The organism is Duganella sp. HH101, assembly GCF_001758795.1.
GTDB classification, from domain to species: domain Bacteria; phylum Pseudomonadota; class Gammaproteobacteria; order Burkholderiales; family Burkholderiaceae_D; genus Rugamonas; species Rugamonas rivuli.
Map to the genome: position 1 here is coordinate 1 of NZ_LRON01000033.1, position 50242 is coordinate 50242.

The window sequence follows — 50242 nt, forward strand, 5'->3', positions numbered from 1 at the left end:
GCCGCCGCCGCCGGCCTGCGGGTGCTGGTCGTCGACGACAGCGCCGCCGTGCGCGACGCCCTGCAGGCCGCCTGCGGCCACCTGGGCTGGGTCGCCGTCGCCGCCGCCGACGCCGTCACGGCGGTGGCGCTGCTGCAGGACAGCCGGCGCCTGGAGCGCCCCTACGACTTGCTGCTGCTGGACCGCGACATGCCGGACATGGACGGCGCCGCCATGCTGGGCTATATCCAGTCCGACCTGGCGCTGCCGCTGCCGCCGGTGCTGATGATGGTGGCCGAACACGCGGCGGCGGCCCAGGCCCTGCTGTCGGGCCGGCTGGGCGTGGCCGGCGTCCTGTCCAAGCCGGTCAGCCCGGCACGGCTGCGGGAGCGGGTCGCCGCGCTGGCCTCCGGCGCCGGCGGCGATGCCGGCATGGCGCCGCACCACCCGCATACGCCGCTGCATGGACGGCTGGACGGCATGCGCATCCTGCTGGTCGAGGACAATAAAATCAACCAGGAAGTGGCGCAGTACATCCTGCTGCACGCCGGCGCCAAGGTCGATACGGTGGCCAACGGCCAGCTGGCGGTCGACCTGCTGCGGGCCGATCCGCTGCGCTGCGACGTGGTGCTGATGGATGTGCAGATGCCGGTGCTGAACGGCTACGACGCCACGCGGGCCATCCGCGCCCTCGGCGGCGCGCTGGCGCGGCTGCCCATCGTCGCCATGACCGCCAACGTGATGGACGACGACCGCCGCCGCGCCGGCGAGGCCGGCATGGATGCGCACGTGGCCAAACCCATCGACGTCGAGGAAATGCTCGGCGTGCTGACACGGCTGGCGGGCAGCGGTGCGCGCGCCGCCGCGCCGCAGGCCGGCGCAGCCGCTGCGGCCACGGCCGGGCTGCCGGACCTGGCCGCCCTGCCGTCCCTGCCCGGCATCGACCTCGACGCCGCGCTGGCCCGGCTGGGCGGCAACCGCGAGGCGCTGCTGGCCTTGCTCAAGCGTTTCGAACAATCGCAGGGCGGCACCGTGACCGAGGTCAGGGCGCTGCTGGCGGACGGCCAGCGCCAGCAGGCCGCGCAAAGCCTGCACCGGCTGCGCGGCGTGGCCGCCAACCTGGGCGCCGGCGAGGTCGCCAGCCTGACCGCCGCCGCCGAGGCGGTGCTGCGCCAGGATCCCGACATGGCCCAGCTGCAAGCCGCGCTGGACCCGCTGGAGCGCCGCTGCAGCGCGTGGCGGCCGGCGCCCGCCAGCTGTCGGCCGCGGCCCCGGCGCCGGCCTCGGATATTCCCGTTAGCAACAATGTCGCGCACGACTTGCCGCAAAAGCTGGCGGAGTTACAAAGTTTGCTTCAGAATAACAACTTGAAAGCCTTGGAGCACTTCCAGCAGCTGCGGCCCGCGCTGGCGGCGGCGGAACCGGTCCGGGCGCTGGCGGAGGCGGTCGAAACGCTGAACTTCAAGGCGGCGCAAAAAATGGTGGAAGACATGTTGCAGCGAAAGGAAAGTGCATGAGTTGGACCGACCTGGCCAGGAATGGACGGATACTCGTGGTCGACGACGCCATGGAAAACATCCAGATCCTGCACCACGCGCTGCGCGACGAGCATGAAGTGCTGTTCGCGCTGGACGGCGAGAAGGCGCTGGACCTGGCGCTGGAGCAGCAGCCCGACCTGATCCTGCTGGACGCCGTCATGCCCGGCATGGACGGCTACGCGGTGTGCGCGGCGCTGCAGGCGTCGCCGCGGCTGCAGGACATCCCGGTGATCTTCGTCACCGCGCTGAGCCAGCCGGAAGACGAAACCCGCGCGCTGGAAGCGGGCGCGGTCGACTTCATCAGCAAGCCCTTCAATGTCGCGGTGGTGCGCGCCCGCGTGCGCAGCCAGCTGACCATCAAGCGCCAGGCCGACGCCATGCGCGAACTGAGCATGACCGACGGCCTGACCGGCGTGGCCAACCGCCGCAGCTTCAACGACACGCTGGACGCCGAATGGCGCCGCTGCGCGCGCGCCGGCCTGCCGCTGTCGGTGATCATGATCGACATCGACCACTTCAAGCTGTACAACGACCACTACGGCCACCAGGCGGGCGACCTGTGCCTGCAACAGGTGAGCGCGGCCATGGCGCGCTGCGCCTCGCGGCCGCAGGACATGCTGGCGCGCTACGGCGGCGAGGAGTTCATCCTGCTGCTGCCGCAGGAAGCGGCCGACGGCGCCGAGGTGGTGGCGCGCCGCATCCTCGACGAGGTGGGCAGGCTGGCGGTGCCGCATGCGGCCTCGACGACGGCGCCGCACGTGACGGTCAGCCTGGGCGTGTGCACGGTGCTGCCGCCGTTCGACGCCACCGACGCCAACGCCCTGATACGGCTGGCCGACAAGCAGCTCTACCTGGCCAAGCAGGGTGGCCGCAACCGCCACTGCACGGCCTTGGCGTCCCAGCCTTAGTCGCGCCGCATCAGGAACTCGGCGACGCAGACCGGCTTGTCGCCGCCCTCGCGCTCGACCACCACCGCCCACAGGATTTGCGCGCCGCCGGCGATATCGTCGATGGCGGCGATGGTCAGCCGCGCCCGCACCCGGCTGCCGGCCGGCACCGGGGCCGGAAAGCGCACCTTGTTCAGGCCGTAGTTCAGGCCCATCGTCATGTCCGCCATGTGCAGCGCGTTGACCAGCAAGGCCGGCAGCAGCGCCAGCGTCAGGAAGCCGTGCGCCACCGTCGCGCCGTAGGGCGATTCGCGCGCCGCCCGTTCGGGGTCGGTGTGTATCCACTGGTGGTCGCTGGTGGCGTCGGCGAACAGGGCGATGCGCTGCTGGGTGATCTCCACCCAGTCCGACACCGCCACCTCGTTGCCGATCTCGGCCTTCATGGCCGCCAGGTTGGCGAAGCTGCGCATCAGGAATGCTGCTGGAAGCCGCGCTGGGCGATGAAGCGCTCCAGGTGGTGGTCGACATCGCCCAGGGTCAGCTCGATCATCGCCAGCCGCTTGAAGTGGTGGGCGGCCAGCAACTCGTCGGTGACGCCCATGCCGCCGTGCAGCTGCACCGCCTGCTGGCCCAGGAACTTCGACGCCTGGCCGACCCGCACCTTGGCCGCCGACACCACGCGCCGGCGCTCCTCGGCGTCGCCGCAGGACATGCGGGCGGCCGCCAGCATCGCCATCGAGCGCGCCTGTTCCAGATGGATGTACATGTCGGCCATGCGGTGCTGCAGCGCCTGGAAGCCGCCGATCGGCGTGCCGAACTGCTTGCGCGTCTTCAGGTAGTCCAGCGTGGCGGCGAACAGCGCATCCATCGCGCCGACCGCCTCCGCGCACAGCAGGCTGGCGCCGTAGTCGGCCGCCTCGTCGAGCATCTCCCAGCCGCCGCCCAGCTTGCCCAGCAGCGCCGACGCCGGCACCGCCACATGGCTGAACTGCACGGTGGCGGCGCGCTGGCCGTCGATGGTGCGGTAGTCGCGCACGCTCACGCCCGGCGTATCGGCCGGCACCACGAACAGGCTGATGCCGTTGGTGTCGCGCTGGGCGCCGGCGCTGCGGGCCGAGACGATCAGCGCGCCGGCCTGGGCGCCGTGGACCACCACGGTCTTGGTGCCGTCGATGCGGTAGCCTTCGCCGTTGATGCTGGCGATGGTCTTGATGTCGGACAGCTCATGGCGCGAGTGCTTTTCGCCCAGCGCGCACGCCAGTTTCAGTTCGCCGCTGGCGACTTCCTCCAGCAGATGGTGCTGGTTGCCGGCCAGCTTGAGGAATTGCGCGCCCCAGACCGTGGCGAAGTAAGGCTCGACCACCAGGCCGCGGCCGATTTCCTGCATCACCACCCACAGGTCGACCGCGCTGCCGTCAAAGCCGCCCTGCTGTTCCGGCACCGGCAGCGCCGTCATGCCCAGCTCGACCAGCGTGCTCCAGGCCAGGTCCGAGACGCCGCTCTGCGAATGCACGATGCGGTGGCGCACGTCGAAGCCGTAGTCCTTGTCGACCCAGCGGCGCAGGGCGTCGGCGAACTGCTGCTGCTCTTCTTTCAAATTAAAATCCATCGCTGCCCCTTACAGTCCCAGGATCATCTGGGTGATGATGTTTTTCTGAATCTCGTTCGAACCGCCGTAGATCGACGTCTTGCGGAAATTGAAGTAGTAGCCGGCCAGCGGCGCGGCGGCGTCGTCGCCGGTGACGGCGTGGTCGGCCTTGCCTTCGAGGTAGTCGGTGTCGAAGGGCAGCGCGTCCGGGCCCAGGGCCTCGACCATCAGCTCGGTGAGCAGTTGCTGGATTTCCGAACCGCGCACCTTCAGCAGCGACGCTTCCGGGCCCGGCGCGTGCGACTCGCGGGTGATCACGCGCAGCACCGTGGTTTCCAGCGCCATCAGTTCGATTTCCAGGCTGGCCACCTTGGCGGCGTAGACCGGATCCTGCAGCAGCGGCTTGCCGTGCTTGTAGTGTTCGGAGGCGATCTTCTTCAGGAACAGCAGCTCGCGCTTGGAGCGGCCGACGGCGGCGATGCCGGTGCGCTCGTGGCCGAGCAGGTATTTGGCGTAGGTCCAGCCCTTGTTTTCCTGGCCGATCAGGTTCTGCACCGGCACCTTGACGTTGTCGAAGAAGACCTCGTTCACCTCGTGATCCTCGTCGAGCATGATGATGGGGCGGATCGTGATGCCGGGCGTCTTCATGTCGATCAGCAGGAAGGAAATGCCCTCCTGCTTGCGCACGGTGGTGTCGGTGCGCACCAGGCAGAAGATCATGTCGGCGTGCTGGGCCAGCGTGGTCCAGGTCTTCTGGCCGTTGACGAGGTAGTGGTCGCCGTCGCGTTCGGCGGTGGTCTTGAGCGAGGCCAGGTCGGAGCCGGAGCCGGGTTCGGAGTAACCCTGGCACCACCAGTCTTCGCAGCTGAGGATGCGCGGCAGATAGTGGGCCTTCTGCGCCTCGTTGCCGAAGGCCATGATAACCGGCGCCACCATGTTGACGCCGAATGGCAGGATGGGCGGCGTGCCGGCGCGGGCGCACTCTTCTTCCCAGATGTGGCGCTGGGTGGCGGTCCAGCCCGGGCCGCCGTGTTCGACCGGCCAGGCCGGCGCGGCCCAGCCCTGGCGGGCAACGATCTGGTGCCAGCGCACGTAATCCTGGCGGTTCAGGCGCAGATGGTTGCGGACTTTCTTTTGCAGGTCGCTGGGCAGGTTGGCGTCGAGGAAAGCGCGCACCGCATCGCGAAACGCCAGATCCGCCGCCGAGTAGTTCAAATCCATGCTGTCTCCATATTCTTATGACCCCGCTAAAAAAGCACGATCGTTCAAATAATTGTACCCGATATCCTGCCAAGTATTGTGGCATTTTTAAAGGGCGACAGAATGGCGCTGTTTGCAAAATCCGTGGGGTCAAGTCTGACATTCGGACACGAACTCAACCCTAGCGAACCGTTACGGTTGTGCTCGTGTCCAAATGTCAGACTTGACCCCGGGTTGTTATTTCATCGTGTAGCTTTGCTGCGCGGTGTCGACGGCGTAGTTATGCGCGGTGTCCCAGTAGGTGAAGCTGTAGTTCACCACGTCGCCGATCTTCAGGCCGCTCGCGGTGTAGCTGTTGACGCCGGCGTTCTGCGTCATCCGCACGTTCAGCTGGCCGCCGCCGTTGACGGTGTAGTGCACGTCCGCCCAGCTGCTCGATGCCAGCGAGAACTTCAACATCGTCGCGCTGGTTTGCTGCACGGCCGGGGTCGGAGTTGGCGTAGGCGTCGGCGTCGGCGTCGGCGTGGGTGTCGGAGTCGGGGTGGGTGTCGGCGTGGGCGTTGGCGTCGGGGTTGGCGTCGGCACGCCGGTATCCCAGACGATGTCGTCGATCGCCATCTGGAACGCCGAACCCGGCAGCGCGGCGCCGTCGCTGGCGATCTGGAACAGGTCCAGCATCGACTGCAAGGCGATCTTGCTGCCGGCCAGGTCGGCCACCGGTATCGTCGCCGTGCCCCAGTCGCCGTTGCGCACCAGGCCGTAGGTCGTCGCATTGGCCGGGAACTTCACCGCGTTCTGGTTGGTGTAGGTGTCCTGCACACCCACCGTGAACGCCACGTTGGCCGGGATCTTGATCTTCAGCTTCATCGTGCCGTTGCGGAAGTTGCTCATGTCCCGCGCCTGGCGCGACTCCACGCTGCCGCCGAACCACTGCCCCGGCGTGTTGAAGCTCCACGCCATCACATTGCCGCCCTCATACGGCGGCAGATTGCCCTGCGTGACGGAGGCGTTGTTCCACACGAAGATGTCGGAGGTGCTGCCCGCCACCAGCTTGTTGTTGACCACGGTGTTATCGGTGAAGACGCCGAACTTGCCCACCTCCGGCGTGCTCTGGCTGCCCAGCTTGACCGTGCCCTTGCCGTCCAGCTGGTACACGCGCACATAGTCGACATACATGGTGCCCGGCAGCGGCGCCGTCACCTGCGCCGGCGTGGCTGCGTCGGTGAAGTTGCCGCCCACGGCCAGGTTGAACAGCAGGTAGAACGGCGCCTGCAAGGAAGTCGAATTGACCGGCAGCGGATTGGTGTACATATCGCGCTCGACACCGTTGTCCACCACCGTGAAGCGCATCTGCGTATCGGTCCAGTACAGGCGGTAGATGACGAAGCGGTTCGCCAGCGACTGCGTCGGCGTGTACCAGTTCTTGGTCTGCCACGCGGTCGAGGCGGCGCAGCTCTCGTTGCCCGGCACGCAGGCGGCCTGCTGCCAGGTGATGACGTTGGAGCCGGCAAAATTATCGATGGCAGGGGTCGGACTGCCGGCCGCCGCGCGGCTGCTGGCCTTGTGGCCCATCTCAAGGATGTCGATCTCGCCGTTGCGCGGCCAGCTCTGCGGGCTGACGCCCAGCATCCACGCGGCCGGCCACAAGCCCGTGCCCAGCGGCGGCGTCGACATGCGGATCTCGACCATGCCGTACTGCAGCTGCACCTTGCCGAAGGAGCCGATTTTGCCGGAGGTGAAGACGTTGCTGCCCACCGTCTGGTTCTGCGCCTTGATCGCCAGCGCCCGCGTGTTCGGCTCGAACGGCACGTTGACGATGGAGAGATTGTTGGGGCTGTAGTACTCGAGCTCCTGGTTGCCGTAGCCGCACAGGTTGATCTGGCAACCGTTGCCGTCCACCGCCGTCCACACCGCAGTGTTGAGCGTCGTGCCGTTGAATTCATCGGACCACAGCAGCGGCCCGATGACGGGACTGGTGACGCTGGCCGACACTTGCGTGCCGTAAGCCATCAGGATGCCGGCGGCGACGGCGGACAGGACGAATTTCTGTTTTTTCACAATGTATGACTCCTCGTATCCATGCTTCCACAATTCGAACCGGACGGCCGTCCGGCCCGCACCTTCGCCGGCAACACCGGCTATTCCGCTTGCGGACAGGGAGATGGAACGCGGCGCGGCGCAGGAAAAAAACGGGCGCAGGGGCGCCATCGCTACGAGGCGTTTCTCTGGTACTTGCAGTCTCCGTGCCGGCCGGGTCGACGCCCGGACTCTGTGGCTGATTAAAATTGGAAACGATTCCAATTCCATGTCCAAAATATATTCTGATTAATATTTTTTGTCAACGCAGACGCGCAAACGTGCGCGGGTTTACCCCGCTCAGTCGACGGTGATCAGCAGATCGCGGCCCTTGCTGGCGGCGTTGCCGGCGTAGTCTTCGGCGGTGATGCGCAGGGTGTACTGGCCGGGGCCGAGGGCGCCGACCTTCCACGCGCCCGGCGTCAGCTTGCCGTGGATCAGCGTGTTGTTGATGGCGTAGGAGAAGCGCGTCTCGGCGGCGCCATGCACGGTGATGCCGCTGCTGCCCGAGTACGCCAGCTTGACCGCCTCGCGGTTGCGCGGCAGGCGGTCGTACAGCTGCGTGATCAGCGGCTGTTCCATGCCGGGGATCACTTCGCCGTCGGCATTGAGCAACTGGTAGCCCAGCTTGTACAAGCCCAGGCGGCGGCGGGCCTGGTTGCCGTTCATCTGGTCGAAGGCGTCGACGACGATCTGCACTTCGCCCAGGGCGCGCGGCACCAGCAGGCGGCCGTCGACCTTTTCCTTGAGCGGCTTGCCGCTGCTGTCGGTCAGCGCGACGGACTGGATCTGCGGCGCGATGGTGTCCTCCAGGTCGACGAACGGCAGCGTCAGCGGATTGAGGGCGTCGCCGTTCGGCTTGTAGTCCAGGTGCACATGGGCCATGCGGTTGACCGTGCCCAGCGTTTCGCCGACCACGAAGCGGGTGCCGCGCTTGACGCGCACGGCGGCCGGAGCGCCCTTCTCGTCCTTCAGCAACTGGAAGCGCGGGTCGAGCGGCTTGTCGTTGGCGCCACGGCCGACGCGCATGTGGATGTACTGCAGGCCGTCCAGCGACAAGCCTTCCGACAGCTCGCCATAGCTCCAGCTGGCGCGCGGATCGGCGACCTTGCCGGCGGTGACGGCCAGCACCGGCGTGCCGATGGCCGCCTGGACGTCGAGGCCGGAATGGAAATGGTCGCGGCTCTCGCCGTCGAAATTGCCGCGCACCTCCCCCATCAGGCCGACCACTTCATGCGCCTTGTCCTGCGGCTTGATCGGCCACAGCATGGTGGCGCTGTGCGACGGCGCAGGCGGCAGCGGCAGCTCCGGCGCGGCCGCCTGGCCGGCCAGCGCCAGCGCCACGTGGTGCAGGCGGAAGGTGGCGGCGTCGGTGACGAACAGCGAGCCGTCCCTGGCCAGCGCGAGGCCGCGCGGCGCGTAGAAACGCACGCTGCCGTCGGAGCCGTAGCCGGCTTGCGGCGGATGGTCGGCATCGTCCAAGGTCAGCACGTCGCCGGCCGGGCTGATCTGCGCCAGCCGGCCGTGGGCATTGCTGCTCGCGTACAGATAGCCGTCCGGCGTCAGCGCCAGCCCGACCGGCGCGCGCAGCAGTGCGGCGCGGTCGTCGTCATCGGCCTGCGCGACCGTGCCGACCTTGCCGTCCTTGCCCAGCTTGCGGATAGCGTGGTTGCCGGTGTCGGCGATGTACAGGTCGCCGGCGGCGCTGAGCGCCAGGCCGGTGGGCGTATCGAACAGCGCTTGCGCGGCGGCGCCGTCGGCCTTGCCGGCGCGGCTGCCGCCGGCGATGGTGGTGACGTCGCCGTTGGGCGCGATGCGGCGGATGCGGTCGTTGTAGGTGTCGGAGACATAGACCACGCCGGCCGCGTCCACCGCGATGCCGACCGGGCCGTTGAACTGGGCTGCCGCGCCGCGGCCGTCCTTGTCGCCCGGCAGGCCGTCGCCGGCCAGCGTGCTGGCCACGCCCTCGGGAGTCACCTTGCGGATGGCGTTGTTGCCGGTGTCGGCCACGTACAGATTGCCGGCGGCGTCGATCGCCAGGCCGGACGGGGTGTTGAAGGCGGCCGCCTTGCCCGCCCCTTCCGCATAGCCCTCGACCCCGCCGGCCAGCGTGGTGGTGCTGCCGTCCGGCGCGATCTTGCGGATGCTGTTGTTGTCGCCCCCGTCGGCCACGTACAGGTTGCCGGCGCCGTCGACGACGACGCCGAACGGATCGGCGAAGCGCGTGGTGCGGCCGCGGCCGTTGTTCGCACCCGGCATGCCGTCACCGGCGATGGCAGTGACGCGCGCGCTCCAGTGCGGCTGCGTGCCTTTGGCCGCCGCCGGCAGCGCCACGCCGGTGCTGGCGTCGCCGCCCGAATGGGTCAGGATATAGGCCGCTCCGCCCCCGCCCAACGCGCCGCCGAACGCCAGTGCCGCAGCGATTAACTTGAATTGGGTAGGAGTCACGTTGTGCAAGCCTAAAAGTTGATCTAAAGAAAATATCTTAACCGATCTTCTGTAGGCAAGCAAAAAAACAGGCAAAAAAAAGCCCGCTACAGGAGCGGGCTAAATCTATTTCCTTGGAGGAGATAGAGGAGACAGGTGAATGATGCTGCATCGCAGAATATATATCCAATTTATATTGGCAATACCAGAAATATCCACGATGAATAACTCGTAAAAAACCCCGCGGCCAGCGCGGGGTTTTTATGGAGCACGGCGGCTTACTTGCCCGTTTCCACCGCGTACGGCAGCACGCGCGACGCCATGCGGGTGTCGGTCTTGAGCAGGCTGACCTCGTCGGCCAGGATGTGCACCGCTTCGTTCAGCAGCACGTCCTTGGCGGCCTTGGCGGCTTTTTCCGCGTCCAGCTCGGCGGTCAGCGAGCGTTCGTCGCCCTGCAGGCCGTCGTCGGTGCGCAGCGCGCCCTTGACTGCCGCCACTTTCGGCGACGGCGCCGGCTTGCCGTTGGCCCCCTTGGCCGAGATCGCCTTGTTCAGCGCATCTTTCGGATCGGGCACCAGGATGGGATCGTCCGCGCCCGGCGTGGTCGACAGCAAACGCGCTTCGCGCAGCTTGGCGCGCGCTTCCTGGGTGTCGCGTTCCTTGCGGCGCGCGGTCTCGTTGAGCGAGATCAGGTTGTCCTTGCGCTGCTTCTTGACCAGCGCTATGTCCTCGGCCAGGTACTGGAAGTCCTTGTCCTTGGCCACGCGGGCCTCGTGCTTCTTGTCCAGCAGCGGCAGGATGTCCTTCAGGTCGCCGGTCGGGATGTAGGGCGCCGGCTTGATCGAGGTCCACGGCAAGGCATTGTCGTAGCTCGATTCGCCGAAGGTGTCGGAATCGCCCATGGTCGGCAGCTTGATGTCCGGCGTGACGCCGCGCAGCTGCGTGGTGCCGCCGTTGATGCGGAAGAACTGGGCGATCGTCATCTTCAGCTCGCCGTAGTGGACCTTGTCGCTCTGGGCGAAGCGGTCCAGGCCGAAGATGGTCTGCACCGTGCCTTTGCCGAAGCTCGGCTCGCCGATGATGATGCCTCGGCCGTAGTCCTGGATGGCGGCGGCGAAGATCTCGGAGGCCGAGGCCGAACCGCGATTGATCAGCACGCCCAGCGGACCGTCCCAGGCCATGCCGGCGTTGTTGTCGCTCTCGATTTCGATCTTGTTGTCGCTGTTACGCTGCTGCACCACCGGCCCCTTGTCGATGAACAGGCCGGTCAGCGCCACCGCTTCCGACAGCGAACCGCCGCCGTTGTTGCGCAGGTCGATCAGCACGTTGTCGACTTTTTCCTTCTTCAGCTCGCCCAGCAGGCGTGCCACGTCGCGGGTGGCGCTCTTGTAGTCCTTGTCGCCCTTGCGGCTGGCTTCGAAGTCCATGTAGAAGGTCGGCAGCGAGATCACGCCGATGCGGCGCTTGGCAGCGCCATCCTTCACTTCCAGGATGGATTTCTTGGCCGACTGCTCTTCCATGCTGATTTTCTTGCGCACCAGCGACACCAGCGTGTGCTTGCCGTCGACGCCGGCGTCGACCGGCTGGATGTCCAGGCGCACGGTGGAGTCTTTCGGGCCGCGGATCAGCGCGACCACGTCGTCGATGCGCCAGCCCAGCACCTCGGTCATCGGCGAGTTGTCGTCCTTGGCCACGCCGAGGATCTTGTCGCCGACCTTGATCTTGCCCGACAGTCCGGCAGGGCTGCCCGGCACCACTTCGCGCACCACCGTGTATTCGTCGCGGGTCTGCAGCACGCAGCCTATGCCTTCAAGCGACAGGCGCATGGCGATGTCGAAGTTTTCCGAAGCGCGCGGGCCCAGGTAGTTGGTGTGCGGCTCGATCGACATCGCGTAGGCGTTCATGAAGATCTGGAACACGTCCTCATTGGTCAGCTTGCGCGAGCGGCTGATGTAGTTCTCGTAGCGCTTGTCGAGCGTCTCGCGGATGCCCTTGTCGTCCTTGCCGGCCAGCTTCAGGCGCAGCCAGTCGTTCTTGACGCGCTTGCGCCACAGCTCCTTCAGCTCGGCGTCGCTCTTGACCCAGTCGGCCTTTTCGCGGTCGTACTGGTAGCTCTCTTCGAGGCTGAAGTCGGGCTTGGTCTTGAGCAGTTCGCGGGCGTAGGCGATGCGCTCGTTGAAGCGCTGCTGGTATTGGTTGTAGATGGCGAACGGCACGCTGAGGTTTTCGCCGTTGATGGCGTCGTCCAGGCGGGTGCGCACGATGCCGTACTGGTCGATGTCGGCCTGGGTGAAGAACAGTTTTTCAGAATCCAGCGACTTGAAATAGCGGTCGAAAATCTTTTCCGACATCGCATCGTCCAGCGGCGTGGATTTGTAATGCAGTTTGGTCAGCACCCGCGAGGCCCATACGGCCGCCTGGGCTTGGCCCGGCTGGGGTTTGAGTACGGTCTCCGCCGCCGCTTTTTCCGGCACGGCCGCGCCGGCCTGCACTGACAGTGCCGCTAATACGGCTACCAACAGCATTTGCTTCTTCATCGGCTTACTCCGAAACGTAGTGAATTCATTGATCGTCATGCGCAGCGCCTGGGCCTGCGTTTCCATTCTACAGGATAGCGCTGCTACACGGCTCTGCGAGTTTGCAGTGTCACCGGCCAAGCTTAAGGGTGGCTGAAATGAAACTAACTGAACGCCGGAGCGCCTGGCACGGCGACCTGCTTTACCGCCAACTTTTTGTTCAAGTCATTGTTTTCTAAAACAAAACTGCTTGGCGGCATGCACATTTATGTTGCAGTACGGCAAAAATGTGGTACTATACCGGTCTTATGTTTTGACGGCCCCGCCACGCATCACTCCGGCAGAGCCCGTACGCCTCGACTCGCGAGGCGCCTTGTCTATCAAGCAGCACGCCTCACGCAGTCGCTCCCCCGGAGCATGCTCGAACCAGAGCGCCCTCAATCCGCAGTACCTTGACTAAAAAAAACAATGCAAACCTTTACTATGAATCCCCGCAACTGGGGCGTCGGCACCAAGATTACCGTGTTCACGTTCGGCCTGATCGCCATCATCCTGGCCATGCTGCTCACCCTGATCAACCTCAGCACCTCGGCCATGCTCAAGGAGCGCGCCAAGGCCAACGTCGCCCACACGCTGAACGGCATCAGCAACACGGTGGAAGTGTTCAACACCGCCATGACCAATGAAGCGTCGAGCTTTGCGCGCCTGTTCGCGGCCGGCTTCGGCGACGGCAAGTTCACGCTGGACCCGGCCGCCACGGTCGACATCGGCGGCAAGCCGACGCCTTCGCTCAAGCACGACGGCAAGACGCTGAACCTGGACTTCGCCATTCCCGACAAGTTCACCGCAGACACCGGCGTGGTCGCCACCATCTTCGCCGCCAACGGCGACGAGTTCGTGCGCGTGAGCACCTCGCTGAAGAAGGAAAACGGCGAGCGCGCGGTCGGCACCCAGCTCGACCACGCCCACCCGAGCTACGCGCCGCTGCGCGCCGGCGCCAGCTACATCGGCCTGGCCACGCTGTTCGGCAAGCAGTACATCACCCAGTACGACCCGATCAAGGACGCCGGCGGCCGCGTCATCGGCGTGCTGTTCATCGGCCTGGACATCTCCAAGAACATGGCCATGCTGAAGGAAAAGATCAAGGCCATCAAGATCGGCGACACCGGCTACATCTACGTGGTCAACGCGGCGCCGGGCAAGACCTTGGGCACGGCGCTGGTCCATCCGGCCAAGGAAGGCGAGAACCTGATCGACAGCAAGAGCAGCGACGACCGCCTGTTCGTCAAGGAAATGCTGGAGGCCAAGGAAGGCTCGATGGCCTATGCCTGGGCCGACAACGCCGACGCCACTCCACGCGAAAAGATGGTCGAGTTCCACACCTTCAAGGCCTGGAACTGGCTGATCGTCGGCGGCACCTACACCGAAGAGATCACCCGCGAAGCCGGCCAGCTGCGCAACCGCTACGCCGCGCTGGGCCTGGTGTCGCTGGCGCTGTTCGCCGTCATCCTGTTCCTGCTGGTGCGCGCCAACGTCACGCGTCCGCTGGCGCGCGCCGAAGAAGCCGCCCGCCGCATCGCCAAGGGCGAGCTGGACGTGCAACTGGACATCCATAACAAGGACGAGATCGGCCTGGTGCTGCGCGCCCTCAACGGCATCAGCAACAACCTGTCGGGCGTGGTCGGCCAGGTGCGTTCGGGCGCCGAGCAGATCGCCACGGCCTCCAATGAAATCGCCGCCGGCAACCTGGACCTGTCTTCGCGCACCGAAGAGCAGGCGTCCAGCCTGGAAGAGACCGCCGCTTCGATGGAGCAGCTGAGCAGCGCCGTGCGCCAGAACGCCGACAACGCGGCCCAGGCCAACCAGATGGCGCTGGCCGCCTCCGGCATCGCCGCCAAGGGGGGCGAGGTGGTGGCGCAGGTGGTCGACACCATGGGTTCGATCAACCAGTCGTCGCGCAAGATCGTCGACATCATCTCGGTCATCGACGGCATCGCCTTCCAGACCAACATCCTGGCGCTGAACGCCGCTGTCGAAGCGGCACGCGCAGGCGAACAGGGCCGCGGCTTCGCAGTGGTGGCGCAGGAAGTGCGCAACCTGGCGCAGCGCTCGGCCACGGCGGCAAAGGAAATCAAGGCGCTGATCGACGACTCGGTGAGCAAGGTCGACATTGGCAGCAAGCAGGTTGCACAGGCCGGTTCGACGATGCAGGAAGTGGTGGTCAGCGTGCGCCGCGTAACCGACATCATGGCCGAGATCAGCACCGCCAGCGAAGAGCAGCGCGCCGGCATCGGCCAGGTGCACGAAGCGATCGCGCAGATGGACCAGGTCACGCAGCAAAACGCCGCGCTGGTCGAAGAAGCCGCCGCAGCCGCCCACGCCCTGCAGGACCAGGCGGCGGACCTGGAGCAAGTGGTGCGCATCTTCAAACTGGGCAACGGCCACGGCGCCGCAGCCCAGCCGCCGGCCCGCAGCCGCCTGGCGCTGAAGTAAAACCAATCCGGGGCGCGACCCCGGATTTTCTTTTGCCCTATAATTGTCGGATGGGTAAATTGTTCAAGCACCGGCGCAGTCACAGCCTGATCGTATGCATTGCGATTTTGCTGAACCTGCTCGCACCGGCGATCGGCCACGCGATGTCGGCGCTGACGCGCGATCCGCTGGTGCTGGAGATTTGCTCCGCAACGCCGGCCAGGCAAGCACCTGGCGACAGCGCTCCGCACGTGCTCAAGCACTGCGTATTCTGCGCCACCCATGCCGACACCTGCGCGCCACCGCCCGCTCCGGCCGGCCTGGTCGCCGTACTGCGCGGCCACGACGCCTACCCCGCGCCGCATTACTTCTCCCCCGCTCTTCCTTTCGTCTGGTCCGACGCGCAGCCGCGCGGGCCGCCCGCCCACTCTTGATGTTCCCGTAACCCGCATGCAGCGGCCACGCCATTCCGGCGACGGCCGGCGTGCGCCTACCGATCGTTACCCAGGACTCACCATGCAACGCCGCACCCTACTTACCGCGCTGGCCGCCATGGCGGCAGCGCCGCTGGCCGCCATGGCGGCAGCGCCGCTGGCCGCCCACGCCGCGGCACCAGCCTACACCGGCATCGACATCACAGGCAGCAGCATCGGCCCGGACTTCCGGCTGTTCTACGGCGACGGCAAACCGGCCTCGCTGCAGGACTTCAAAGGCAAATACGTGCTGCTGTTCTTCGGCTTCACGCAATGCCCGGACGTCTGCCCCACCGCTTTGTCGCGCGCCGTCGAAACCAAGAAGCTGCTCGGCGCCGACGGCGACAAGCTGCAAGTGCTGTTCGTCACCGTCGACCCGGAGCGCGACACCGCCGCGCTGCTGGCCGAATACATGCGCGCCTTCGATCCCGGCTTCGTCGGCCTGCGCGGCGACGCCGCACAGACAGCCAAGGCAGCCAAGGACTTCAAGATCTTCTACCGCAAGGTGCCCAGCGGCAGCTCGTACACGATGGACCACACGGCCATCACCTATGTGTTCGACGCCACCGGCAAGATCCGCCTGGCCTTCAAGCACGACCAGACCGCCCCGCAGTGCGCAGCCGACCTGCGCAAACTGATGCAACCCAAAAAAGAAACCAGCTTCCTGAAAGGACTATTCCAATGAAACGCATGATCTACCTGATGCTCCTCGCCGCCCTGCCCGCGTTCGCGCAAGTCACCGTCAGCGAGGCCTGGGTGCGCGGCACCGTGGCCCAGCAGAAAGCCACCGGCGCCTTCATGACGCTGACCGCCTCCCAGGACGCGCGCCTGGTCGGCGCCAGCTCGCCGGCGGCCGGCGTGGTCGAAGTGCACGAAATGAAGATGGTGGACGATGTGATGCGCATGCGCCAGATCGACGGCCTGCCACTGCCTGCCGGCCAGGCCGTGCAGTTGGCGCCGGGCGGCTACCACCTGATGCTGATGCAGCTGAAGCAGCCGCTGGCCGACGGCCAGAAAATCGCGCTGACGCTGGAGTTCGAGGATGCCAGACACCAGCGCAGCACCATCGAGCTTGAAGCACCGGTGCGGCCGTTGAACGCGGCCGCCGCCCACCACTAAAACCAGGTGGCGATCGCCCACCAGGCCAGTCCGCCGATCAACAGGTAGGGCCAGGAACGGAGGGCGATCTTCCAGTCGACCGCAGAAGGCCAGCAGGCCAGGAATTGCGGCGCCACGGCAAACGCCAGCGCCACGTCTACCCACTGGAAATGCAAGCCAGTGCGGGTGCGCCACCAGGCCACCACGAACGGCAGCAGCACCACCACGAACGGCGCCAGCGCGGACGGCGCGGCGTTGTACCAGCGCACCCGCGTCAAGCGCACCGAACCGAGCTCCCAGCCCTGCCCGATGCGGCGCGGAATCACGGTGAAGGCGGCCGGCCGCGCGTACGTGACCAGGCCGGCGACAAAATGCGCCAGCTCGTGGCAGATGGTGCCGGCTACCGTGAACAGGAAAAAGAAAGGATGCCGCGCCGACAAGGCACGGATCAGCAGCGCCAGCACTAGCGACGGCGCCAGGTACAGCAGGATGTCGCGGTGATGGCACAACCACGCCGGCGCGAGCGTACTACATTCAAACAGGCTGCTCATGGCCGCATCGTCGCACGGCGGCGGGGCGGCGTCAATTGCACACAATACAGTTGTACGACGTCTGACATCTAAGTTATGATCGTTTAAAAACCACCATAGCAAGGAGACCGCATGACATCGCAGCCCACCAAAGCGAGCCGGGTACGCTGGCTGATACTCGCCATCCTGTTCGCCGTCACCACCATCAACTATGCCGACCGCGCCACCATCGCCATCGCCGGGCCGGAACTGAAGAAGCTGCTGGGCCTGTCGCCGGTGCAGATGGGCTTTGTGTTCTCAGCCTTCGCCTGGTCCTACGTGCTGGCGCAACTGCCCGGCGGCTGGCTGCTGGACCGCTTCGGCTCCAAGCGCACCTACTTTTTCAGCATCTTCCTCTGGTCCAGTTTCACGATGTTGATGGGCACCGTCGGCTTCCTTGCCGGCGCCGCCGCGGTCACGACGCTGTTCTGCCTGCGCCTGCTGATCGGCGCCGCCGAGGCGCCCTCCTTCCCCGGCAACAGCCGGCTGGCCTCGGCCTGGTTCCCGACGACCGAACGCGGCACTGCGGCGGCCATCTTCAACTCGGCCCAATACTTCGCCACGGTACTGTTTGCGCCGCTGATGGGCTGGCTGGTCCACAGCTTCGGCTGGGAAAGCGTGTTCTACGTGATGGGCGGCCTCGGCATCGTCATGGCCTTCGTCTGGCGCAAGACGGTCTATGGCCCGAAGGACCACCCGGCCATCAACGCGGCCGAGCTGGCCTACATCGAAGCGGGCGGCGCGCTGGTAGATTTGGAAAGCAAGGACAAGGTCGCCGCCACCACGACACTCGACACCTGGTCATGCATCCGCCAGTTGCTGGGCAACCGCATGCTGCTGGGCGTCTACATCGGCCAGTACTGCATCAACACGCTGACCTATTTCTTCCTGACCTGGTTTCCAGTCTACCTGGTCAGCGAGCGCCACATGACGATCCTGAAGGCCGGCTTCGTCGCCGCGCTGCCGGCGGTGGCGGGCTTCCTCGGCGGCGTGCTGGGCGGGGTGATTTCCGACCGCATGATCAAGTCCGGCAAGTCGCTGTCGATGGCGCGCAAGACCCCCATCGTCGGCGGCATGCTGCTGGCGATGTCGATGATCGTCTGTAACTATGTCGACGCCGACTGGCTGGTGGTGCTGGTCATGTCGCTGGCCTTCTTCGGCAAGGGCATCGGCGCGCTGGGCTGGGCCGTGGTGGCCGATACCTCGCCCACGGAAGCCGGCGGCATGAGCGGCGCGCTGTTCAATACCTTCGGCAACACGGCCGGCATCACCACGCCCATCGTGATCGGCTACATCTTGCAGCAGACCGGCTCGTTCGCCGGCGCGCTGGTGTTCGTCGGCGCCAACGCTGCCGTCACCGTGCTGTGCTACGTGCTGATGGTTGGCGAGAACAAGCGTTTCGAATTCAAGACGCCGGTACTGCGCCGCGTCGCCGACGCAGCACCGGCCGCAAGCGCTACTGCGCCGTCAGCGACCACCAGTTGATGTTCCAGCCGCCGGCGCGGGCGAAGATCGCCAGATCCTGCTGCCCTGCCGTCAGGTAGACGGCGCCGGTGATCGTGGTCCAGTTCTGCCAGCCGCCGGTGTTGGGCACCGCCAGCGCGACCAGGTCGGTGGCGTTCTTGCTCAGCACCAGCTGGCCGCTGCTATTCGGGCTGGCGACGCGGAATTGCAGGTTGTACCAGCCCGTCTTCGGCACGTTGATCGGATAGCTCATCCAGTCATTGGTGTCGATGTTGCCGACATTGAAGCCGCCGCCGGCGTCGCTGGTGGTTTCCATGCGCATGCCGCTGTGGTTGCCGAACATCTCGGCCTCGATGCGCTGCCCCGCTTCGGCCTTCCAGTTCATCCAGTAGGCGATGCTCTCGTTGCGCACCAGCGCCTGCGTGCCGAAGCTGCGGAAATAGCTTTCGATGGCGGCGTTGGTGGCGCTGCCCACGTCCAGCGCGCCGAAGCCGCCGCCGTTGCTGCTGTTGGACACCATGCCCCAGCCCCACGAGCTGGTGTCGCCGCTGGAACCGCCATAGCTGACCGTCTTGTACGCCCAGTTGGTCGCGGCCCAGCCGTACATATTGTAGATGTCGTAGGTCTTGCGGGTGATCTGGCCGCCGTAGCTGCCGGTCAGCGTCCACGGCTGGAACTCGCCGATCAGGAACGGCGTGTTCAGCGCCGTCAGCTTGTTGTTCCAGTCGCAGGTCTCGCCGGCGCCGCTGGCATTGCAGTGCAGCCAGTTGGCGTGCATATTGGCTTGCGCGGTGGCGCCCTGCACTTCATTCCATCCCCACAGGCCCGGATAGAAGTGCATCCAGAAGGCCACGTTGCTCAGGCCGCGCGTGTTCGGATTGCCGTAGGCGTCGATGCCGGAGTTGTGGCCCGGCAGCAGGATCACATGATTGGCGTCCTTGGCCCGCACCACGTTGAACAGCTCGTAGGCGAAGTTGGCCAGCGTGGTGGCGTCGGTGCCCCACGGTTCGTTGAGCAGGTCGTAGGCCGCCACCGAAGTACGGTTCTTGTAGCGGCTGGCGATCATGTCCCATAGCCACTTGGTGCGGTCGCGGTGGTGTTGCTCCACATCTGGGCCGCGCCGACGCAACCGTCGTGCTGCTCGCTGGCCGCCGCCTGGCCGCCGACCGCGCCGTGCAGGTCGAGGATCACGTACATGCCGCGCTTCTCGGCCTCGTTGATGGCGTAGTCCAGGTATTTCCACGCATCGGGCCGCAGCGTGTACGGATGGGCGTCATCCTCGACCAAGCTGTACAGGAACGGCACGCGCACCACGTTCATGCCCATGCCCTTCATCAGGTCGAAGTCGCGGCCGCTGATCCAGCTGTCGCGGAACACCGACATCAGCCGCTCCTTCTCCGCCGCGCCGAAGCGGCCGGCGAGCGCCGTCTCCAGCGTGCACTGGTCGCCGATGCCGGCGCCGTTGTTGGACAGGTTGGAATTCATCATCCACATTTCCAGCGCCAGCCAGTTGCCGAGATTAACGCCGCGCAGGTTGACGCGGTTGCCCGCGCCGTCGACCCAGTACTTGCCGTTCTGCCGTATCGCCGGCAGCGTCACGCCGGTGGTCTCGGGCGTGAAGTTGATCCAGTTGAGGTTGAAGCCGCCCGCGCGCGCCTGCACTGTCAGGCTCTGCGGGCCGGCGGCCAGGAACACATGCGCGTACACCGTGGTCCAGTTCTGCCAGCCGCCGGTGTTGGGCAGCGCCGTGGTGTCGCCGATGGCCTTGCCGTTCTGCGCCAGCACCACCTGGCCGCCGCCGACCGCCGAGGCCACGCGGTACTGCACCGTGTACCAGCCGGCGCTGGCGGGATTGACCGAATAGGTCATGCTGTCGTTGGTGTCGATCCAGCCGACGTCGCTGCCGCCGCCGGTGTCGGTGGTGGCCTCGGTGGCGACGCCGGCCATGCTGACGTAGCTTTCCGCCTCCAGCTTGCCCGGCAGCGCGGTTTGCGCGGCGCCAGCGCCGGCAGCCGCCAGCCCGGCAAGGGCCAGCATCCATTTGACGCTGTGATGCAGTGTTGTCTTCATGTAGTCTCCAATGTTTTTTTGTGATGAAGAACCGCGGTACAAAATATGGAAGCGCTTCCACAATAGATTGGAAACGTTACCAAATTTGTATGAAAACTATACCACGATGGTTGCGGGCGTCAATCCCGATGTGTTGCCGCGCGCGCGATGCGGAAGGTGTCGCCGTGTGCGTCGCTGGCCAGCAGCGCTTGCAGGTGGCGCTCCGCGCGCGGCGAAATAATGGACAGCACATCGCGCGGCGCGACCGTGGCCGGGGCGTCGCTGAAATCGACGAACAGCACGCGGAAGCGCAGCTGGCCGGTGGTCTGCAGGCGATCGGGCTTGCGCGGAAAGCCCAGGCCGACGTCGGTACGCAATTGCATTTCGGGCAGGCGGCACGCGGCCAGCGGATCGGCCGCCGAGGCTGGCGGCGCCAGCACGGCCGCCAGCAACGCCATCGCGCCAGCCGTGCGACTAGCCGCGCGACTAACCCTCATGCGCCGCCGCCGGCGACCGCCGCCACGCTGCTGTCGTGGGAAAAACCATGCTGCTGCAGGATGGCCACTAGCTCCGCCGGCGGGCTGCCCAGCCTGAGGTTCTCGGCGATCCAGTCGCGCCAGGCCGGCGTGACGTCGAACGGCTCCGGCGCCAGCTCGATGCCGGCGATGATGCGCGCCAGCAGGCCGTTGATGCGCTTGGTGTCGATCAGGTGCTGCACCACCGCATGGCCGGAAAACGGAAACGGATACAGCGTGCAGTTGCCCGCCGCCGCCAGCCGGTGCGCGTGCATGGCGTCCAGGTTGACCGACTCGGTCGCATCGTCGCGATCCGGCTTGGTGCCGAACACGATGTGCAGCTGCGTCCGCCCGCCCCGCTCGCGGCCCAGCGCCGCCAGGTCGTAATAGCCCGACGGCGGCGGTTGCTGTGCCAGCGCCCGCATCACGGCGATCCAGCGGCGGTCGTGGTACAGCAAGGCCTGGCCCACATCGAGGAAGGACAAGGGACCGAAGGCGACCACCTGCTCCACCCCCAGCAGCAGCCCGAACATGACGGCCGCATAGCCGCCCATCGACTGGCCGATGGTGACGACCTTGCTCGGCCGTATCGCCGCCACCAGCGCGCGCAGCGTCTCGACCGTGTCGTCCGGATGCTCGCCCAGTCCGGCGATGGCGCGGTGGTACCAGCTGTTGCCGGAATCGCGCACGAGTATCTTGTTGAGGTGTCGCCCGCTGGCTTGCTCCAGCTTTTTCAGGCGCCCATAGAAATCGAAGTCCGGCCGCGCATCCCAGGACACGAAGCCGAAGGCGATCACCAGGATCTCGCCCGGCACCACGCGGTCGATCAGCACATCGTCGGTGCTGGTTTTGACGCGCCGGTTATCCAGCGCGGGCACATCGGTGATACTCAACGACATGGCCGGCGCTCCCGGGCTGAAAAAAGTTTAGTGGTTGTCGGTGTAAAAACAGCGGCCGCAAGCCTGGCGGTAGCTGTCGTTGCCGCCAATGCTGATCTGCTCGCCTTCCTTGATGCGCCGGCCGTCCTGGTCGACGCGGATATTCATCGTCGCCTTCTTGCCGCAGGTGCAGATGTTCTTCAACTCTTCAATATCGTCGGCCAGCGCCAGCAGGTAGGCCGAACCGGGGAACGGCTCGCCGCGGAAGTCCGTGCGCAGGCCGTAGGTGATGACCGGCACGCCGCGCACCTGCGCCAGCTGGTGCAACTGCTGCACCTGGGCCGTGCTGAGGAACTGCGCCTCGTCGATCAGCAGGCAGGCGATCTTCTGGTCGATGCAGACCAGGAAATCGGTGTCGGCGTCGAACACTTCCGTCTCGCGCTGCGGGCCCAGCCGCGACGTCACATGGCCCACGCCGTAGCGGTTGTCGATGGCGGCGGTGAACAGGCGCACCTGCTGCCCCTGCTCCTCGTAATTGTGCGCCACTTGCAGCATCGCGGTGGACTTGCCTGCGTTCATAGCAGAATAACGGAAATAAAGTTTAGCCACTACTACCCCTGATTGAAGAGCGCGATTATAAACCGTCCCCCGCGAAAAAGGCGCATACTTGCCTTTCCAGCAGCACGGTGAAAATGATAATTTTTTTCATATGCAAACTCGGAAACATTCCTTTCCAGCGGCGACAGAGCGGCCTACCATCCGCTCTTTTCAAAAAAGCACGAGCGGACACAATCCGCCCGCGCCGACATCCTGCAAGGAGCACTTCATGCCTACCCCCGCATTGTTCAACCTCATCGGCAACACGCCCTTGGTCCCCGTCACCCGCCTGGACACCGGCCTGTGCCAGTTGTTCCTCAAACTGGAATCGCAGAATCCCGGCGGCTCGATCAAGGACCGCATCGGCCTGTCCATCATCGAAGCGGCCGAGGCCGATGGCCGTTTGCAACCCGGCGGCACCATCATCGAGGCGACCGCCGGCAACACCGGCCTGGGCCTGGCCCTGGTCGGCCGCCTCAAGGGCTACCGCGTGCTGCTGGTGGTGCCGGATAAAATGTCCACCGAAAAAGTGCTGCACCTGAAGGCGCTGGGCGCCGAGGTGCGCACCACCCGCTCCGACGTCGGCAAGGGCCATCCCGAGTACTACCAGGACTACGCGGCGCGGCTGGCGCGCGAGCTGCCGGGCGCCTTCTTCGCCGACCAGTTCAACAACCCGGCCAACCCGCTGGCGCACGAAACCACCACCGGCCCGGAGATCTGGGAACAGACCGGCCATGAGCTCGACGCCATCGTGGTCGGGGTCGGCTCGTCCGGCACCTTGACCGGCCTGACCCGCTACTTCCGCCAGGCCGCGCCCAACGTGGAATTCGTGCTGGCCGATCCGCAGGGCTCCATCCTGACCGAATACGTCGACACCGGCCGCGTCTCCGACACCAGCGGTTCGTGGGCGGTGGAAGGCATAGGCGAGGACTTCATACCCGCCATCGCCGACATGACCGGCGTGCGCAAGGCCTACACCATCAGCGACCAGGAAAGCTTCGACAGCGCCCGCGCCCTGCTGCGCGCCGAGGGCATCCTGGGCGGCTCGTCGACCGGCACCTTGCTGGCCGCCGCGCTCAAGTACTGCCGCGAGCAGACCACGCCCAAGCGCGTCGTCACCTTCGTCTGCGACACCGGCACGCGCTACCTGTCCAAGGTCTACAACGACGGCTGGATGCACGACCAGGGCCTGCTGCAGCGGCCGCCGCTGCACGACCTGCGCGACCTGATCGGCCGCCGCTTCGACGCGGGCGAGGTGGTCAGCGTGGCGCCGGGCGACACCCTGCTGACCGCCTTCAACCGCATGCGCAGCACCGACCTGGCGCAGCTGCCGGTGATCGAGAACGGCAAGCTGGTCGGCATCATCGACGAGTCGGACCTGCTGCTCAAGGTCGACAACCACGCCGAGCAGTTCTCCAGCCTGGTCGGCACCACCATGACATCGCGGCTGGAAACGCTGCACCCGAGCGCCAACGTACAAGCGCTGCGCAGCACGCTGGACCGCGGCCTGACCGCCGTGGTCGCCGAGGGCGACACCTTCTATGGCCTGATTACCCGCTTCGACCTGCTGAACCACCTGAGAAGGACTTTATCTTGAACGACCATAAAAAAGCCCACCTGGCCACCCGCGTGATCCACGGCGGCCAGTCGCCCGATCCGAGCACCGGCGCCATCATGCCGCCGATCTACGCCACCTCCACCTTCGTGCAGGACAGCCCCGGCGTGCACAAGGGCCTGGACTACGGCCGCTCGCACAACCCGACCCGCTGGGCGCTGGAGCGCTGCGTGGCCGACCTGGAAGGCGGCGCGCAAGGTTTCGCCTTCGCTTCCGGCCTGGCGGCGATCTCGACGGTGCTGGAACTGGCCGACGCCGGCTCGCACATCATCGCCGGCGACGACATGTACGGCGGCACGTACCGCCTGTTCGAGCGGGTGCGCCGCCGCAGCGCCGGCCACGACTTCACCTACGTCGACCTGACCAATCCGGAAAACCTGCTGGCCGCGATCCGTCCGGAGACCAAAATGGTGTGGGTGGAAACCCCGACCAATCCGATGCTCAAGCTGGCCGACCTGAAGGCCATCGCCAAGATCTGCCGCGAGCGCGGCATCATCGCCGTGGCCGACAACACCTTCGCCAGCCCGCTGGTGCAGCGGCCGCTGGAGCACGGCTTCGACATCGTGGTGCACTCGACCACCAAGTATTTGAACGGCCACTCCGACATCATCGGCGGCATCGCCGTGGTGGGCGGCGAGCCGCACCAGCAGGCGTGGTGCGAGCAGGTCGGCTTCCTGCAGAACTCGGTCGGCGCGATTGCCGGCCCGTTCGACAGCTTCCTGGCGCTGCGCGGCGTGAAGACGCTGGCGATCCGCATGGAGCGCCACTGCCGCAGCGCGCTGGACCTGGCGCACTGGCTGGAGCAGCAGCCGGAAGTGCGCAAGGTCTACTATCCGGGCCTGGCCTCGCATCCGCAGCACGAGCTGGCCAAGCGCCAGATGGACGGTTTCGGCGGCATCATCTCGATCGACCTGAAGACCGACCTGGCGGGCGCGCGCCGCTTCCTGGAAACCTGCTCGGTGTTCGCGCTGGCCGAAAGCCTGGGCGGCGTCGAAAGCCTGATCGAGCATCCGGCGCTGATGACGCACGCCACCATCCCGCCGGAAACGCGGGCCAAGCTGGGCATCGGCGACGGCCTGATACGGCTGTCGGTGGGAATCGAGGATATAGAGGATTTAAGGGCCGATATTCGCCGCTCGCTCGATGCGATTTAGGTGCTAGTATCCGGGAATTGCGTATTCAGCCTGAGAGCTCATGGAATTCCTCTTCATCATCATTGGCGTACTGGCCGTCGGCGCCCTCTATTCCTTGGGCGTGGCCAGCGCCAAGCCGGTGCCCGGCAGCGACTTCTACAAGGTGTCGAAGGACGGTCGCGTGCTGGCCTCCGGCGGCCCCAAGGTGACGGCGCTGCGGCCCAAGGTCACGCCGGACGGCTTGATGGTCAAGCTGCGCAATGGCAACCGCACCGGCGAGTTCCTGGTGCACGACCTGGTGGCCGAGGCGCACCTGCCCAATCCATCGGGCTTGACGTACGTACGTCACAAGGATGGCAACCCGCGTAACAACAAGGTCGAGAATCTGGCATGGAGCAAGGAGCCGGAAGCTCCGCCCGTCGCGGCGGCGGCGCCCGCTCCGGTGCAGGCGCCGCCGCAGACGCGCTATGCGTCGCCTGCGGCGCGGGCCGCTGCGGCAGCCCTGGCCGCCGCAGCCGCGGAAGCGGAGGCAAGCTCCGCTCCGTCGAAAACCATCGGCGATGCCCTGCCCGGTGGCGCGCCTCAGTCGCCTGGGTGATATTTGCGTTCCAGGTGCTTTTCCACGTCCGCCTTGTAGAACAACACGTCCTTGAATTCCCCGCGCGCGTACATCGCGGCCTGGTCGCTGAAATGCGGCGAGGCCGGGTCGCCGCTCTCCCCGCCCGCCAAAATGCTGCGCGCCTTGATGCGCGGCCCGAACTCCACCGCCGCCACGAAGCTGTTGCCGCGCTCGCCGTAGAGGCGCTTGGTCTTGCTCTTGCTGGTCATGCCGTAGGCGGCCAGCGAACCCCAGTTGGCTGAAGCGAAAGCCACGGGCAAGCTCGGCTTGCTGTCGTCGAAGGGCTGGACGATGTCGCCGCTCAAACGCTGGAAACGATTTATATCGCCCCACGACGTCTGCCATGTACCGAAGTCCGCCGTCAGTTTGGCGGCGGCGCGTTCCAGCGCCTGCAGGCGTTGCTGCGGCGTGATCGCGGCCTGGATGTAGTCGAGCACCAGCACCTCGCGCGCCTTGGCCGCCGCGCCGTAGGTGGCCGTCAGGTCCTGCGCCCAGAACACCGCCAGCGAAGTCGGCACCGAGTCCAGCGCATAGCGCATGTCCCAGCCGCGCAGCGCGGCGATCTGCGGCGCGACGCTGCCCTTGAGCGCATCGCCGGCCGGCAGCTCGTCCCAGGCCGCGAACAGCTGCGGCAGCAGCGGCTCGAAAGCCGGCAACTGGCTGTCGTAGGCGCTGGCGATCAGGCTGTCGAGCGTGAAGTTCTTCTTGTTCTCCAATACCCGCACCGCGTGGATGCCACGCGGGTTCTCCGGGTTCATCGACATATAGGCCGGATAGTCGCGCGCCTTGGGGCTGTACGCGCCGGCGGCCGTGTACGGCCAGTTGTTGGTGTTCTGTATCCAGCCGTTCTTGGGATTGAACAGCCTGATGGTTTCCTTCACCACGTGCAGGCCTTGCCACTCGGTGGCCGGATCGCTGCCGTCGACCGGATGCTTCCAGTCGAACTTCGGATCGCGGCGCGGGATGAAATTGCCGTGGAAGTAAGCGATATTGCCGTCGGCATCCGCATACACGGTGTTGTTGGACGAATTGGTGCGCAGCTCCATCGCCTTGTAGAACTCTTTGTAGCTGCGCGCCTTGGTGCGGATATAGGACTGCGTCAGCGCCTTCAGCGGCTCGTTCATCAGGCGCACGGCGATCCACTTGCCGTCTTTCGCGCGCACGATGGGGCCGTGGTGGCTGTAGTAGGCCTTGACCACCTTGCTGGCCATGCCGGCCGCCGTCTTGTACGGCAGCGTGATATCGACCGCCTTCAGCGGCCGCAGCTCCTGGCCGTACTGGTAGTAGAACTGGCCGTCCTTCTCGCTGATGGTCTCCAGGTATTCGTCGATGACGTCGCCGCCGCCGGAGGTGTGCATCCAGCCCAGCCGGTCGTTAAAGCCCTGGTAGACGAAGAACTGGCCCCAGGTCACGGCGCCGTAGGCGTTCAGGCCCTGCTCGCTGTGCACCTGCACCTCGGGCCGGAAGTAGAACGAGGTGTGCGGATTAATCAGCAGCAGCGCGTGGCCGCCCTTGGTCAGCGCCGGCGCGATGGCGAAGCCGTTGGAGCCGCCCGGTTCCTTCTCCAGGTCGCGCCCCTGCCCGCCAGCCGACAGCAACACCGGCGGCGCCAGCGGCGGCCTGGCGCCGTTGGCGTACAGCTCCTGCAACTGCTTGAGGTCCACCGACTCGATATCGCCGCCGATGCTGCCCTCGCTGAAGCTGAGCGCCATCCACGGTTCGAAGTGTGTGATCAGCGCCGGCTTGACGTCCGGGTGCGTGGCCAGGTAGTAGTTCAAGCCGTCGGCGAAGGCCGTCATCAACTGCTTCAGCCACGGCGGGCTTTGCCGGTACTGCGCCTGCAAGTCCGCCGGATTGATGAACAGCTTCATGCGCAGGTCGCGATACAGCTCGGCCTCGCCTTCGACCTCGGCCAGCCGGCCCATGGCGTTGATGTAATTGAGTTCGACCCGCTTGAAGTCGTCCTCGGCCTGTGCGTACATCAGGCCGAACACGGCGTCGGCGTCGGTCTTGCCGTAGACGTGGGGGATGCCCCACTGATCGCGCAGGATGGTGACGCGCTGTGCCGCCGCCTTCAGCCGGGCTAGCTCGGAGGGGATTGCCGGAGGCGCTGCCGCCGCATTCATCGCAATACAACACAACAAGGCAGGCAAGGCGCGCATCGGCAGACTCCGTACAGTGAGGGGGAACAGCTTAGCTGGCGTCGACCAGCTCCGAGATGCGCAGTTGCAGCGCGGTGATTTCCGCCCGCAGCGCGGCGTTCTTTTCCTTGAGCGAGGCGTTTTCGGCGCGCAGCTCGTCCACCTCGGTCATCGGACGGTAGTCGCCGCCGCCCTCCTTGGCTTCCTTGGCCGGACGCGAGGCGGCGCGCAGTTCGCGCACTTCCTTGGCGGCCTTCTGCAGCTCCTTCTTGCCGCCGGCGACCGCGGCCACCTGGTCGGCTTCCGGCAGCGAGGCCACGGTGGCGGCGGCGTTGATCGAGATCGTGCCCGAGCGCACGGCCTCCACCAGTTCCGGCGTCGCCGTCTTCTGGATCTTTTCGATCTGGCTGATGGTAGCGCTGCTCAGGCGCGCGGCGCGGGCGATGTCCTCGCGCGAGGTCAGCGGCATGGCGGCCGGCTTGGCCTTGGGCGCCTCGCCTTCGGGCGGAGCAATGGCGGCGTCCTCGGCGGCGGCCTGCGCGGCCAGCTCGGCCACGCGGGCGGCGACGATTTCCTTCTTGCGCAACGCCAGCACGCCGCGCTGGAAGTCGGAAATGCTGCGGCGGCCCAGATTGTTATCGATCATCCACAGCTTGACGTCGTCCAGGTTGCGGAAACTGGTGTTCTCCGTGACCTTGAACGGCACCCCGTGCTGCTGGCAGATCTGGTAGCGGTTGTGGCCGTCGACCAGCACATCTTCCCACAGCACCAGCGCGTCGCGGCAGCCTTCCACCAGGATGCTGCGCTCCAAAGCCGCGTATTCGGCCTCGGTCAGCGGCTCGATGTAGCTGCGCAACACATCGTTAATTTTGATTTGCATAGTTATCCTCGAATTACCGGCGGGCCGGCGCCTGTGCGCCCGGCCGCTTCGCCGACCAGCATGCTACACCATCCGAGGCATGCGGCCCAAGCCCGGCGCCGCATGGTTGCTAAGGCAATCTTAAGAAACATTCATTAAGATGCTTCCTAGTCAACTTGCTTTCTCCGCTAATTGACACCGAGCCCCGACAGGTTTACCGCCTGCTCGGGGCTTTCTTCGTCTGTGGTGCGGGCCTGATGGATGGTTGCATTTGCATAAAGCTTGGCGCATGATTCAGCTTCCTCAATAAAGGCGTTACCATGATCAACTACATCATCTATGTATCCTTTACCGACGCTAAGCCAGACTCGATCGAGCGCCTCAGCATAGAACTGTCGAAATACAATATCGCCGCCGGCATCAAGGCCGACGACGGCCGCGCCTACTTCCTGCCGCCCGGCACCTTCACCTACAACGGCCAGGAAACCATCAACGAAGTGCGCGACGCCATCTACCGCCTGGCCGAAACCATCCAGCCCGGCGCCATGGTCCTGGCGACCGAAGCGACGACGATCTCCTGGACTGGTTTGAAGGAAGTGCAGAACCCCGTCTAGTTCTAGTTCTTGCCGGCTGCCTCGACGTAGACCTCGTCGTCGCAGCCGATCTCGCGCGGCGCCGCCTGCCCTGCGTTGCCCACCAGCTGCGGCAGCTCGCGCTCGGTGCTGAAGTCCAGCGGCAGCGCCACCCGTATCTCCTGCAGGTACTTGCGATCAGTGCACACCAGCGTGATGCGCGCCGCCACCTGATCGCCGTAGCGCGCCTTGAGCCGGTCGAAGAAGTCGCCGACACGGAAGCTCTTGCCCACGCTGCCCAGCACGATCTTGCCCACCTCCGAATCATTCACCACCCGCACCGCCGACACGGCTTTGATGAAATACGCGTCCGGCGGCAGCGCCTGGCACTTGCCGTGCTTGTTCCACTCGTAGGCGCCGAAAGTGCGCTCGAAATAGAAGTTGGGCATCCACGGCGCGATCTGGTCTATGGTCTCCTTGCTTAACGCGAACTGCTGGCCGTCGCAGCTGCCGTAGTGCGTGCCGCACTCCTTCTTGTTCGGCCACAGGCCGTGCAGGCTGAGCGTCTTCGCCGCCAGCGCCCCGCTGTTCATGGCGTCGCACTCCGGCTTCTTGCCCTTGTACTGCACATGCTCGCAGAAGCCCGGCTGCCAGGTGATGGCCAGCACATAGCTGTCCTGCTGGTTGGGGAGGCTGCAGCTGTCGCCGCCGCCCGACGGCCCCTTGGGCGCCTGCTCGGCCAGCGCCGGCGTGCCGCAGCTGCGCTGCACCCAACGCAGCTTCGGCTCGGCGCCCGGCACCTCCACCCGCAGCCAGTCGTAATCGACCTTGTTTATCTCACGCACCGTGTAGGCGGTGCCGGCGACCACCCGCGCACCGCCCGGATTGCTCTGCTTGGCGAACGAGGAGTAGGCCTCGCAACTGGCGGTGGCGGTGAACTTGCCGCTGGCCGATTCGCTGGCCTGGCCGGCTATGGCAAAGAAAGTAAGAAATATGGCGGCGGAGAGTAGTCGGGACATGGCGGCTCCAGTATTGGTCGGAAAGGGTGTCCATTTTACCGGAGGCGCCTTCGATTTCATGAAACTTAATATTTCCAAATTTCACATTTAGTTGATTAAATAATATCTACCATAACCAAAAGAAAATACTATTACCAATCTGTAATGATATGGAATGCAGGGCTAGATACAATCGGATACAAAGCGATTCAGAGTGTTACAAGAAGATGACACCGGACGCTCCGAATGCATAAAAGTGAAAATAAAATGGTAACAGTCCAAAATATTCCAGCCGTACGCTCGACGGTTAATCTGATGTACAAGGCAAAACTGCTGGTCTGGCAGCGTGCGCTTCCATTGGCGCTGCATTTCCGCAGCCATCGCCGGCTATTGGCCGCCTTGAATACCGAGAGATTCGCCTCCCTGATCCATAATCATCCCAAAATCAAATATAAGTATTTAAGAGGGAATTATTTATCGCAATCCCTGAAGGTCAAGGATGCGCTGGAAATTCTGCAATATCATTATATTTGCTTGGAGAGAAAGATTTCGGATAATTTCTTTACCCGGCTGTTCGATGAGTTTCCAGTAATTTGGGAATCCGTCGTCGGCGAGCAGCATTACCGGATAAGAATGGCGTTTCCCCGCAATCTGCACCGCCCTTACCGCGTGGTCGACCATGAGGGCGATTTGCTGCTGTTATTCGAAGCGGATGACCAAACCCTGTATGTAATGTGCGCCACCATCGTGCCGGGCAAATTGGCGCGCAATTGCTGGAATGCCGCCAGCGCGGACCGGGCTATATTCGTCGGCAAGATACAGGGCATGAAAGGCACCCACGAAACCATGCGGGCCGCCACCAAAGCCCTGCACGATGTGGCGCCGCCGCGCATGCTGCTGTGCGCGATCGAGGCGCTGGCTCGCATATTCAATGCCGATACGATAGTTGGCGTTTCGAATAAAGAGCAAATATCCAAAAATAATTCCGACTACGAATCCAGTATCTATTTTGATTACGATACCTTCTGGACCAGCATAGGCGCGCAGGAAACGGACAAAAACGCGTTCTTCCTGGATTCCAGCCTGCCGGAGAAAAGTATCGAGCTGGTGCAGCAGAAACACCGCTCGCGCACCCTGGCCAAGCGCCGCTTCCGCAAAGGCATCGTCGACGCCATCGAGGAAAACCTCAACCGCGATCTGTTGAGCGGCGCGGCCGCTCCGCAAGCCGCGGCCGCAATCCCGGCCGAAGCCATGGCCTAAAGCCAGCCGGCGTCGCGCGCGAGGCGGAAGGCTTCGACCCGGTTGCCGGCATCGAGCTTGCTGATCGCCTCCGACAGGTAGTTGCGCACCGTGCCCTCGGACAGGTGGATCTGGCGGGCGATCTCGCCGCTGCTCCTGCCCTCCCCGGCCAGGCGCAGCACCTGGCGTTCGCGCTCGTTGAGCGGGTCTTCCCGGCCGCTCCAGCTCTCCAGCGCCAGCTCCGGCGCGATGGCGCGGCCGCCGGCGTGCACGGTGCGGATGGCCGCCGCCAGCGTCTCGGCCGGCGCGTCCTTGAGCAGGTAGCCGCGCACGCCCGCCCCCAGCGCACGCCGCAGATAGCCGCTGCGGGCGAAGGTGGTGACGATCATCACCCGCGTCGGCAGGCTTTCCCCGGCCAGCGCGGCGGCCAGCTCCAGCCCCGTCATCAGCGGCATCTCGATATCGGTCAGCAGAATGTCCGGCCGCAGCGCGCGGCACAGCGCCAGCGCTTCCTGGCCGTTCGAGGCCCGCCCCACCACATCCAGATCGCCCTCCAGCCCGAGCAGGGCCGCCAGCGCGCCCAGCACCAGCGCCTGGTCTTCGGCGATCACCACACTAATCATCGTCATGCAGCCCCTCCCATGGGCAAACTCAATTCCAGCGCCACGCCGCGGTCCACCCGCAGCGCCAGCCGCCCGCCCAGCGCCGCCACGCGCTCGCGCATGCCGCGCAAGCCATTGCCATGCGCGATGGCGCCGCCGTCCGGCAGCGCGCGGCCGTTGTCGCGCACCCGCAGCACCACCATACCCGACTCCAGCGTCATGCGCACTTCGCAGTGGCTGGCGCCGGCGTGGCGCAGGATATTCGTCACCGCCTCGCGCAGCGCCAGCGACAGCACGCTCTCCAGCGTGGCCGGCAAGGCGCACGGCTCCACCTCCTCGGTGAGGCCGACGCTGGCCGCCGCCAGGCTGGCGCGCGCCGTCGCCAGTTCATGCGAGAAGCCGGTCTGCCGTATGCCCGTCACCGCCGACCGCACTTCGCTCAAGGCCTGGCGCGCGGTGTGCTCGATATCGCGGATCTCGTTGCGGCACGCCTGCGGGTCGCGATCCAGCAGCTTGCCCGCCAGTTCGGCCTTCAAGGTGATCATCGACAGCGTATGGCCCAGCAGGTCGTGCAGGTCGCGCGAGATGCGTTCGCGTTCGGCGATGCGCGCCATGTGCGCCACCTCCTCCTGCTTGCGGATCAGCTGCTCACGCGAGCGCCGCAGGCTTTCTTCCGTGATGCAGGCGGCGCCCACCGGCGCGCCCACCAGCAGTACCGGCACCAGGAAATTGATCTTCAGGCTGACATATGGCGCGATCAGGCAGGCGCACACCAACACCAGCACGATGCCCAGATAGGCGTAGCGCTTGCGCTCGATGCGCGCGCACATGGCGGCGGCAAAGATGAAGAAATTGCTGGCGCCGGGATTGGATGGCGCCCACACCAGGCCCATCGCCAGCACGAACAGCAGCTGCGGCACGGCCCGCAGATTGCTGTGCCAGAAGCTGTTGAAGTAAGCCACGTAGAACGCCAGCACCGTCATGACCAGCAGGACCAGCTCCACCAGGCCGATACGGACGTAGGCATACTTCCACAGCATGAACAGCAGCGACAGCGTCCATAGGTAGGGCGCCTTGCCCCTTTCCGGCGGCAGCCACGGCCCGCGCAGCGCGCCCATGATCCTGTGTTGTATGCCCACGTTACGCCCCTTCCGCTTATTCGTTCAACAGGCGCACGTCGGCGATCTGGAAGCTGTAATCGCCCAGTTCCGGCCCGGCGTTAAAGGCGATCATGGTGACGGCGCCGAAGTCGATGCCCTTGAAGCCGTCGAACGGCAGCACCACTTCCTGCCACTGCTCCGAAGCCTGGAACGACTGGTTGACCGGGATCGACACCCCGGTCGACATCACTGCGACGTTGTAGCGGCGGCCATCGCCCTTGACGCGGAAGCGCAGCACCTTGGCGCCGCGCAGGTCGGCCGGCTGCATCGGCTGTGCGCCCGGCATGAAGGCCAGGCCCGCCCACGGATAGGCAAAACCCGGCGCCACTTTCGCGCTCACCGCCAGCGGACGCTGGCCGTCCGCACCCGCGTCCTGCACCTTCAACTCGACGCTGGACTGGCCGCCCAGGAACTTGTCGACCGACGGTCCCCAACCCTGGCCGAACGGGCTGGCCAGCTTGTCGGCCGAGAATTGGCTGATGCGGCCATCGGCCGGCAGCGCCATTGGCTGCTGCGTGCGCGGCGCCAGCTCGGCCGCCACGCTCTCCTGCTGCGCCTTGCGCAGCGGGCTGACGGCGTCGCCGTCCTTCCACACCTCGACGATATTGTGCAGCGCGCCGATATCGCGGCCGGCGTCGCCCTGCACCAGCAGCAGGTTGGCCTTGTAGCCCTTGGCGATGCGGCCGCGGTCGGCCAGCTTGAAGGCGCGCGCCGGCGCCGAGGTGGCGGAAGCCAGCGCCTGCGGCGGCGTCAGGCCGGCCTGCACCAGCGAGTTCAGTTCGTGCAGCAGACTCACGCCGTACTGGGTGCCGGAGTTGCCGGCGTCGGTGCCGGCCAGCAGCGGCACGCGCGCCTGGCTGAGCGCCGCCACCACCTGCTTGGGCGCCGCCATCAGCGCGGCATTGGCTTGCTTGCCATAGGTGACTTTGAGCGGCGCCGCCTGCTCCTTGTTCAGCAGGCCGGCCAGGCCGGCGTCGCCCAGCACGTCCTCCTCGCGCAGCCCGGCGATGCTCTCCAACACGCTCATGGTCGGCACGATGAAGGCGCGCTTCTGCTGCGCCAGTTTGACGAAGGCGGCCAGTTCCTGGTCGCTCAGGCGGGCGCCGTTGAACAGGTGGGCCAAGCCGTCGGCGCCTGCGTCCAGCGCGGCGCTGGCGCTCTCCAGGTTGCTGATGTGGACCACCGCCAGCTTGCCGCGCGCATGGGCGGCGGCTATCACCGCTTTCACGGTCGGCAGGTCCAGCGTTTTCATCGGATGACCGGGCGAGCCCCCTTCCACCACGATCTTGATGAAGTAGGAACCCTCGGCGATGCGGGCGTCGACGAAGGCCTGGGCGTCCTCGGGGCGCGTCAGCGTGGGAATCGCCATGCCGTATTCGGTGCCGTGGCCGCCCGGCGCCGTCACCAGCGTGCCGGCCGAGTACACGTCGGACTGGCCGCGGTTGTCGTTGTTGCGCATCTTCTCGCTGATCTGCTGCATGGTGGCGACGCCGGTGAACATGTCGATCTGCGTGGTCACGCCGAACATCAGCGGCAGGTCGAGGTAGCGGTAGGCGTGGACGTGGGCGTCGATCAGGCCCGGCATCAGCGTGCGGCCGGCGCCTTCCACGATGCGCGCGCCGGCTGGAGCGCGGCCACGGAAATCTGCATCGACGATCTTGTCGCCCTTGACCAGCACCGAGCGCTTGGCGTGCATCTGCTCACCGTCGAACACGCGCGCGTCGCGTATCAGCCAGGTATCGGCCAGCGCGGGTATGGTCAGACCCAGGCCGCAAACAAACAACACTTTCGACAATACAGGTTTCATGGAACTCTCCGGGGTTGGTATGGTGTCAGTGTGCAGCGATGGCGGCGATGCGGCCAGAAGCAAATGCCACAACTTTGGCATGACAATTGTCAGCTTGCCCCGTAGCGTGCCGATGCGGTTAGAATTGTACTAAACAAGTCCTGTCCGCCGATATGGAAGAAAACCACCGCATGCCCACTCGCCGTTTACGAAACTACGCCTGCATCGGCGCGCTCGGCCTGTGCATCTTGCCGGCGCTGGCCGCACCACCTGCGCCTGCGTCCACCGCCAAGTTCGCGCCAATTGCGGTGGACTCGATTTTCCGCCCGCTGCAAGCCAAGGGCTCGGCCGACGACGCGCTGGCCAGCGGCCGCGTGGTGCCGGGCACCTATGCGATGGCCGCCAAGGCCGGCAAACATTGGCGGATCGCCTTCCTGTTCCCCCATTTGAAAGACCCTTACTGGGCCGGCTGTAGTTACGGCGTGATCAGCGAAGCGCGCCGGCTGGGCGTGGCCGTCGACATCCTGCCGGCCACCGGCTACGACGACCTGAAAGGCCAGCTGCGCCAGATGGACGCCGCCATCGCCGCCAAATACGACGCCATCGTCATCTCGCCGATCGGCATGACGGCCAATAACGCATCCATCGCCAAGGCGCGTGCCGCCGGCATACCGGTGTTCGAACTGGCCAACGACAGCCGCAGCGACGACCTGTCCATCAAGGTGACGACCTCGCTGCGCAGCATGGGCACGGAAGCGACCCGCTGGGTGGTGCACGACGCCCAGCAGCGCGGCCTGAAATCGGTCAACATCGCGCTACTGCCCGGCCCCATGGGCGCGGGATGGGTCAAGGGAGAAGTGGACGGCACCCGCATCGCCGCCCAGGAAGCGCAGATCGCGGTCAACATCATCGACATCCGCTACGGCGACAGCGACCGCAAGGTGCAGACGCAATTGGCCACGCAGATGCTGGCCAGGCACGGCGCCAAGCTCGATTACCTGATCGGCTGCACCGGCTGCGCGCCGGCGGCGGTGCAGCCGGTGAAGGACGCCGGCTTGAATCGCAAGCTCCGCGTGGTCGCCTACGACCTGACCGATGAAATCGCCCGCATGATACGCAGCGGCGACATCTACGCCGCCGCCGACACCAAGGGCGTGAGCCAGGCGCGGGTGGCGATCAACGCCGCCGTCAACCTGCTCGAAGGGCGCGGCAAGGAGCTGCCGCACACCATCCTGATCAAGCTGGGACTGGTCGACCAGCAGAACTTTGCCACCTACCCCTTCGACACGTCGATTGCGCCGGAAGGCTACAAAGTCGTGCTGTCCTACGACCCGGCCAAGAACTGATCAGGCCTGGCGGCGCTTCAGCTCCACCACCGGCGCGGCGCGGTGGCGGGCCGTCAGCGCAGCCCATTCCGCATCCGCCTTGTCCAGCGCCGCCAGCTTCACGTGGCCATAGCCGCGCACCTGGTCCGGCAACTGCGCCAGCTTCAACGCAGCCTCCTTGTTGTCGGCCCACGCGCCGGCCGCCACTTCGCGGGCAAAGGCCAGGTAGCGGTCGCGCAGCGCGCGCTCGCGCTTGCGCTCCTGCGTGTACCCGAAGACGTCGAGCACCGTGCCGCGCAAGCCCTTGAAGCGCGCCAGCGCGCCGAAGGCCGGCATCATCCAGGCGCCGAAGGTCATCTTGGCCGGTACATCGGAGCCGGGCTTGCGGCGCGCCAGCAGCGGCGGCGCCATGTGGAAGGCCAGCTTGTAGTCGCCGTCGAACTGCGCGGCGATCTGCGCCCGGAAGGCCGGATCGGCATGCAGCCGGGCCACCTCGTACTCGTCCTTGTAGGCCATGACCTTGAACAGATTGCGCGCCACCGCCTTGCTGAGCTGCCGGCGCGAGCCGCTGCCTTCCAGCGCCAGCTCGCGCTGTTCGACTGCGGCCACCGCCTCGGCGTACTGGCGCGCGTAGGCGGCGTTCTGGTAGCTGGTGAGCCAGTCGACGCGGAAGGCCACCATCGCGGCCAGCGACTTCGGCGCGGCGAACTGGATCACCTGCTGCGCCGGTTGCGCCAGGCGGTTCAGCGCCGCGCTGTCGGCAGCGGCCAGGCGGCCCAGCATGAAGGCGCGCTTGTTCATGTCGACGGCGACGGCGTTCAGTTCTATCGCCCGCATCAGCGCCTCCAGGCCCACCGGCACCAGGCCCAGTTGCCACGCGTAGCCCATCAGCAGGATGTTGCCGCCGATAGGATCGCCGAGGAAGCGCGCAGCGGTTTCCTGCGCGTCGAGCTGCAGCACATTGGCCGCGCCGGCGGAGGCGGCCAGCTTCTCCAGCAAGCCGGCCTTGTTGATCGAGGCGTCGCGCTCGCGGGTGAATTCGGCGGTCGGGATCTCGCGCTCGTTGGCCACGACCTTGGTGTGACCTTCGCGCATGACGGACAGGCTGTCCGGCATGGCCGCCACCACCAGGTCGCAGGCGAACACCGCGTCGGCCTGGCGCAGATCGATGCGCACCTGGTTCAGGCGCGACGGCGACGACGCCACCCGCACATGCGACAGCACCGCGCCGCCCTTCTGCGCAAAGCCCATGAAATCCAGCGTCGACGCGCCCTTGCCTTCCAGGTGGGCCGCCATCGTGATCAGCGCGCCGACCGTGACGATGCCGGTGCCGCCGACGCCGGCCACCAGAATCTCGAACGGCTTGGCCAGCGCGTGGTGCGGCGGCGTTGGATACGCGGCCAGCGCCCGCTCCAGATCGGCCAGCGACAGCTGCACGCTTGCAGGCTTGCGCAGCGAGCCGCCCAGCACCGAGACAAAGCTAGGGCAGAAGCCTTCGACGCAGGAGTAGTCCTTGTTGCAGGACGATTGCTCGATCTGGCGCTTGCGCCCCAGCTCCGTCTCCAGCGGCAGGATGGACAGGCAATTCGACTGCACGCCGCAATCGCCGCAGCCTTCGCATACGGCCGGGTTGACCACCATGCGCCGCGCAGGGTCGGGGAAGACCACCTTGTCCGGCTTGTTCTTCTTGCGGCGGCGGCGCTTCTCGGCCGCGCAGGTCTGGTCGTACACCAGCACCGTCACGCCGGCGATCTCGCGCAGCATGCGCTGCATCGCATCGAGCTCGCTGCGGTGGTGCACGGTCACGCCTTCCGGCAGCGCCACGCCCTGGTAGTTTTCCGGCGCATCCGTCACCACCACCACCTTCTTCGCGCCCTCGCTGCATACCTGCTGCACGATCTGCGGCACCGACAGGCTGCCGTCCACCGGCTGGCCGCCGGTCATTGCCACCGCGTCGTTGTAGAGGATCTTGTAGGTGATGTTGGTGCGCGCCGCGATCGCCTGCCGTATCGCCAGCGATCCCGAATGGTAGAAGGTGCCGTCGCCCAGATTCTGGAACACGTGCTTCTCGCCGACGAAGCGCGAGGAGCCCACCCAGCTGATGCCCTCGCCGCCCATCTGCGCCAGGTAGTTGGTATCGCGCTTCATCCAGGTCGCCATGAAGTGGCAGCCGATGCCGGCCAGCGCGCGGCTGCCTTCCGGCACGCGGGTGGAGGTGTTGTGCGGACAGCCGGAGCAGAAATACGGCGTGCGCTTGACGCTGTCCGCGCCATTTGACAGCAGCTCGGCCGCGCAGAAGTCGGGCAGCATGCGCGCCAGGTCCAGCTGCGGGAACACGGGCGCCAGCCAGCGCACCAGCGCCGGCGCGATGCGCGAAGGCCGCAGCTCGCCCAGCGCCGACAGCAGCGCATGGCCATCGCGGTCTTCCTTGCCGACGACGATGGGACGCTGCGCCTGCGGCAGGTTGTAGAACAGATTCTTGACCTGCTGTTCGATGACGGCGCCCTTCTCCTCCACCACCAGGATCTCCGTCAGGCCTTCGGCGAATGCCGCCAGGCGGGTGCGTTCCAGCGGATAGGTCAGGCCCGGCTTGTACAGCCGCACGCCCAGCTGCTCCAGTCGTTCGATCGGCAGCGCCATGCGCTCCAGCGCTTCGATCAGATCGAGGTAGGCCTTGCCGGCGCTGATGATGCCGATGGTGGCCTGCGGCGCGCGCACCACCATGCGGTCGATCGAATTGGCGCGGGCGAAGGCCTGCACCGCCTCCAGCTTGGCGGCCACGCGCACCTCCAGCGCCAGGCCGGGCAAGTCGGGCCAGCGGTTGTGCAGGCCGTCCGGCGGCGCCACGTAGTCGGTCGGCTCGACGTAGCGCGGCAGCGGCGGCAGCTCGACCACGGCGCCGCCCTCCACCGTTTCCGAGATGGCCTTGAAGCCGCTCCACGCGCCGGAGTAGCGCGACATGGCCCAGCCGTACAGGCCGAACTCCAGGTACTCCTGGATGTTGGCCGGATTAATCACCGGCATGCCCCAGGCGATCAGCGCCTGCTCGCTCTGGTGCGGCATCGACGACGACACGCAACCGTGGTCGTCGCCCAGTATCACCAGCACGCCGCCGTGCGGCGACGAGCCGTACACGTGGCCGTGCTTGAGCGCGTCGCCGGCGCGGTCCACGCCCGGCCCCTTGCCGTACCACATGGCGAACACGCCATCGACCTTGCGCGTGGGATCGGCCTCGACCTGCTGCGAGCCCATCACGGCGGTCGCGCCCAGTTCCTCGTTAATCGCCGGCAGAAACTCGACGTGGTGGCGTTGCAACAGATCCTTGGCGCGCCACAGTTCCTGGTCCACGGCGCCCAGCGGCGAGCCGCGATAGCCGCTGACAAAGCCGCCGGTATTGAGCTGCAGGGCTTCGTCGCAAATCTTCTGCATGCACAGCAGGCGCACCAGCGCCTGGGTGCCGGTCAGGAAAACGCGGCCTTCGGCGCGGGTCAGGTTGTCGTCGAGCGCGTAGTGCGGATCGGCCAGGAACGGCGCCGGGATGGTCATGGTGTTCATAGTCTCGTTATAGTTTTTTGATGAGGAAGGATATGCCGCTCCGGGCGAAAAATTATTTCTATCTCATCGATTTCCAGCGCTAGAATGGCGAAAATCTTTCTCAAAACGAGCAAATAAATGAAAAACATTTCTATCGACCCGGCGTCGGTCAAAATCCTTGCCGAGCTGCAAAAAAACGGCAGGATTTCATCGAACGAGCTGGCGGAAAAGATCGGCATGTCGGCCAGCCCGTGCTGGCGTCGGCAGAAGGAACTGGAAGACAGCGGCTACATCGTCCGCTACACGGCGCTGGTGGACCGGCGCAAGCTGGGACTGGCGGTGGTCTGCCTGCTGCACATCTCGCTGCTGCGGCATGCGGAAGGCGTGGTCGAACAGTTCGAGGAAGCGATGCGGCTGCGGCCGGAAGTGGTGGAATGCTACGAAACCACGGGAAGTTCGGATTACATGGTCAAGGTCATCGTGGCCGATATGGACGCCTACCACGACTTCTTGCACAACGTGCTGGTCAAGCTGAACGGCGTATCGCAGGTCAACACCAGCGTGGCGCTGCGCGAGGTCAAGTACGAAACGGCGCTGCCGCTGTAGGCGAAAAAAAACCGCCCGGAGGCGGTTCCTGGAAGCGGAGCGCCGGAACTCAGGCGCGTTGCTTGCGGCGCGCCGCCACGCCCACGAGGGCCAGACCGGCCAGCAGCATGCCGTAGGTTTCAGGCTCGGGCACGGTGGTGATCTGCACATCGTCGATGCCCGCCTGGCCCACGCCGCCGCGCAATACGAAGGATTTGGCGATGCCGCTGAATGTCACCGAGGCGGACGAGAAGACAAACGGATCGCTACCCAGTTGTACCGAGCCGAGCAAGGTTCCGTTGCCGCCCAGGTCGGAATACACATCCATATAGGCGGTGCTGAACGCTCCTGAGGTAAACGACAGGCTGGTGAAGCCCGCCGCCACGTCGGCCACGGCAAACGCCCCGCTGTTATAGGCCAGGTTGGGCAGCGAGGTCTGGCCGAATGCGCCGTTGGTCGCAGCGATATCGTGATAGCTGACGCCGTAGTTCACGCCGGACGCGCCAGCGCCATCGGTGCCCCCGTTGTAGAACTGGGCGACCTCGTAGTTGGAGGTGACGCCGTCAAAATTCATCAGGATCGTGGCTGCCTGCGCTTGCAGCGCCAGACCCAGCAAACCGACCAATACACCAGCTTTCAATGCAGTTTTCACCGTCATGATATCCCCGTTAAGTAATTTGGTTTATTGACAATATTGAAACGTAATTGTTATTTTGAAAACACAACCAGTCAACAATAACACGCAGTTGAAGTTATCACAATCGGTAGCGGACACGGCTGTGGCGTACATGCCAAAACAGCTTGATTATCAATGATTTATGGTTTTTTAATCATCTTTACCAATACTGTCTGACGGGTATAATCCGGAGTCGCATGCCCGGCCTCCGCATGCATTTCAACATTAAAGGAATCTTCGTGAATCGTTCGCTTATCAGCGCCGCCTGCTGCGCCCTGCTCCTCCTTTCCGCGCCCTCGCTGCACGCCCAGCAGGCCGGCAACGCCGCCGCGCCAGTCTCCGGCATCGACCTGAAAACCCTGGATACGGCGGTGCGTCCGCAGGATGATTTCTACGGCTACGTCAACGGCGTCTGGACCCGCAACACCGAAATCCCGGCCGACAAGTCGACCTGGGGCACCTACATCGAATTGCGCGAAACCGCGCAAGGCCAGCTGCGCGCCCTGATCGACGCGACGCTGAAGAATCCAGGCAAGCCAGGCAGCGACGCGCACAAGATCGCCGACCTGTACACCAGCTTCATGAACGAGAAAGCGCGCGAGGCCGCCGGCTTCAAGCCGCTGCAGGCCGACCTGGCGCACGTGGCCGCAGTCAAGGACAAGAAAGACTTGCCAGCGCTGTTCGCCTACCTGCAACGCAACGGCATCCAGACCCCGTTCTCGGCCGGCGTCGCCGCCGATGCGCAGGATCCCGAGCACTACACCGTCAACGTCAGCCAGTCCGGACTGGGTCTGCCCGACCGCGACTACTATCTGAAGGACGACGACGCCAAGCTCAAGGCCGTGCGCACCAAGTACCAGCAGCACATCGAAACCATGCTGGCCATGAGCGGCGACAAGGACGCCGCCGCCCACGCCGCCCAGATCCTCGACATCGAAACCCGCCTGGCCGGTGCACAATGGACCCGCGTGCAGATGCGCGACCCGGTCAAATCGTACAACCGCGTCGACTTCGACAAATTCGCCACGCTGGCGCCGGCCTTTGACTGGAAGGCTTACTTCGCCGCCGCCGGCCTCGCGCCCAAGGCATCGTCGGCCGTGGTGCGCCAGCCGAGCTTCCTCGGCGGCTTCTCCGAGACCGTGGCCAACATCCCGCTGGAGGCATGGAAGAGCTACTTCACCTGGCGCATCATCGAAAGCTACGCATCCTATCTGGACAGCGCAGCCGTCAAGGAACGCTTCGCTTTCGAAGGCACGGTGCTGCGCGGCGTCCCGCAAAGCGAACCGCAGTGGCAACTGGCGCTGCGCTTCACCGACGGCGCGCTGGGCGATGCCGTTGGCAAGCTGTACGTGCAGATGTATCTGCCGCCTGAGACCAAGCCGCGCGTGATGGCCATGTTCAACAACTTCGTCGCCTCGTTCAAGGACGGCATCGAGAAGCTTGACTGGATGGGACCGGAGACCAAGAAGGAAGCCCAGCTCAAGCTGGCGGCCTTGAAACCAAACATCGCCTACCCGGAAAAATGGCGCGACTACAGCGCCATGAAAACCCAGCCGACCGACCTGATCGCCAACGTGCGCGCAGCGCGCGTGTGGAGCCGCCAGCGCAATCTGGAAAAGCTGGGCAAGACCGTGGACCGCGACGAATGGTCGATGACGCCGCAAACCGTCAACGCCAGCTACAGCCCGGCGCTGAACGCGATCACGATTCCGGCCGCGATCCTGCAGCCGCCGTTCTTCAACGTGAAGGCTGAAGATGCGGTCAACTACGGCCTGCTGGGCATCACCTTCGGCCATGAGATCAGCCACGCCTTCGACGACTCCGGCAGCCAGTACGACGCCAAGGGCCGCCTGCGCAATTGGTGGACCGCCGAAGACCGCGCCGCCTTCAAGGCGCGCGCCAACGGCCTGGTGAAGCAATACGGCGCCTACAGCCCGGTGCCAGGCTACTTCATCAACGGCGAGCTGACGCTGGGTGAAAACATCGGCGACAACTCCGGTTTGTCGATCACCTACCAGGCGTATCAGCGTTCGCTGGGCGGCAAGCCGTCGCCGGTGCTTGACGGCCTGACCGGCGAGCAGCGCTTGTATATCGGCTTTGCCATGAAGTGGCGCGCGAAGCTGCGCCCTGAAGCGGCGATCGCCCAGATCAAGAGCGACCCGCATTCGCCGGGAGAGTTCCGCGCAAAGGGTACGGTGATGAACCAGCCGGGCTTCTACCAGGCGTTCGACATCAAGCCGGGCGATCCGATGTATCTGCCGCCAGAGCAGCGCGTGATCATGTGGTAAACGGATAGTCCAAAATGAAAAAACCGCGTTCTCCTCGGAGATTCGCGGTTTTTTTTACGCCTGCACCAGACCTGCCGCCTATCACGGCTACGCGGCGAATTCGACCATACTTGCCCGTGGACAGCGCAATAAATGTGGCGTTTGCGGCACAGCTTCCGCATATCGCTACTAGCAAACAGCGGCTGACGTTGATAATGTCTGCTTCGGCAAATACCTCAAACGGCGAGCAGACTCTCAATGCGTGGATGTAAATTTCTTGTCGGCGTCTTCTGCTTGTTCGCCGTAGCAATACTGTCCGCGCGTGCGGCGCAGCCGGTCCGGTTTCTCATGCTGGAGAACCGCACCATGCCGTTTGGCTTGGTGGAGCGGGGAGCGGACGCGCGATTGAGATTGGCCGCCGGCATCACCAAGGATTGGCAAGATGCGCTGGCCAAGGAGTTGGGGCGGACACCCGTCTACGTGCTGTTGCCGCGCAAGCGCCAGGATATGGCGGTGGCGCAAAAATTGGTGGATTTGCGCTGCTTCATCAGCCCTGACTGGCTCACCAGCGAACAGGTCGAGCTATATGACTGGCCGGCCCCGTTCTTCGATGTCGAGGAACGCCTGATCGGCCCGTTGAACGGCAAGCCGGTGGAAACCATGGATGAGCTATCCGGAGCGCGCATCGGGACCGTGCTCGGCTATAGCTACCGTAGCCTGGACCCATTGTTCGCCGACGGCCGCGCCAAGCGGGACGATGCGAGCAACGAAATGTCCTCGTTGCTCAAGCAAGTCGCCGGCCGGACCGATTTCACGGTCATGCGCACCTTGGACTTCGAGTATCAACAGAAGATCGATCCCAAGCTTAAAAAGCTGCGGCTCACCCCGGTAGTGGTCAGCCGCTTTTCCATGTATTGCGCCCGCCCCAAATACAGCAGCGTGACGCTGCGGGATTTGATCAATGCACAAACGCATTTGCTGAACGCCGGCGTGCTGAGCGGGATTTTGGCCAAGTATCGCTAGTTCGGCAAGCGAGACACCCTCTACCCTCGCGAGTTCTCCGTGCTGGGTCCTAGCGCTTATGGACAGCCAGATGATCTGCGCCGCTAACGAATCCGCGAAACAACTTCGTTTATAGAGTTATCGGTTCGATTCCGCACAGTGCCACCTGGACGGTCGCCTCCACAATCAATGGGGCCCGCAGGTTCAAGCCCAAACAGCGCAACCATCTTTACCGACTTTGGAGACTCCAATGAAACCTATCCATATCCTGACCACGATCACCCTCGGACTCGCTGCGATGCACAGCGCCTCCGCACAAACGCTGGCAAAGGCCGACGCCGACCGCCTGACTGCCATTGCCCAAGCCAATATTGCCGAAGTAGACGCCGGAAAGATGGCGCTGGAAAAAAGTAGCAATGCCGCCGTGAAGCAATTCGCTCAGACGATGATCGACGATCATGGCAAGGGTTTGGACGAGACCAGGAAAGTGGCTGCGGCCAAGAACTTAACGCTGCCCACCGAGACGGACGCCGCCCATAAAAAGCTGGCGGCCGATCTCAAAAAATTGTCGGGCGCAGAATTCGATAAACAGTATGTCGCCAAGGCTGGCGTGGCGGATCACAACAAGGTCCATTCGGCGCTCAAAGATGATATCGCCAAGGCCAAGGATGCCGACGTCAAAGCGCTCGTTACCAAACTCGAACCCGTGGTCGCCCACCATGGCGAAATGGCCAAGAAGTTGGACGCCGAGTTGAAATAACCGCGGCGGCGCCGGTCCGGCAATAAAAAGCCCGCGCACCTGGCGGGCGGCTCATCAAAGGCGGGTGAATAGTGACGGGTAATCTACGACTATACCCCACTCATTATTCGAAAACGGCGTCGCGGAAATGTCGACGTCTATGCACCGATCCAGCTTGGGGACTGCGCTACCATGAATTTTCACTGCATTTCAAAGCGCCGTGTTAATCGCTAGCCTGTCGGCGCTTGGCAGCCGATTGTACCTATCACGCCATCGGCACCATCCAAGTTTTATTCTCTCTTTTTCATAAGACCGGCCAATGAGGCAAACGGATTATGCGTGGCCGGCGCAACCTCGGCCGATTTCAGGCCATGTCCCCGGTCGGCCTCAAGATAACGCGAGTGTTCGTTATCGTGACAGTAAAGGCACAGCAATTCCCAGTTGCTGCCATCAGGCGGATTGTTGTCGTGATTGTGGTCGCGATGGTGCACTGTAAGCTGCGACACATTGGTATGCGTGAATTCGCGCATGCAGCGCCCACACACCCACGGATACATTTTCAGCGAGCGCTCGCGATAGCCCAGCTCGCGCTGGTCAGCCGCGCGCCGTGCGTCAGCCACAATTTTGTCCAACCGCGCGGCGTCCGGTTTTTTCCCAACGGTCATGCTTATTCCTTCCCTTGCTGTTTCATGTTGGCTAGCAGGTCGGCCGGCTCGGCCCTTGGCGGCCTGTCACAGGCCTTTGCTCTGCTCCTGTCCGACATGAACCTATTTGAGGACAACCGTTCGAAAAATCTCATACGCCACAAGAGCAAAAAACAAGTAAGCAAACCATGGAACCAAAAAATATGGCACCAGCGGAATATGAATTATCTTATCCAGTATCAGATACACCGTAGAAAAAACAAAAGCGGTAGCGAGCACCCAGTTCTTTTGTTTAATGAAGAGACCTGCGCATGTTACCGTACCTGCCAAACCAATAATCGCTGCAATCTGCATGTTAATTAATTAAATATATTTTACTAAGAATACCGCTGTGGAAAATGGCCGTCAACGCCCTGCTTACCTCAACAATGCCTGCACTTGGCCGCTTGAGTTCGTCATCGCGATGAGTCGCCCCCTTACGCTTATGTCGCGTTCTCGGTGGCCTTGCTCCGCTTCTTTGCCATGACCGGTTGAAGCGTCTCATGCCGAGCCAGCATGGCTGCATACTCCTGTGCCTTGCGTAGTTTAGTCTCAGGCTTTATTGCTGTCTGCACCCGGAACAACACTGCATAGCGGTTCTGCGAATTGAGAGTAGCGAAAAATTCGGCTGCCCCGGGGTGGTCGGCGAATGCAGCTTGAAGTTCGGGTGGCACGCGCGCCATGCTGGCCGATTCGTATGCCGCATCCCATCGATCATCTTTTTTCGCTCGCTCGATTTCAGCCAGGCCGCTCGGCTGCATCTTACCCTCCTCAATATACCTAAGCACCTTCTCGCGATTGACCTTGGACCATAGATTGCGCGGGCGACGCGGTGTCCAGCGCTGCAAATAGTGATGGGCGTCGAGCGAACGCTTCTGACCGTCAATCCAGCCGAAGCACAGCGCAACTTCCAATGCCTCTTGATAGCTTACGCTAGGGACCGGGGCTCCCTTTTTCGAGTGCTGCAGCCACACCCCGTCAGAGCCGTCGTGATGGGCCGCAAGCCAATGCGCAAACGCTCCTTGGGATGGGAACAGCATCATTTCAGCATCTTCTGCCATTGAATCACTCCGATATTTTTTAGTCAGGCTGCCGGATCTGGCCGTCAGGTCCTGACAGGACTTAATCTACGGGGCAGCATAACAGCTTGTCCATATGAAAAAACCGCAAATTATCACGGTAAATCTATCTCGTCCTAGCCTGACGAAACTTCATGCGCCACAATTTTGAACCGGATGGGATGACTTCAAGGTAGAGCCCGCCACCATCGAAGAGCTTATAGGTACGACGGGGATCGGACTCAGATTTGAATTTTCTCCTATGAGAAGGAGAAAAACCGTGACGTGCGTGGACGTCTGCGGATGAGGTAATGGTGCTCCGAGCCGGAATCGAACATCACATATATTCAATAGGTTAGAACGCAGATGCGTAAATTCTGCGTAAAGTCCAATCTAATCTGCCTCGTTACATTGCCAACGGATCAGTCGCCCTCCAGCAACCGGTCGTCCTCACGCTATGACCAATAAGGCGGGATGCTCCCCGAGCGCAACTCGCCGCCCGGGAAGGTTTGGCATTAACCAGAACGCAATTTTCCGAAGTTCCGCTAACTTAACAGGCTTACTTTCCTATATTAGCTTGAATGTCGCATCCTGAAGCTGCCCGGCAGATCTCAACGTTTGCGGCGTGTTGCCAAATTGCCCTGCGGCCAGTACTGCTTGTGCGGGCGCTATCGAGATGCCGGTAAGCGCACCGCTTCGACCGTACTGGTACGCCAAGTCTCCCCCGATCGCCGTTGTGTCGCTCCCCGCCAAATAAAAATTCAACAACGAACTCGAAAGAGCCCAGCTATTCAGTCCAGGTTCGTTCGAACGAGCCGTATCAAACTCTTTCGCTAAACCATCAAAGTCAAATTGTTGTATTTTCTTGGTTTTTAAAGGGTCTGCTGACGAAGTATCATAGTCACCGCCTTCGATTAACATCTGCAGTGTCTTAATGCTATGACTATCTGCACCAAGATACCAGTCCCTCAATGTCATGCTTTCCGAGGCCCCTACTGATAGCACAAGATCATTCTCTTTTTTAGAAAATAAGAGATCCGCAAAAACAATCCCTTTGCCCAACGAAATTACATTATCCGATCCGCTACTACCTGCGATTACATCTTGGCCATCGCCTCGATTAAATGCGATGACATCCGCACCACCGGAGGTCGCAATCGCGTCATTGCCTACGCCACCAATGAATAATTCGTTTCCATCACCACCACTGATAACATCATCTCCAGCCCCCCCATCAAGTAAGTTATTTCCGGAATTGTCCTGAAGATTGTCGGCACCTCCGCCGCCTTGCAAAATATCGTTGCCTTCCGCCCCCCGGATCAGATTTGCGGCAGCGTTGCCAATTATTAAATTATTTTCTTTATTACCTATCCCATCAATTGTATTCAAACCTTGCGACACTAGAATTTCAACATTTTCTGGCAGTGAATATGTAACCGAAGTTCTGATAACATCAGATCCATCACCTGCAACCTCATTCACACGATCGCCTACGTTATCAACAATATAGATGTCGTCGCCTGAGCTACCCGTCATGCTATCGATACCTTGTCCACCATCTAAAGTATCATTGCCGGCGTTGCCGACCAACACATCGTCGCCGAGATTACCAAATAGGCTATCATCGCCTTGGCCTCCGGCTAGATTGTCATTACCTTCAAGCCCATCGATTCCGAATACGCCAACCGGGACGCTCAACAGGTCGTTGCCAGAGGTTCCCAAAATCACATTCCCGAGAGAGGTCAACTGCACGCCGGTCATCGTGCCACCGTCGGCGAACACCACTTGGTCTAGTTTCGAACTATCGCCGCTGAACCATCGCTTGAATGTGATCTGGTCCGTTGCCTGATGGGCCGGATCGGCGATGCCAAGCACAAGGTCGTCACCGACGCGCCGCGCCGATAGCTGGTCTAGGGTGATCCCCGCGCCGAACACCAGCTTGTCCTTGTCCCGAGAGCCGCGGTTCGAAGTAATCGTGTCACGGCCATCGCCCAGGTTGAACAGATAGGTATCCTCTTCTTGACCTGAAGTAATGGTATCGTCGCCTGTGCCGCCGTTGAGCGTCGCCTTCCCGCCGGCGTCGGCATTTGGATTGCTCACCTGCAGGACGTCGTTGCCGGCGCCACCTTCAGCAGTGGTCTGGCCGTAGTAAGAGAAAGTAATCTTGTCGTTGCCGTCGCCGCCCCGCAGTTTGACCGGGTCAGGCATGCCCTCATAGGCGGCGATCGTGTCGTCCCCGCCCAGGCCATCCACTCCGCCTACACCGTAGGGTGCGTTGATCGTATCGTTGCCCTCCGTTCCGGCGATCACGTTGCCCAGCGCCGTCAGCTGCGCGCCCGTCATCGTGCCGCCGTCGGCAAACTCCAGCTGATCCAGCTTCGAACTATCGCCGCTGAACCAACGTTTGAACGTGATCTGGTCCGTCGCCTGATGGGCCGGATCGGCGATGCCGAGCACCAGATCGTCGCCGACGCGCCGCGCCGACAGCTGGTCCTGGGTGATGCCCGCACCGAACACCAGCTTATCCTTGTCCGCGCTCCCCCGGTTGGCCGTTATCGTATCGCGACCGTCGCCCCGGCTGAACAGGTAAGTGTCCTCTTCCCTTCCAGAGTAGATGCTGTCATCGCCCGTGCCGCCGTTAAGCACCACCTTCGCACCTCCGCTAGCATTCATATCGCTCGCCTGCAGGACGTCATTGCCTGCGCCCCCCTCAACAGTGGTCTGCCCAAAGTAGGAGTAAGTGATCTTGTCGTTGCCGTCGCCACCCCGCAGTTTGACCGGGTCCCATGTGTAAGTGTAGGCAGTGATCGTGTCATCCCCTCCTAGCCCATCCACTCCGCTCGCGCCGTACGGGACGTCGATCATATCGTTGCCCTCCGTACCGGCGATCACGTTGCCCATCGCCGTCAGCTGCGCGCCCGTCATCGTGCCGCCGTCGGCAAACTCCAGCTGATCCAGCTTCGAACTATCGCCGCTGAACCAACGTTTGAACGTGATCTGGTCCGTCGCCTGATGGGCCGGATCGGCGATGCCGAGCACCAGATCGTCGCCGACGCGCCGCGCCGACAGCTGGTCCTGGGTGATGCCCGCACCGAACACCAGTTTGTCCTTGTCCACATAACCCCGGTTGGCCGTGATCGTATCGCGCCCGTCGCCCCGACTGAACAGATAGGTGTCCTCTTCCCTGCCCGAATTGATGATGTCGTCGCCCGTGCCGCCGTTCAGCGTCACCTTTCCGCCGGCGTCAGCATTTGCGTCGCTCACCTGAAGGACGTCATTGCCTGCGCCCCCCTCAACAATGGTCTGCCCAAAGTAGGAGTAAA

At 64.1% G+C, this 50242-nt stretch carries 42 protein-coding genes; 18 read left to right on the forward strand and 24 right to left on the reverse strand.

All coding sequences use genetic code 11. From position 1 onward, the window contains the following. The 3 genes from DUGA2_RS30080 to DUGA2_RS30085 all read left to right on the forward strand — a co-directional run. Positions 1–1350: response regulator (locus DUGA2_RS30080; RefSeq protein ID WP_229214803.1), on the forward strand; the 1350-nt coding region annotated here is incomplete at its 5' end. Beyond that, complete coding sequence (locus tag DUGA2_RS34665; RefSeq protein WP_229214804.1) at positions 1347–1496, forward strand: hypothetical protein; 150 nt, start codon at positions 1347–1349, stop codon at positions 1494–1496. The genes DUGA2_RS30080 and DUGA2_RS34665, both read left to right, overlap by 4 nt. Further along, on the forward strand, positions 1493–2425 hold the full coding sequence (locus tag DUGA2_RS30085) for a diguanylate cyclase domain-containing protein (protein WP_070273010.1): 933 nt from the start codon (positions 1493–1495) through the stop codon (positions 2423–2425). Before DUGA2_RS34665 ends, DUGA2_RS30085 begins: the two co-directional genes overlap by 4 nt. Here DUGA2_RS30085 and DUGA2_RS30090 read toward each other — a convergent pair. The 6 genes from DUGA2_RS30090 to DUGA2_RS30115 form a co-directional block, all read right to left on the reverse strand. Continuing rightward, a complete protein-coding gene (locus DUGA2_RS30090) occupies positions 2422–2874 on the reverse strand; it encodes a MaoC family dehydratase (protein ID WP_070273011.1) in 453 nt (150 codons plus the stop codon). The genes DUGA2_RS30085 and DUGA2_RS30090 overlap by 4 nt on opposite strands. Beyond that, entirely contained in the window at positions 2874–4013 is a 1140-nt protein-coding gene (locus DUGA2_RS30095) for an acyl-CoA dehydrogenase family protein (protein ID WP_070273012.1), read from the reverse strand. The genes DUGA2_RS30090 and DUGA2_RS30095 overlap by 1 nt, the downstream gene beginning before the upstream one ends. Before the next feature lie 9 nt (positions 4014–4022). Continuing rightward, positions 4023–5213, reverse strand: coding sequence for an acyl-CoA dehydrogenase family protein (locus tag DUGA2_RS30100; protein WP_070273013.1), 1191 nt, complete (start codon positions 5211–5213; stop codon positions 4023–4025). A gap of 216 nt (positions 5214–5429) precedes the next feature. Then, positions 5430–7250, reverse strand: coding sequence for a family 16 glycosylhydrolase (locus tag DUGA2_RS30105; RefSeq protein WP_071659001.1), 1821 nt, complete (start codon positions 7248–7250; stop codon positions 5430–5432). 318 nt (positions 7251–7568) lie between these two features. Beyond that, positions 7569–9716, reverse strand: a complete 2148-nt coding sequence (locus tag DUGA2_RS30110; RefSeq protein ID WP_229214805.1) for a gluconolaconase — start codon at positions 9714–9716, stop codon at positions 7569–7571. 257 nt (positions 9717–9973) lie between these two features. Further along, positions 9974–12232 (reverse strand): carboxy terminal-processing peptidase, encoded by a 2259-nt coding sequence (locus DUGA2_RS30115; RefSeq protein ID WP_070273044.1) that lies wholly within the window; start codon positions 12230–12232, stop codon positions 9974–9976. Positions 12233–12679: 447 nt separating this feature from the next. Here DUGA2_RS30115 and DUGA2_RS30120 point away from each other — a divergent pair, with 447 nt between their 5' ends. From DUGA2_RS30120 to DUGA2_RS30135, 4 genes are all read left to right on the forward strand, one after another. Then, positions 12680–14704, forward strand: coding sequence for a methyl-accepting chemotaxis protein (locus DUGA2_RS30120; protein WP_070273015.1), 2025 nt, complete (start codon positions 12680–12682; stop codon positions 14702–14704). 50 nt (positions 14705–14754) lie between these two features. Continuing rightward, a complete protein-coding gene (locus DUGA2_RS30125; RefSeq protein ID WP_070273016.1) occupies positions 14755–15117 on the forward strand; it encodes a DUF2946 domain-containing protein in 363 nt (120 codons plus the stop codon). 82 nt (positions 15118–15199) lie between these two features. Further along, positions 15200–15841, forward strand: a complete 642-nt coding sequence (locus tag DUGA2_RS30130; RefSeq protein ID WP_070273017.1) for an SCO family protein — start codon at positions 15200–15202, stop codon at positions 15839–15841. Further along, the gene (locus DUGA2_RS30135; RefSeq protein ID WP_070273018.1) at positions 15838–16275 is read left to right on the forward strand and encodes a copper chaperone PCu(A)C; all 438 of its coding nucleotides are present in this window, start codon (positions 15838–15840) and stop codon (positions 16273–16275) included. Before DUGA2_RS30130 ends, DUGA2_RS30135 begins: the two co-directional genes overlap by 4 nt. Here DUGA2_RS30135 and DUGA2_RS30140 read toward each other — a convergent pair. Then, positions 16272–16805: a hypothetical protein gene (locus DUGA2_RS30140; protein ID WP_070273019.1), complete on the reverse strand. Its 534-nt coding sequence runs from the start codon at positions 16803–16805 to the stop codon at positions 16272–16274. The two genes, DUGA2_RS30135 and DUGA2_RS30140, sit on opposite strands and share 4 nt — an antisense overlap. Positions 16806–16916: 111 nt before the next feature. Between DUGA2_RS30140 and DUGA2_RS30145 the strand changes: the two genes are divergently transcribed. Beyond that, positions 16917–18308: an MFS transporter gene (locus tag DUGA2_RS30145; protein WP_070273020.1), complete on the forward strand. Its 1392-nt coding sequence runs from the start codon at positions 16917–16919 to the stop codon at positions 18306–18308. Here the strand turns inward: DUGA2_RS30145 and DUGA2_RS34875 are convergent. From DUGA2_RS34875 to DUGA2_RS30170, 5 genes are all read right to left on the reverse strand, one after another. Beyond that, on the reverse strand, positions 18280–19395 hold the full coding sequence (locus DUGA2_RS34875) for a cellulase family glycosylhydrolase (protein WP_141753430.1): 1116 nt from the start codon (positions 19393–19395) through the stop codon (positions 18280–18282). The genes DUGA2_RS30145 and DUGA2_RS34875 overlap by 29 nt on opposite strands. Beyond that, positions 19350–20357: a carbohydrate-binding protein gene (locus DUGA2_RS33240; RefSeq protein WP_070273022.1), complete on the reverse strand. Its 1008-nt coding sequence runs from the start codon at positions 20355–20357 to the stop codon at positions 19350–19352. Before DUGA2_RS33240 ends, DUGA2_RS34875 begins: the two co-directional genes overlap by 46 nt. Positions 20358–20476: 119 nt before the next feature. Further along, a complete protein-coding gene (locus DUGA2_RS30160) occupies positions 20477–20833 on the reverse strand; it encodes a hypothetical protein (RefSeq protein ID WP_141753431.1) in 357 nt (118 codons plus the stop codon). Continuing rightward, positions 20830–21750, reverse strand: coding sequence for an alpha/beta hydrolase (locus tag DUGA2_RS30165; protein ID WP_070273024.1), 921 nt, complete (start codon positions 21748–21750; stop codon positions 20830–20832). Before DUGA2_RS30165 ends, DUGA2_RS30160 begins: the two co-directional genes overlap by 4 nt. 27 nt (positions 21751–21777) lie before the next feature. Continuing rightward, a complete protein-coding gene (locus DUGA2_RS30170) occupies positions 21778–22338 on the reverse strand; it encodes a thymidine kinase (RefSeq protein WP_070273025.1) in 561 nt (186 codons plus the stop codon). A gap of 217 nt (positions 22339–22555) precedes the next feature. On the opposite strand from DUGA2_RS30170, the gene DUGA2_RS30175 reads away from it, so the two are divergent. Genes DUGA2_RS30175 through DUGA2_RS30185 form a run of 3 tightly spaced genes read left to right on the forward strand, consistent with a single transcriptional unit; the run spans position 22556 to position 25672 of the window. Next, a complete protein-coding gene (locus DUGA2_RS30175; protein WP_070273026.1) occupies positions 22556–23923 on the forward strand; it encodes a pyridoxal-phosphate dependent enzyme in 1368 nt (455 codons plus the stop codon). Further along, on the forward strand, positions 23920–25095 hold the full coding sequence (locus tag DUGA2_RS30180) for a PLP-dependent aspartate aminotransferase family protein (protein WP_070273027.1): 1176 nt from the start codon (positions 23920–23922) through the stop codon (positions 25093–25095). Before DUGA2_RS30175 ends, DUGA2_RS30180 begins: the two co-directional genes overlap by 4 nt. Before the next feature lie 40 nt (positions 25096–25135). Next, positions 25136–25672, forward strand: coding sequence for an HNH endonuclease (locus DUGA2_RS30185; protein ID WP_070273028.1), 537 nt, complete (start codon positions 25136–25138; stop codon positions 25670–25672). Here DUGA2_RS30185 and DUGA2_RS30190 read toward each other — a convergent pair. Both DUGA2_RS30190 and DUGA2_RS30195 read right to left on the reverse strand, forming a co-directional pair. Further along, a complete protein-coding gene (locus DUGA2_RS30190; protein ID WP_070273029.1) occupies positions 25657–27855 on the reverse strand; it encodes an acylase in 2199 nt (732 codons plus the stop codon). The genes DUGA2_RS30185 and DUGA2_RS30190 overlap by 16 nt on opposite strands. A 31-nt stretch (positions 27856–27886) precedes the next feature. Then, positions 27887–28714 carry a hypothetical protein gene (locus tag DUGA2_RS30195; RefSeq protein ID WP_070273030.1) on the reverse strand — a complete coding sequence of 276 codons (828 nt, stop codon included), beginning with the start codon at positions 28712–28714 and terminating at the stop codon, positions 27887–27889. Between the two features lie 299 nt (positions 28715–29013). Between DUGA2_RS30195 and DUGA2_RS30200 the strand changes: the two genes are divergently transcribed. Further along, complete coding sequence (locus DUGA2_RS30200) at positions 29014–29307, forward strand: hypothetical protein (RefSeq protein ID WP_008447796.1); 294 nt, start codon at positions 29014–29016, stop codon at positions 29305–29307. 2 nt (positions 29308–29309) lie between these two features. Here DUGA2_RS30200 and DUGA2_RS30205 read toward each other — a convergent pair whose 3' ends face one another. Then, positions 29310–30284 (reverse strand): ribonuclease I, encoded by a 975-nt coding sequence (locus tag DUGA2_RS30205; RefSeq protein WP_070273031.1) that lies wholly within the window; start codon positions 30282–30284, stop codon positions 29310–29312. 225 nt (positions 30285–30509) lie between these two features. Between DUGA2_RS30205 and DUGA2_RS30210 the strand changes: the two genes are divergently transcribed. After that, positions 30510–31523, forward strand: coding sequence for a DUF535 family protein (locus DUGA2_RS30210; RefSeq protein ID WP_083296541.1), 1014 nt, complete (start codon positions 30510–30512; stop codon positions 31521–31523). On the opposite strand, the gene DUGA2_RS30215 is transcribed toward DUGA2_RS30210, so the two are convergent. From DUGA2_RS30215 to DUGA2_RS30225, 3 genes are read right to left on the reverse strand one after another with little or no spacing between them, the layout of a single operon-like run. Next, positions 31520–32131 carry a response regulator transcription factor gene (locus tag DUGA2_RS30215; RefSeq protein ID WP_217428524.1) on the reverse strand — a complete coding sequence of 204 codons (612 nt, stop codon included), beginning with the start codon at positions 32129–32131 and terminating at the stop codon, positions 31520–31522. The two genes, DUGA2_RS30210 and DUGA2_RS30215, sit on opposite strands and share 4 nt — an antisense overlap. Beyond that, positions 32128–33243 carry a sensor histidine kinase gene (locus DUGA2_RS30220; protein ID WP_229214807.1) on the reverse strand — a complete coding sequence of 372 codons (1116 nt, stop codon included), beginning with the start codon at positions 33241–33243 and terminating at the stop codon, positions 32128–32130. The genes DUGA2_RS30215 and DUGA2_RS30220 overlap by 4 nt, the downstream gene beginning before the upstream one ends. Before the next feature lie 16 nt (positions 33244–33259). Beyond that, positions 33260–35071 carry a CIA30 family protein gene (locus tag DUGA2_RS30225; RefSeq protein ID WP_070273035.1) on the reverse strand — a complete coding sequence of 604 codons (1812 nt, stop codon included), beginning with the start codon at positions 35069–35071 and terminating at the stop codon, positions 33260–33262. Positions 35072–35241: 170 nt separating this feature from the next. Between DUGA2_RS30225 and torT the strand changes: the two genes are divergently transcribed. Further along, positions 35242–36396 (forward strand): TMAO reductase system periplasmic protein TorT, encoded by a 1155-nt coding sequence (gene torT, locus DUGA2_RS30230; protein ID WP_229214808.1) that lies wholly within the window; start codon positions 35242–35244, stop codon positions 36394–36396. Here the strand turns inward: torT and DUGA2_RS30235 are convergent, their stop codons facing one another. Further along, positions 36397–39930: an indolepyruvate ferredoxin oxidoreductase family protein gene (locus DUGA2_RS30235; protein ID WP_070273037.1), complete on the reverse strand. Its 3534-nt coding sequence runs from the start codon at positions 39928–39930 to the stop codon at positions 36397–36399. A gap of 117 nt (positions 39931–40047) precedes the next feature. Here DUGA2_RS30235 and DUGA2_RS30240 point away from each other — a divergent pair, with 117 nt between their 5' ends. Further along, the gene (locus tag DUGA2_RS30240) at positions 40048–40515 is read left to right on the forward strand and encodes an Lrp/AsnC family transcriptional regulator (RefSeq protein ID WP_008447788.1); all 468 of its coding nucleotides are present in this window, start codon (positions 40048–40050) and stop codon (positions 40513–40515) included. Between the two features lie 49 nt (positions 40516–40564). Here the strand turns inward: DUGA2_RS30240 and DUGA2_RS34675 are convergent, their stop codons facing one another. After that, positions 40565–41152, reverse strand: coding sequence for a PEP-CTERM sorting domain-containing protein (locus DUGA2_RS34675; RefSeq protein WP_083296542.1), 588 nt, complete (start codon positions 41150–41152; stop codon positions 40565–40567). Between the two features lie 257 nt (positions 41153–41409). Between DUGA2_RS34675 and DUGA2_RS30250 the strand changes: the two genes are divergently transcribed. The 3 genes from DUGA2_RS30250 to DUGA2_RS30260 all read left to right on the forward strand — a co-directional run bounded on the left by DUGA2_RS30250 (position 41410) and on the right by DUGA2_RS30260 (position 45199). Then, entirely contained in the window at positions 41410–43458 is a 2049-nt protein-coding gene (locus DUGA2_RS30250) for a M13 family metallopeptidase (protein WP_070273045.1), read from the forward strand. A gap of 273 nt (positions 43459–43731) precedes the next feature. Next, entirely contained in the window at positions 43732–44460 is a 729-nt protein-coding gene (locus tag DUGA2_RS30255; RefSeq protein WP_229214809.1) for an ABC transporter substrate-binding protein, read from the forward strand. A 229-nt stretch (positions 44461–44689) separates the two neighbouring features. Next, positions 44690–45199 carry a DUF4142 domain-containing protein gene (locus DUGA2_RS30260; RefSeq protein WP_070273040.1) on the forward strand — a complete coding sequence of 170 codons (510 nt, stop codon included), beginning with the start codon at positions 44690–44692 and terminating at the stop codon, positions 45197–45199. A 269-nt stretch (positions 45200–45468) separates the two neighbouring features. Here the strand turns inward: DUGA2_RS30260 and DUGA2_RS30265 are convergent, their stop codons facing one another. The 4 genes from DUGA2_RS30265 to DUGA2_RS30275 all read right to left on the reverse strand — a co-directional run. Then, entirely contained in the window at positions 45469–45843 is a 375-nt protein-coding gene (locus DUGA2_RS30265; protein ID WP_070273041.1) for a YajD family HNH nuclease, read from the reverse strand. A 461-nt stretch (positions 45844–46304) separates the two neighbouring features. Continuing rightward, a complete protein-coding gene (locus DUGA2_RS30270) occupies positions 46305–46922 on the reverse strand; it encodes a YdeI family protein (protein ID WP_070273042.1) in 618 nt (205 codons plus the stop codon). A 124-nt stretch (positions 46923–47046) separates the two neighbouring features. Then, positions 47047–47250, reverse strand: coding sequence for an Arm DNA-binding domain-containing protein (locus tag DUGA2_RS35050; protein WP_373994862.1), 204 nt, complete (start codon positions 47248–47250; stop codon positions 47047–47049). Positions 47251–47486: 236 nt separating this feature from the next. After that, on the reverse strand, positions 47487–50242 hold a 2756-nt coding region (locus tag DUGA2_RS30275; RefSeq protein WP_286162331.1), incomplete at its 5' end, for a calcium-binding protein.

Bases quoted from the DNA above. Each gene is read 5' to 3' on its own strand.
- DUGA2_RS30085 (WP_070273010.1), top strand. From the start codon at position 1,493: ATGAGTTGGACCGACCTGGCCAGGAATGGACGGATACTCGTGGTCGAC.
- DUGA2_RS30090 (WP_070273011.1), bottom strand. From the start codon at position 2,874: ATGCGCAGCTTCGCCAACCTGGCGGCCATGAAGGCCGAGATCGGCAAC.
- DUGA2_RS30095 (WP_070273012.1), bottom strand. From the start codon at position 4,013: ATGGATTTTAATTTGAAAGAAGAGCAGCAGCAGTTCGCCGACGCCCTG.
- DUGA2_RS30100 (WP_070273013.1), bottom strand. From the start codon at position 5,213: ATGGATTTGAACTACTCGGCGGCGGATCTGGCGTTTCGCGATGCGGTG.
- DUGA2_RS30115 (WP_070273044.1), bottom strand. From the start codon at position 12,232: ATGAAGAAGCAAATGCTGTTGGTAGCCGTATTAGCGGCACTGTCAGTG.
- DUGA2_RS30120 (WP_070273015.1), top strand. From the start codon at position 12,680: ATGCAAACCTTTACTATGAATCCCCGCAACTGGGGCGTCGGCACCAAG.
- DUGA2_RS30125 (WP_070273016.1), top strand. From the start codon at position 14,755: ATGGGTAAATTGTTCAAGCACCGGCGCAGTCACAGCCTGATCGTATGC.
- DUGA2_RS30130 (WP_070273017.1), top strand. From the start codon at position 15,200: ATGCAACGCCGCACCCTACTTACCGCGCTGGCCGCCATGGCGGCAGCG.
- DUGA2_RS30135 (WP_070273018.1), top strand. From the start codon at position 15,838: ATGAAACGCATGATCTACCTGATGCTCCTCGCCGCCCTGCCCGCGTTC.
- DUGA2_RS30140 (WP_070273019.1), bottom strand. From the start codon at position 16,805: ATGAGCAGCCTGTTTGAATGTAGTACGCTCGCGCCGGCGTGGTTGTGC.
- DUGA2_RS30145 (WP_070273020.1), top strand. From the start codon at position 16,917: ATGACATCGCAGCCCACCAAAGCGAGCCGGGTACGCTGGCTGATACTC.
- DUGA2_RS33240 (WP_070273022.1), bottom strand. From the start codon at position 20,357: ATGAAGACAACACTGCATCACAGCGTCAAATGGATGCTGGCCCTTGCC.
- DUGA2_RS30160 (WP_141753431.1), bottom strand. From the start codon at position 20,833: ATGAGGGTTAGTCGCGCGGCTAGTCGCACGGCTGGCGCGATGGCGTTG.
- DUGA2_RS30165 (WP_070273024.1), bottom strand. From the start codon at position 21,750: ATGTCGTTGAGTATCACCGATGTGCCCGCGCTGGATAACCGGCGCGTC.
- DUGA2_RS30175 (WP_070273026.1), top strand. From the start codon at position 22,556: ATGCCTACCCCCGCATTGTTCAACCTCATCGGCAACACGCCCTTGGTC.
- DUGA2_RS30185 (WP_070273028.1), top strand. From the start codon at position 25,136: ATGGAATTCCTCTTCATCATCATTGGCGTACTGGCCGTCGGCGCCCTC.
- DUGA2_RS30190 (WP_070273029.1), bottom strand. From the start codon at position 27,855: ATGCGCGCCTTGCCTGCCTTGTTGTGTTGTATTGCGATGAATGCGGCG.
- DUGA2_RS30195 (WP_070273030.1), bottom strand. From the start codon at position 28,714: ATGCAAATCAAAATTAACGATGTGTTGCGCAGCTACATCGAGCCGCTG.
- DUGA2_RS30200 (WP_008447796.1), top strand. From the start codon at position 29,014: ATGATCAACTACATCATCTATGTATCCTTTACCGACGCTAAGCCAGAC.
- DUGA2_RS30205 (WP_070273031.1), bottom strand. From the start codon at position 30,284: ATGTCCCGACTACTCTCCGCCGCCATATTTCTTACTTTCTTTGCCATA.
- DUGA2_RS30210 (WP_083296541.1), top strand. From the start codon at position 30,510: ATGCATAAAAGTGAAAATAAAATGGTAACAGTCCAAAATATTCCAGCC.
- DUGA2_RS30215 (WP_217428524.1), bottom strand. From the start codon at position 32,131: ATGACGATGATTAGTGTGGTGATCGCCGAAGACCAGGCGCTGGTGCTG.
- DUGA2_RS30225 (WP_070273035.1), bottom strand. From the start codon at position 35,071: ATGAAACCTGTATTGTCGAAAGTGTTGTTTGTTTGCGGCCTGGGTCTG.
- torT (WP_229214808.1), top strand. From the start codon at position 35,242: ATGCCCACTCGCCGTTTACGAAACTACGCCTGCATCGGCGCGCTCGGC.
- DUGA2_RS30235 (WP_070273037.1), bottom strand. From the start codon at position 39,930: ATGAACACCATGACCATCCCGGCGCCGTTCCTGGCCGATCCGCACTAC.
- DUGA2_RS30240 (WP_008447788.1), top strand. From the start codon at position 40,048: ATGAAAAACATTTCTATCGACCCGGCGTCGGTCAAAATCCTTGCCGAG.
- DUGA2_RS34675 (WP_083296542.1), bottom strand. From the start codon at position 41,152: ATGACGGTGAAAACTGCATTGAAAGCTGGTGTATTGGTCGGTTTGCTG.
- DUGA2_RS30260 (WP_070273040.1), top strand. From the start codon at position 44,690: ATGAAACCTATCCATATCCTGACCACGATCACCCTCGGACTCGCTGCG.
- DUGA2_RS30265 (WP_070273041.1), bottom strand. From the start codon at position 45,843: ATGACCGTTGGGAAAAAACCGGACGCCGCGCGGTTGGACAAAATTGTG.
- DUGA2_RS30270 (WP_070273042.1), bottom strand. From the start codon at position 46,922: ATGGCAGAAGATGCTGAAATGATGCTGTTCCCATCCCAAGGAGCGTTT.